The sequence below is a fragment of the Streptomonospora salina genome (assembly GCF_014204715.1).
GTDB classification, from domain to species: Bacteria; Actinomycetota; Actinomycetes; order Streptosporangiales; family Streptosporangiaceae; genus Streptomonospora; species Streptomonospora salina.
Genome location: NZ_JACHLY010000002.1, coordinates 280,644 through 338,314, shown reverse-complemented (window position 1 = coordinate 338,314; position 57,671 = coordinate 280,644). Strand labels below are relative to the sequence as shown.

Here is a 57,671-nt window from a genome sequence, read left to right as displayed (position 1 = left end):
GTCCTGGATGAGCGGCTGGCGCCGGTGCCCGCCGGCGTCGAAGGGGAGCTGTACCTGTCGGGGGCGCAGCTGGCGCGGGGGTATGCGAACCGGCCGGGGCTGTCGGCGGAGCGGTTCACGGCCGATCCCTTCGGTGCGCCCGGCGCGCGGATGTATCGCACCGGCGACGTGGTGCGCTGGGACCGCGCCGGACGGCTGGTGTTCGTGGGACGTTCGGACTTCCAGGTGAAGGTGCGCGGGATGCGCATCGAACCCGGCGAGATCGCACACGCCCTGGCCTCGCGCCCGGACGTGGCCGACGCAGCGGTCCTGGCCCGGCCCGACGCCGCCGGCGACACCCGCCTGGTCGGCTACGTCGTCCCCGCAACCCCGCACGGCGCCGGCACCGGCGGACTGCGTACCGAGTTGGCCGCCCGCCTGCCCGCGCACATGGTGCCCGAGGCGCTGGTCGCCATGGACGCTTTCCCGCTGACCGCCAACGGCAAGCTCGACCGCGCCGCCCTGCCCGATCCCGGCCCGGGCACCGCCGGCCCGGGCACCGGCCGCGCCGCGAGCGGGCCGCGCGAACAACTGGTCTGCGCGCTCTACGCCGACCTCCTGGGGCTGGAGCACGTCGGCGCCGACGACGGCTTCTTCTCCCTCGGCGGTACCTCCCTGGCCGGCGCACGACTGGTCAACGCGCTGCGCACCCGCCTCGGCGCGGAGGTGGGCGTGGCGGACCTGTTCGACGCCCCCACCCCGGCGGAACTGGCCGCACGCATCGCCGCGCGCCAGGACCCCCGGCCTCCGCTGCGCCCCGGAGCCGCCGCCGAATCCGACGCGGCCCCTCCGCTCTCGGCCGCCCAGCGCGGGATGTGGGCCGGAGCCCAGGTGCCCGGCGCGGAGGCGGCCTACAACGTCGCCTGGGTGCTGCGGCTGGGCGGCGGCGTCGACACCGAAGCGCTGCGCGCCGCCGTCGCCGATGTCACGGCCCGCCACGCCGTCCTGCGCACCGCCTACCCCCGCTCCGGCGCAGAGCCCCGCCAGCAGGTCCTGGACACCCCGCACACGCGCGACCCCCTGCGGGTGGTGCGTACCGGCGACGCCGATCCGGACGGGCTGGTGGCCGCCGCCGCCCGGCGCCCCTTCGATCTGGAATCCGAACCCGCCTACCGGCCGGTCCTCTTCGCCGCCGACTCCGGTGAGCACGTCCTGCTCAACCTGTTCCATCACATCGCGGTGGACGAGTGGTCGCAGGAGCCGTTCCTGCGGGATCTGGACGCCGCCTACCGGGCGCGGTGCGCGGGCCGGGCGCCGGAGTGGGCGCCGCTGCCGGTGTCCTACGGGGATTACGCGCTGTGGCAGCGCGAGCTGCTGGGATCGCCGGAGGATCCGCAGAGCCGGGCGGCCCGCCAGCGGGGGTTCTGGCGGGAAGCGCTGGCCGGCCTGCCCGAGGAGATCGCGCTACCCGCCGACCGGCCCCGTCCCGCCGCACCCGCCGACGCGGCCGGAACCGTGGCGCTGGCGATCCCCGCCGGCCTCATGCGCGCCCTCACCCGGCTGGCCCGCGAACGCGGCGCCACCCCGTTCGTCGTCCTGCAATCGGCGGTGGCCGTGCTGCTGCACCGCATGGGCGCCGGAACCGACGTGCCCCTGGGCACGCCGGTCGCCGACCGCCCCGACGAGGCGCTGCACGACGCGGTCGGCATGTTCCTCAACACCCTGGTGCTGCGCACCGACCTGTCGGGCGAGCCCGGTTTCGGCGGCGTCGTCGACCGCGCCCGCACGTTCGCCGCTTCCGCCTACGCCAACGCCGAACTGCCCTTCGACCGCGTGGTCGAGGCGCTCAATCCGCCGCGCGCGGCCGGACGCAACCCGCTGTTCCAGGTGATGGTCAGCCACCAGCGGCGACCCGAGCCGCGTGCGGGCCTGGCGGCCGCCCAGGCGGCCGTCGACGACGCCGTGGCCCCGCCCGCCGCTCGCTTCGACCTGGAGTTCGAGTTCATCGAACGCCCCGGCGACGACGGCGCCGAGGCCGCCGTACGGTTCTCGGCCGAACGGTTCGACGACGCGACCGCGCACGCCCTCGGCGAGCGGCTGCTGCGCCTGCTCTCCGCGGGAACCGCCGACCCGGAGCGGCCCGTGGCCGGCCTTCCGCTGTTGGGGGAGGGTGAGCGGGAGCGGCTGCTGGGGGAGTGGGGCGCGGGCACCGCGCCGCGTGCGGTGGCCGAGCGGACGCTGCCGGAGCTGGTGGCCCGCGGCGCGGAAACCGGTGGCGGTTCGGCGCTCGCGCTGGTGTCCGACACCACCTCTGTCTCCCGCGCGGAGTTCGATGCGCGGGTGCACCGGTTGGCGCGGGAGCTGATCGCGCGTGGTGTGGGGCCGGAGAGTGTGGTGGCGGTGGCGCTGCCGCGGTCGGTGGAGCTGGTGGTGGCGCTGCACGCGGTGGTGTGTGCGGGCGGGGCGTATCTGCCGGTGGAGACCGAGCAGCCCGGCGAGCGGGTCGCGTTCGTGCTGGAGGACGCGCGTCCGGCACTGCTGCTGTGCCGCGACGCCGACACCGCCGACCTGCCCGCCGAGCCCGCCGTGCCCCGGCTCGTACTGGACGCGGCCGCGACCGCGCCCCGCCTGGCCGATCGTTCGGCGGAGCCGGTGAGCGACGCGGATCGGGCCGCTGCGCTGCTTCCGGAACATCCGGCTTATGTGCTGTACACGTCGGGGTCGACGGGCCGGCCCAAGGGTGTGGTGGTCGCTCATGCGGCGATCGTGAACCGGTTGGCGTGGATGCAGGACGCCTACGGGCTGGAGCGGGCGGATCGGGTGCTGCTGAAGACGCCGGTGTCCTTCGACGTGTCGGTGTGGGAGCTGTTCTGGCCCTTCGCCGCTGGGGCGTCGCAGGTGGTGGCCGCACCGGGCGGGCACCGCGACCCCGCCTACCTGGCCGGGCTGATCCACGAGGCCGGTGTCACGGTGTGCCACTTCGTCCCCTCGATGCTGCGGCTCTTCGTCGAGGAGCCGCAGGCCGCGCGGTGCACGTCGCTGCGCCGGGTCTTCGCCTCGGGCGAGGCGCTCGGCGCCGGCACCGCCCGCCGGGTCCGGGCTGTGCTGCCGCGGGCGGCGCCGGCGAACCTGTACGGGCCCACGGAGGCGGCGGTGGACGTGACCGCCTTCGACGCCGGCGCCGAGGAGTTCTCCGGTGCGGGGGTGCCGATCGGGCGTCCGGTGTGGAACACGGGCGTCTACGTGCTCGACGGCCGCTTGGCGCCGGTCCCCGCGGGCGTGGAGGGCGAACTGTATCTGTCCGGGGTGCAGCTGGCGCGGGGGTATGCGAACCGGCCGGGGCTGTCGGCGGAGCGGTTCGTCGCCGATCCGTTCGGCGGCCCGGGGGCGCGGATGTATCGCACCGGCGACCTCGTGCGGTGGGACGCCGGGGGGCGGCTGGTGTTCGCGGGGCGCTCGGACTTCCAGGTGAAGGTGCGCGGGATGCGCATCGAACCCGGCGAGATCGAACACGCGCTCACCACTGCGCCCGGGGTCGCCGGTGCCGTCGTCACCGCCGACCGCACCGCCGCGGGCGCCGACCGGCTCGCCGGCTACGTCACCCCCGCCGGCGCCGCCGCCCCGGATCCCGATGCGCTGGTGCGCCGGCTCGCGGCGCGGCTGCCGGAGCACATGGTCCCCGCCGCGATCACGGTGCTCGACGCGTTCCCGCTGACCGCCAACGGCAAGCTCGACCGCGCCGCCCTGCCCGCCCCCGACCCCGGAGCGCGCACCGCGGCCGGGCGGGAGGCCCGGGGCTTCCGGGAGGAGCTGCTCGCCGGGCTGTTCGCCGAGCTGCTCGGGCTGGAGCACGTCGGCGCCGACGACGGCTTCTTCTCCCTCGGCGGCGACAGCATCCTCGCCATCCGGCTCGTCGGCAACGCCCGCGCCGGCGGTTTGGAACTGACCCCCGCCGACGTCGTCACCGAGCAGACCCCGCAGCGCCTCGCCCTGGCCGCCGCTCCCGCCGACGCCCCCGGCGGCACCGGCACCCGCCACGGCCCCGACGACGGCACCGGCGACATCGAACCGACCCCCGTCATGCACTGGCTGCGTGAACGCGGCGGCCCCATCGCGCGCTACAGCCAGGCCACCGTCGTGCACACCCCCGACGGCGCCGACACCGCCGGCCTGACCGCCGCCCTCCAGGCGGTGCTGGACACCCACGCCATGCTGCGCGCCCGGCTGCGCACGGCTGCCGACGGTTGGCGGCTGCACGCCGCCGAACCCGGCGCGGTCACGGCCGCCGACGTGCTCACCCGGCGCGACGCCGCCGGGCTGGACGCCGCCGGTCTGGCACGGGCCGCCGCCGAGGAGGCCGACGCCGCCCAGGGCCGGCTCGACCCCTGCGCCGGGGCGATGGTGCGGGCCGTGTGGCTGGACCGCGGTCCCGGCCGGCCCGGCCGACTGCTGCTGGTGGTCCACCATCTCGCCGTCGACGGCGTATCCTGGCACATCCTGCGTGCCGGGCTCGCCGCCGCCTGGCGCGACGCCTCCCGCGGCCGCCCACCCGCACCGCCGGCGCCGCACACCTCCTACGCGCGCTGGTCGCGGGAGCTGCGAACCGAAGCCCGCTCCCGGCACCGCACCGCCGAACTCCCCGCCTGGCGGGAGATCACCGCCGCCGACGGCGGCACGGAGGAGTTCGGGCCCTGCGACCCTGAGCGCGATACCGCCGCGACCCTGCGCCGGATCACCGTGACGCTGCCCGCGGCCGACACCGAAGCGCTGCTCACCCGCGTCCCCGAGGCGTTCCACACCGGTATCGAGGACGTGCTGCTGTCCGCGCTCGCCCTGGCCGCCGCCGAATGGCGCGCCTCCCGCTCCGGCGGTACCGGCGGGGTGCTGCGGCTCGCCCTGGAAAGCCACGGCCGCGAACAGCACCTGTTCGGCGGAACCGACGTCTCGGGCACCGTCGGTTGGTTCACCGCCGTCCACCCCGCGCGCCTGGACGTCGCCGGCCTCGATCCGGCCCGGGCCCGCACCGGCGGGGCGGACGCCGGCGACGCACTCAAACGGGTCAAGGAGCAGCTGCGCACCCGACCCGCGGACGGCGGTATCGGCTACGGACTGCTGCGCCACCTCAACTCCGATACCGCCGCGCCGCTGGCCGCCGACCCCGAACCGCCGCTGCTGTTCAACTACCTCGGGCGCGTCGCGGTCGCCGGCGAGTACGAGCCCTGGGCCGTGGCCCCCGAAACCGGCGCGCTGCCGCCCGGCATCGACCCCCGCATGCCCGTGCGCCACCCCCTGGAGCTCAACGTCCTCACCCGCGACGGCGCCGAAGGCCCGGAGCTGACCGCCACCTGGGCCTGGCCGCAGCGGCTGCTGGCCGAAACCGACGTGCGCGAGTTCGCCGACGCCTGGTTCGCCCAGCTCGGCGGGCTCGTCGCCCATACCGACTCCTCGGGGGCGGGCGGACACACCCCCTCCGACCTGTCCCTGACCGACCTCGATCAGGACGAGATCGAGGCATTCGAAGCAGAGTGGAGGCTCCCGTGAGCAACGCATCCGGCCTGGAGGACATCCTGCCGCTGACGCCGCTCCAGGAAGGGCTGCTGTTCCAGAGCCAACTCGACGCCGCCGGCGCCGACGTCTACAACGTCCAGGTCGCCCTGGAACTGCACGGCGGTCTGGATCCCGAGCGGCTGCGCGCGGCCGCCGACGCCCTGCTGCGGCGCCATCCCAACGTCCGCGCCGCGTTCCGGCGCCGCAAGAACGGGCAGGCGGCCGCGCTCGTGGGCGCCGACGTGCCCGCCGACTGGTCCCGCACCGACCTGACCGGCCTCGACACCGCCGGGCAGGAAGCCGAGCTGGCGCGCCTGCGCGACGAGCAGCGCCGCCGGCGCTTCGACCTCGCCCACCCGCCGCTGGTCCGGTTCGTGCTGGTGCGCCGGGCGCCCCGCGACCACGTGCTGGTGCTCACCCACCACCACATCCTGCTCGACGGCTGGTCGCTGCCGCTGCTGGTGCGCGACCTGTTCCGGCTCTACGCCGCCGACGGCGCCCCGCTGCCGCGCCCCGCTCCGTTCCGCGACTACCTGTCCTGGCTCGGCCGCCAGGACACCGGCGCGGCGCTGGAGGCCTGGCGCACCGCGCTGGCGGGCGTCGCGGGCCCCACACGCGTCGCCGACGCGTTCGCCGCCTCCCGCTCCGACCGCCCCGACCGGGCGGGCGATCCCCCGGCCCCGGAGGACGGGGCCGCCGAACCCCGCGGCCTCACCCGCGACGTGCCCGCCGAACGCACCGCCGCGGTCCGCGACCTCGCGCGCGCCCAGGGCGTCACGCTCAGCACCGTCCTCCAGGCGGCGTGGGCGACGGTGCTGGGCCACCTCCTCGACAGCCGCGACGTCGTCTTCGGCACCGCCGTCTCCGGACGCCCCCACAGCCTGGAGGGCGCCCCCGACATGGTCGGGCTGTTCGTCAACACCGTGCCGGTGCGGGTACGCGCGCACCCGGGCGAAACCGCCGCCGGCCTGCTCGCCCGCCTGCGCGACGAGCAGGCCGCCCTGCTCGACCACGGCCACGTCGGCCTCGCCGAGATCCAGCGCGCGGCCGGAGCCGGCGAGCTGTTCGACACGCTGATGGCGGTCGAGAACTACCCCGTCGAGGGCACCGACCCCGCCGCCGACGTGCCCGGCCTGCACGCCCGGGTGCTGGGCTCCACCGACGCGACGCACTACCCCCTGTCCCTGGCGGTCGCGCCCCCGCGGCCGGACGCACAGAACCCGCGGCTGCGCCTGACCCTGGGCTACCGCCCCGACACCGTCCCCGAAGAGCGGGCGGAACTGGTCGCCGACACCCTCACCGCCGTCCTGCAGGCCATGGCGGACGCGCCGCACACGCCCCTCGCCCGGCTGCCCGTCCTGCCGCCCCACCACGTGCCGGCCCCCACCGCCGCGCTCGCCGCCCACCGCACGGCCGCCCACGACGCGGTCACCCGCACCTCCGAGCCCGCCGGCGCCGCCGGCCCGGAACCCGGACTGCACAAGGCCGAGGAGGCGGCCGAAGCCGACGCCCTGCGCGAAGCCGCCTTCCCCGAGCTGTTCGCCCGCCGGGTAGCCGAATCCCCCCACTCGGTGCTCGTCGAGGACGAGGACGCCGTCCTCACCGCCGCCGAAGCCGACGCGCAGGCCAACCGGCTGGCGCGGGTCCTGCTGGAGCGCGGCGCCGGGCCCGAGCGCGTGGTCGCGCTCGCCGTCCCCCGCTCCGCGGAGCTGATCGTGGCGCTACTGGCGGTCCTCAAGTCCGGATCGGCCTACCTCGCGCTCGATCCGGACTACCCCGACGACCGGCTCGCCCACATGCTCGCCGACGCCCGCCCGGCCTGCGTCGTCACCGCGGACGGCCTCAGCGCGCGCGTCGCCGCCCTCACCGGCGCCGATCGCGTGGAGCCCGGCGACCCCGCCACCGCCGCCGCGATCGCCTCCGCCGCGCCCGGACCGGTCACCGACGCCGACCGCGGTGCCGGTCTGGCGCCCGGCAGCGCCGCCTACCTCGTCTACACCTCGGGCTCCACCGGCCGCCCCAAGGGCGTCGTCGTCAGCCACGCGGGCGTCGCCAAGCTCGTGGCCACCGCCGCCCGCCGCCTCGGCGTCGGCGCCGACAGCCGCGTCGCCCAGCTCGGCTCGCCCAGCTTCGACGTCGCCTTCTGGGAGTTCGCCATGGGTGTTCTCTCCGGCGGCCGGCTCGTGGTCGTGCCGCCCGAGCGCCGTGTGCCCGGTCCGCCGCTGACCGACTACCTGCGCGAACGGGGCGCCACCCACGTCGGCCTGCCGCCCGCGCTGCTGGCGGCGCTGCCCGACGACGCCGAACTGCCCCCCGGTATGACGGTGCTCGCCGGAACCGAAGCCGTCCCCGGCGCCCTCGTGCGCCGCTTCGCCTCCGACGGGCGCGCCATGTTCAACTGCTACGGCCCCACCGAGGCCACGGTCAACGCCACACTGGGCCGGTGCCGCCCCGACGCGGCCGGCGACCGGGTGCCCATCGGCCTCCCCGACCCCGGGGTGCGCGCCTACGTGCTCGACTCCCTGCTGCGGCCCGTGCCCGCCGGCGTGTCCGGCGAGCTCTACCTCGGCGGGGCCGGTCTCGCCCGCGGCTACCTCGGACGCCACGGGCTGACCGCGGCCCGGTTCGTCGCCGACCCCTTCGGCGCGCCCGGGGCGCGCATGTACCGCACCGGCGACCGCGTCCTGGCCAACGCCCGGGGCGAGCTGGAGTTCCTCGGCCGCACCGACGACCAGGTCAAGATCCGCGGAATGCGCGTCGAACTCGGCGACGTCGAGGCCGCCCTGGCCGCCCACCCCGACGTCGCCGCCTGCGCCGCCGCCGTGCACCGCGACGACGCGGGCTCCGACGCCCTCGTCGCCTACGCCGCCCCGCTCGGCGGCCGCACCGTCGATCCGCGGGCGCTGCGCGACCACGTCGCGGCGCGCCTGCCCACGGCCATGCTCCCCGCAGCCGTGGTGCCGCTCGACGCGATGCCCGTCCTGCCCAACGGCAAGACCGACCGCTCCGCACTGCCCGCCCCCGACCTCGCCGCGGACGCCGGCGGCCGCCCGCCGCGCAACCAGGTCGAGGAACTGCTGTGCGGGCTCTACCGCGAGATCCTGGACGTGCCCGACGCCGGCATCGACGACGACTTCTTCGCGATGGGCGGCCATTCGCTGCTGGCCACCCGGCTGGTCACCCGCATCCGCACCGTCCTGGGCCGCGACGTCGAGCTGCGCACCGTCTTCGACGCGCCCACGGTCGCCGGGATCGCCGAGCGGCTGCGCCCCGCCGGCGCCCGCCCCCCGCTGCGCCCGGCCCCGCGCCCCGAGCGGCCCCCGCTGTCCTACGCCCAGCAGCGCATGTGGTTCCTCTACCGGCTGGACGGTCCGCGCCCCACCTACAACATCCCCTTCTGCGCACGGCTGCGCGGCCCGCTGGACCGCGCCGCCCTGGCCGAGGCGCTGGCCGACGTCACCGCCCGCCACGAAAGCCTGCGCACCGTCTTCCCCGACGACGACGGCGTGCCCTACCAGCACATCCTGGCGCCCGAGCAGGCCCGCCCCGACGTGCCGCTCACCGACACCGGCGAGGACGCGCTGCCCGGCGCGCTCGCCGAGGCCGCGGCCCACGGATTCCGGCTGGACGCGGAACCGCCGCTGCGCGCCCGCCTGTTCCGCACCGCCGAAGACGAGCACGTGCTGCTGGTCCTGCTGCACCACATCGCCGGTGACGGCTGGTCGGCCCGCCCGCTGCTGCGCGACATCGGCACGGCCTACACCGCCCGCCGCAGCGGCCGCGCCCCCGCCTGGGCGCCGCTGCCCGTCCAGTACGCCGACTACGGGCTGCACCAGCGCGCCGTGCTGGGCACCGAGGACGACCCCCACAGCGCCGTCCACGCCCAGGCCGCCTACTGGCGCGAGGCGCTGCGCGGCCTGCCCGAGGAACTCGCCCTGCCCACCGACCGCCCGCGGCCGGCCGCCGCGGCCGGCCGCGGCGGCTCCGTCGAACTGGCGCTGCCGGCCGAGCTGAGCGCGCGGCTGCGCGCGCTGGCGCGCACCAACGACACCAGCGTGTTCATGGTGCTGCAGGCGGCGCTGGCCGCCCTGCTGACCCGGCTGGGCGCGGGCACCGACATCCCGGTCGGCTCGCCGGTGGCCGGACGCGACGACGCCGCGCTCGACGACCTCGTCGGGTTCTTCGTCAACACGCTGGTGCTGCGCACCGACACCTCCGGCGACCCGGCCTTCACCGAGCTGCTGGCGCGGGTGCGCGACGCCAACCTGGCCGCCTACGACAACTCCGACATCCCGTTCGAACACCTGGTGGAGGTCGTCAACCCCGCCCGGTCGACGAGCCGCCACCCGCTGTTCCAGGTGATGCTGGCCTACCAGAGCGGCGCCGGTCCGCGCCTGGAGATGGAGGGCCTGCAGGCCGAACGCGAGCCGGTGGCCGCTCCCGGCGGCAAGTTCGACCTGGCCTTCGAGTTCCGCGACCCCGGCGAGAACGCCGCCGACCCCGCGGCCGGAGCCGTGCGGTGCGTCGTCGACTACAGCCGCGACCTGTTCGACGACGCGACGGTGCGCAACGTCGCCCTGCGGATGGAGCGGCTGCTGGCGGCCGCCGCCGACGACCCCTCCGCCGCCATCGGCCGGCTGGACCTGCTCACCGCCGAGGAGTCCGACCGGATCACCCGCGACGCCCGGGGGCCGAGCGTGGCGGTGCCCGACCCGGCGACCGTGCCCGCCCTGTTCGAGGCAGCGGCCGCCGGCGGCCCCGACCACCCGGCGCTGGTCTGCGAGGGCCGAAGCCACACGTTCGCCGAGCTGAACCGGCGCGCCAACCGACTGGCCCACGAACTCATCGCGCACGGAGCCGGTCCCGAAACCGTCGTCGCGCTGCTGCTTCCGCGCTCGGCCGACACCCTGGTGGCGATGCTGGCGGTGCTCAAGGCCGGCGCCGCCTACCTGCCCGTCGACCCGGCCTACCCCGACGACCGCGTCGCCCACATGCTGACCGACGCCGCACCGCTGCTCACCGTCGCCACCCCCGGGCTGCGGGAGCGCGCCGCCGCGCTCGGCGCCCGCGCGACCCTCCCTCCGGACCCCGCGGGCCCGGACGAGCGGCCCGCGACCGACCCGGCCGACGCCGACCGCACCGCCCCGCTGCACCCCGACCACCCCGCCTACGTCATCTACACCTCCGGTTCCACCGGCCGTCCCAAGGGCGTGGCGGTCACCCACCGCAGCCTCGCCAACCTGTTCCACAGTCACCGCGAGACGCTGCACCGGCCCGCCCGGCACCGCGCCGGCCGCGACCGGCTGCGCGCGGGCCACGCCTGGTCGTTCTCCTTCGACGCCGCCTGGCAGCCGCAGCTGTGGCTGCTGGACGGCCACGCCGTGCACATCGTCACCGAAGAGGCCATGCACGACCCGGCGCTGCTGGTCGAGCGGATCCGCGCCGACCGCCTCGACTTCATCGAAGTGGCCCCCTCGCACCTGCAGCAGCTGATGCGCGCCGGGTTGGGCGAACCGGGCACCCACATCCCGCTGACGCTGGGCGTGGGCGGCGAGGCGGTGCCGGCGTCGCTGTGGAGGCGGCTGGGCGAGTGGGAGGAGCGCGGCACCGTCGCCGTCAACCTCTACGGCCCCACCGAGACCACGGTCGACGCTCTGGCGGCGCGCGCCGGCGCCCACGTCCGCCCGGTCATCGGGCACCCCACGGCCAACACGGCCGCCTACGTGCTCGACGCGCGGCTGAATCCGGTCCCGCCGGGCGTGGTCGGCGAGCTGTACCTCGGCGGGGCCGGTCTCGCCCGCGGCTACCTCGGACGCTACGGGCTCACCGCCGACCGGTTCGTCGCCGACCCGTCCGGCGCGCCCGGCGCCCGCATGTACCGCACCGGCGACCTGGTGCGGCGCATGCCCGACGGGTCGGTGGACTACGTCGGCCGCGCCGACGACCAGGTGAAGGTGCGCGGCTTCCGCATCGAGCCCGGCGAGATCGCCGCGGCGCTGAGCGAGCACCCCGCCGTCGACCAGGCGGTCGTCGACACGTGGGAGGCCGCGCCGGGGGACCGGCGACTGGCGGCCTACATCGTCGCCACGGCGCAGCGCCACGGCGCCGCCGGGGCGGTTCCGCCGGATCGAGGACCGGGACCCGGCGGCGACGCCGACGCGCCCCGGGGCGGCGGCGGTCCCGGCACCGCCGAGCTGCGCGCCCACCTGGCCGCCCGGCTGCCCGACTACATGGTGCCGGCGGCGTTCCTGCCGCTGCACGCGCTCCCGCTGACCGCCCACGGCAAGCTGGACCGGAGCGCGCTTCCGGTGCCCGACCCGGCCGAGTTCGCCCCGGCTCCCGGGCGCGAGCCGCGCGGCGCCGCCGAGGCGGTGCTGTGCGAGGTCTTCGCCGAGGTGCTGGGCGCCGCCCGGGTCGGCGCCGACGACGACTTCTTCGACCTGGGCGGCCACTCGATGCTGCTGGTGCGGCTGCGCTCCCGGGTCGAAGCCGAGACCGGCGCACGTGCGGCGATCGCCGACCTGTTCGCCAACCCGTCGCCGGCCGCGCTGGCCGCGCACCTGGCCGCACTCGGCGCGCGGCCGGAGGGCCGCGCCGGCCGGGTCGGGGCCGCGGCGCCGCAGGACGCCCCCGGCGAACCCGGCGTCGTCGTGCTGCGCTCGGGCGGCGAGCAGGCACCGCTGTTCTGCCTGCACCCCGCGAGCGGGTTCAGCTGGTCCTTCGTCGGACTGCGCCGCCACCTCGGTTCCGACGTGCCGATCCTGGGCGTGGAGGCGCCGGCGGCGGCCACCGCCGCCGGCACCGTCGCCGCCCTCGCCGGTGTCTACGCCCGGCGCATCCGCCGCGCTCACCCGCACGGTCCCTACCGGATCGCCGGGTGGTCCTTCGGCGGAACCCTGGCCCAGGCCGTGGCGGCCGAGCTGGCGCAGGACGGCGCGGACGTCGAGCTGCTCGCGCTGCTGGACGCCTACCCGGCGCCGTGGCACGCCCGGCGCGGCGCCTGCGCCACCGGAGCGGAGGAGGAAGCGGAGCGGCCGGCCGATGCCGGCGGCGCCCTGGCCGCCCGGATCGGCGCCGAACGCGGCGATGCGGGCATGGCCGAGGCCAACCGCCGCTGGGCCGCCGAGGTCCTGGCCGCCTCCGCCGGGCAGGAGCAGCCGCGCTACAAGGGCGATGCGCTCTGCTTCACGGCCGAGGACGCCCCCGCCGGCGCCGCCCGCGCCTGGGAGCACGGCATCGACGGCGGAATCGAGCACCACGAGGTCCCCGCCGCCCACGACGATCTGCTCACCTCGGCGGGCTTGGCGGTCATCGGCCCCGCACTCGCCGCCCGCCTCGCCGCGCCCGCGGACCGCTCCGGGTGACGCGCGCACCCGGCGGCCGCGACCCGCTTGCCGCACCCTCGCACCGATCCAATAAGGTAAGCCTCACCTTTCATGAACGTCTGGAGTCCCCATGAACCGATACCGCGCCCCGATCCCCCGATGGGGCATCGGCCTGATCGCCGCGGCGGCCCTCACACTCACCGGCTGCACCGGCGGCGCCGAGGGCGACGAGAGCGGGTCCGAGTCCGCTCCCACGCGCGAGTTCACCAGCGACCACGCCGATCAGCCGGTGGAGATCCCCCGAGATCCCCAGCGCATCGTCGCCATCGGCTGGGCCGTGACCCCGCTGATCTCGGTGGAGGAGGCCGGTCTCGTCGGGGTGTCCAGCGGCACCCACGACAGCGGCATGACCCCTGAGGAGCTGGAGAAGGCCCAGGGCCTCCCGCAGGTGGGCCGCGACCTGGAGATCGACGTCGAGAAGGTCGCCGAGCTGGAGCCCGACCTGGTCGTCTCCGGCCTGCCCGCCGCCATGGAGTTCGACTACTCCGAGCTGGAGCGGATCGCCCCCGTCGCGGTCGCCGCGATGAACATCCCCTCGGAGTGGAAGGACATGAACCGGCGCATCGCCGACGCCGCCGGTGTCTCCGACGCCCACTCCGCGCTGATCGACTCCTACGACACGCGGGCGGCCGAACTCGGCGAGGAGTACTCCGAGGTCCTCGCCGACACCGTGTTCGTCTCCGTCGACGCCTACGGCGACGGCAAGTGGACCCTGGAGCACCAGGGCTCGCACGGCACCACCGTGCCCGCCGACGCCGGCCTGCGCTTCACCCCCGAATCCGACGACGGCGGCTTCAGCGAGTCCCTGCCGCTGGAGAACCTGGACCGGCTGAACGAGTACGACGCCGTCCTCACCCGCGCCGACGCCCAGGGCGAGCCCACCGAAGCCATCCAGGAGGTCATGGACCAGGGGCCGTGGCAGGACCTGGAACCGGTCGGCGGCGACCGCGTCTACCCCGTCCCGCAGTTGGGGGCGATGAGCTATACCACCGGCCTGGACCTCTTCGACCAGCTGGAGGAGCGGGTCCTGCAGGACCTGTGACCGCCCGCGACCCGCACACCGCCCCATTCCGCCCGCACACCGCCCCGCCAGCGGGGCGCGACCCGGAGGTGACGCACGTGCCCGTGCCCGAACCGACCGACACCGACGCGTCCCCGGCGGCGCACCGCCCTTCTCCCCGCGAGATCCCCGCCGGCGCCGACGTGCTGGCCGCCGGTCCGCCGCCGACCCCCGACCTCGCTGCGCCCTTCGCCGCGCGCCCGGCCCAGCCGCACGGCGCCGATCTGGCGACCGTGCACACGTGGATGCACCTGCCGCACGTGGCCCCCTTCTACGACCAGGCCTGGAGCCGCGAGCGCTGGGCCGAGGAGCTCTCCGCCCAACTGGGCGGCACCTTCTCGCGGCCGCTGATCGTCAGCCGCGACGGCACCGACACCGCCTACGTAGAGCTGTACCGCGCCGCGCGCGACGTCATCGCGCCGCACTGCGACGCCCGCCCCCACGACGTCGGATTCCACATCGCCATCGGCGATCCGGGCCGGACGGGGCGCGGCCTGGCCGCGGAGATCCTCGCCGCGGTCGCCCCCGCCGTCTTCGCCGCCGACCCGCACTGCCGGCGCATCCTCATGGATCCCGACTCCGGCAACGCCGCGGCCTGCCGCGCGGCCCGCAAGGCCGGACTCGAATTCCTCGCCGAGGCCGAACTGCCGCACAAGCGGGCGGCGCTGTTCGCCCGGGCGCGGGAGTGACGGCGGCCGGCCGCCCGGCCCCCGAGCACGGCGGCGGAAGGGGGAGGGGGTGACCGCGAGGCCGGCCCTGCAGGGCCTGGTCATCGATCTGAGTCCGCTGCGCAGCGGCAGGGGGTTCCGGATCGTCTTCGCGGTCCGGCTGATCTCGCTGTTCGGCGGCGGGTTCCGCCTCGTCGCCCTGCCGATGCAGGTCTATGCCATGACCGGATCGTCGGCGCTGGTGGCCAGCGTCAGCGTCGTCAACGGGCTGGCGAGCTTCGCCGGCACCGTGCTGGGCGGGCTGCTGGCCGACAAACTGGACCGGCGGCGGCTCATGCTGGTCAGCCTCGGGGTGGAGACGCTGGTCGTGGGTATGTTCGCGGCCAACACCGTCCTTCCGGGCGGTCCGCTGCTGGCCGTGATCTACGTGTGCGCCACCGTCAACGGCGTCATCGGCACCATGGGGCTGATCGCCCAGCAGTCCATGGTCCCCGCGCTGGTGGGCCCCGGCCGGCTGCCCGCCGCCGGTGCGCTGTTCGCGGTGACCGCCCAGCTGGGCGCGGTGGCCGCGCCGGCCCTGGGCGGTGCGCTGATCTCGCTGGGCGGTGTGGCCGCCGGATACCTCGCCACCTGCGCGATCGCCGCCGTCGCCACAGCGGCGGTGTGGTTCGTGCCGGCCGCACCCGCGGAATCGCCCGCAGCGGGCGCCACCGCGCTGCGCGCCGTCGCCGACGGTCTGGCGTTCGTGGCGCGCAACCCGGTGGTGCGCCCGCTGCTGCTGCTCGGCTTCACCCAGGTGCTGTTCACGATGCCCACCGTGCTGGTCCCCGAGTTCACCGACCGCGTGCTGGGCGGCGACGCCGCCCTGGCGGGGCTGCTCTATACCGCCCCGGCGGCCGGTGCCCTGGCGGCGTCGCTGACCAGCGGGTGGACCGGCCGCATCGCCCGCACCGGGGCGGTCGTGCCCGCGGCGGTGGCGATGTGCGGGGTTTCGGTGGCGCTGCTGGGCGCCGCCCGCAGTGCGGCGCTCGCGCTGGCCGCGCTGGTGCTGCTGGGCTGCTTCCAGGCGGTCGAGGAGATCCTGCGCTACTCCCTGATCCAGGCGCACACCCCCGATGCGCTGCGGGGGCGGGTCAACAGCGCGTGGCTGGCCCAGGCCACGGTCGGCGGGTCGCTGGGCGCGTCGCTCATGGGCGGGCTCGCCGCCGTCCTGGGCACGGCGGCCGCGCTGGTGGCGGCCGGAGCGGCGGGGGCGGCCCTGGTCGGCGCGATCGCTGTGACGGCGCCGGGGCTGCTGGCCACCCGCGGCGTCGCGCCGCCCCTTCGCGGCGACCGGACAACTTGATAAGTTTAGCCTACCCTAATGAGAAAGGAATCTCGGTATGAGCAACCCCTTCGACGACCCCGAGGGCCGCTTCCTGGTCCTGGTCAACGACGAAGACCAGCACTCCCTGTGGCCGGAGTTCGCAGCGGTGCCCGACGGCTGGCGGCAGGTGCACGGCCCGGTGGACCGCGAGGCCGCACTGGCCTACGTCGAGGAGAACTGGACCGACCTTCGGCCGCGCAGCCTGCGGGCCGCGATGGGAGAGGTGTGAGGCCCGGCGGCCCCCGCTCCGGCGACCGCCGGGAGGCGGGCCGGTGAAACTGCGCACGGCGCTGATCGACCTCACCCCGCTGCGGGTCAGCCCCGCGTTCCGGGTGGTGTTCACCGCGCGGCTGATCTCGGTCTTCGGACTCGGGTTCGCCCTGGTGGCGCTGCCGATGCAGGTCTACTCGGCGACCGGGTCCTCGACCCTGGTCGCCGTCGTCAGCGCGGTCACCGGGGCCGCCGTGTTCTCCGGCACGCTGGTCGGGGGAGTGCTGGCCGACCGGTTCCCCCGCCGCCGGCTGATCGCGGCGGGGCGCGCCGCCGCCACGGCCGCCTTCACCGGACTCGCCCTCAACGCGGTGTGGGCCCACAGCGGCGGCGCCGCCGCGGGCTTCGCGGTGATCTGCGCCTGCGCGGCGCTGAACGGTTTCGTCGGCACGTTCAGCACCGTGGCCCTGCAGGCGGCCGTGCCCGGGCTGCTTCCGCGCGAGCGGCTGCCCGCAGCCGGGGCGCTGCTGGCGCTGACCGGCCAGCTCGGCTCGGTCGCAGCACCCGCGCTGGGCGGCGCCGTCATCGCGGCGTGGGGCTATCCCGCGGTCTTCGGCATCACCGCCGCTGTCAGCGCGCTCACCACCGTTCTCGTCCTGCGGCTGCCGCCGCTGGTCCCCGAGGCGGCGCACGGCGGCGGCCGGCGGAGGATCGCAGCTGCGGCGGCCGACGGCCTCCGCTTCGCCGCCCGGCACCGCACCGTCGGGCCGCTGCTGCTGCTCGGATTCGTCCAGCTGCTGCTGGCCACGCCCTACGTACTCGTGCCCGAGTTCACCGACACCGTGCTGCACGCCGGCGAGACCGTCGCCGGACTCCTCTACTCCGCATCCGCGCTCGGCGCGGTCCTGGCCTCGGTGACCAGCGGGTGGACCCGTACCGTGCGCCGCAGCGGCGCGGTGCTGCTGGTCGCGGTGGCCGGCTGCGGCGCCGCTTCGGCCGCCTTCGGGGCTTCGGGCGCCGTGGCCCTGGCCGCCGCGGCGCTGGTGGTGCTCGGCTTCGCCGAGATCGTCGAGGAGATCCTGCGCTTCGCGCTGCTGCAGTCGCACACCCCCGATGCGCTGCGCGGCCGGGTCAACAGCGTCTGGAGCGCGCAGAACACCGCGGGCGGGGCGCTGGGAGCGCTCGTTCTGGGATCGCTGGCGCCGCTGATCGGTGCCGGTGCGGCCGTGGCGGCCGGCGGCGCGGCGACCGTGGTCCTGGTGGCCGTTCTGGCCGCTGCCGCTCCCGGCCTGCGCCGGGCCGGGCGCGCAGACGGCGCGGGCTCGGGCGCGGCGCCGCCCGCGCCGCCGCGCGCGGCCGCCCCGGCGGCCCGCCCCGGCGGCGACGGCGGCGGCGATCCGCACGAACCCGGACTATCGAGTTAGCCAAGCCTAAGCTAAAGTGCGCCCCGGGTCCGGTTCGCAGCCGGGAACCGGACCCGGCCGCCCCCGCGGCCGCGCCCGAGTCGATCAGGAGTGATGCGCCCATGACCACCGTCCGCGACCCCCGCGTGGAGTTCTACCCCCTGCGCTCCCGGACCCTCCAGGTGCGCACGGCCGAGCGCCTCACCCCCGGCATGATCCGCGTCGTCCTCGCCGGCGACGACATCGCGGGCTTCCGCAGCGACAACTTCACCGACCACGTGAAGCTGTTCTTCCCCGACGAGGAGACCGGCGAGCTCCACCTGCCGCACTTCGACGACAACGGCCGGTGGAACATGCGCGCGCCGGAGCTGATCTACCGCGACTACACGGTCCGGCGCTTCGACGCCGCCGCCGGCGAGCTGACCGTCGACCTCGTCGCCCACGACCACGGCCCCGGCGGCCGCTGGGCGGCGCGCGCCCGCCCCGGGGACCGGCTCGGCGTCCTCGGCCCGCGCGGCACCCACCACATGGACTACGGCTTCGACTACTACCTCGTCGGCGCCGACGAGACCGCTCTGCCCGCCGCCGCCCGCTGGCTGGAGCGGGAACTGCCGCGCGACGCGCGCGTGCTGGCGTTCCTCGAGGTCGCCGACGCCGGTGAGGAGCAGGACCTGGACGTGCCCGCGGGCGCCGCCGTCACCTGGCTGCACCGCGACGGCGCCGCCCCCGGGACCACGGACCTGCTGGAGCGCGCCTTCCGCGGCGCCGAGTTGCCCGCGGGCCGCGGGTTCGCCTGGTGCGCGGGCGAGGCCGGCACCCTCAAACCCGTCCGCCGCCACCTCAAGGACCTGGGATTCGAGCGCGGAACGGGCTTCGACGTCGACGGATACTGGCGTCGCGGCACCAGCAACCACGACCACCACGACGACGCGGAGTAGGCGCACTCCCGAAAGCGCGGGAACCCCCTCCGGAGCCCCGGACCCGGTCGCCGGCGCGGACCCCCGCGGGGGTGTCGGCGCGTTCCCCGCCGGGGCGGTCCCGCCTGCCGGACGGCTCCTGCGGTCCCGGCGGATGCACCTGCACGGCCCCCGGTGCACGCGGGCGATCCGGCGCACACTACCCTCGGGGTCGATCGCGGAATTCGGCGTGTATCAGGGGCGTTCGCCCAATCGTCAGCACCCTCGCGCCGCCGCGGTGCTTCGGACGCCGCCACGAGCGTGCACGGGACCCGCATCAGGGCCTGTAGTCATATCGCAGTGAGGGAAACGAGGTAGGAGATCGTGCGCCGCACCCTGTTCCACGGCAAGATCCACCGCGCGACGGTCACTCAGGCCGATCTGCACTACGTGGGATCGATCACCATCGACGCCGACCTGCTGGAGGCGGCCGACATCGTCGAGGGCGAGCAGGTCCACGTCGTCGACATCGACAACGGAAACCGCCTGGTCACCTACACCATCGCCGGGGAGCGCGGCAGCGGCGTGATCGGCATCAACGGCGCCGCCGCCCACCTGGTCGACCCGGGCGACCTGGCCATCATCATGTCGTACGTGGAACTGGAGGAGTCCGAGCGCTCCCGCCACGAGCCGCGCGTGGTCCACGTCGACTCCGCCAACCGCATCGTGTCCCTGGGCAGCGACCCCGCCGAGCCGGTCCCGGGCTCGGATCTGGTTCCGGGCACGGCTCTGGCGGGCGCCTGAGGCACCGGCAGCGGCCGGCGCGCGTCCGGACGGCCCCGGCGGGCCCGAACCGCCGGGGCCGGCACCTGTAGCGCGCGCCACCGCCGTCGGACCCCGGCCTATGGCCGGGAAGCGTCCTGGAAGGCGCGACCCGTCCGCGGGGGAGCGGGGGCCGCCGCCGCGGCGGCCCCGGGACACCCTGCGGGGCGGACGGAACGCGTGTGCGCTCCCGGGGTGTGCGTGTCCCCGATGTCCAGACCTCCGAGGTGACCACATCCGGCCCGATCGGGAGATATCGGGCCGGGTATGAGCCCCTCGCTATGGACGACGGCGAAGACGACGACCGGCACGAGGCCGCAGCCCACATCGAGTGGCAGAAGCAGGGAGTGTGGCTCGTGCTGTGGGGCTCCTACACCCGCCGCTTCTGGGCGTATGCGCGCTGGCCCGTCCCCCGGGGCGGCGCCGTGGTCTCGGGCGTCGACGCCGACGCCCTCTACGCCGAGATGCGCCGCGTGGAACGTGAGCACGGATTCCTGCGCTGGCGTCACGGGAGCGGATGATCGCTCTCCGGAATTCCGCCGATCGCGCGGTCACCGCGAGTGGCGGCGGTGTTCCGGTTCGGAGGATCCGGGGCCGCCGCGGGCCGGGGATTCCCCGCAGCAATTCGGCGGCGCGTTGACCGGCGCCGTGCGGCGCGCATACGATGCCGGGCAAATGAAAAAGTCGATACTCATATCCGGAGTTTCCGTATCCGCTTCGGCGATAGCGTTCTGTCTCGTCGTCACGGGGATCGTGGTGTTCAGCGGGACGGATCCCCCCGACGGCGATTCCGGCACCCTCGCCTTCGGCGACCTCGCATCGGAGCCGGCGGCCGGCCCTCCCGGACTGCGTTCGTACACGGCGCGCGACGGAACGGATCTGCCGTACCGCACCTACCCGTCCGACTCCGACGACGCGCTGGTGCTGCTGCACGGTTCCGGCTACCACAGCGCCTACCTCGCGCCGCTGGCCCGCACCGTCGCCGACCAGGACGCCGCCACCGTCTACACGCCGGATCTGCGGGGCCACGGACCGCAGGCGGAGAACCGCGGCGATGTCGACTACGTCGGCCAGCTCGAAGACGATGTCTCCGATTTCATCCGCGAGATCGGGCCCGAGTACGGCGACGTATTCCTCGGCGGCCATTCCAGCGGCGGCGGAACCGCGATCCGATTCGCCGGTGGAAGCGGCAACGCAGCCGTGGACGGCTATGTTCTCCTGGCGCCCTATATTCACCACGAGTCCCCCACCTATCGCGCAGACTCCGGGTGGAGCAACGTCAATGTCCCGCGCATCGCGGGGCTGCAGATGATGAACACTGTAGGAATCACGGCATTCAACGACCGGGACGTCATATCGTTCAATATGCCCGCGGAAATGCGCGACGGAACAGAGACGCTGTCCTACAGCTATGACCTGCAGACGTCGATGCACCCGCGCGATGATTATGAAAAGGACCTAGCGGCCCTGGCGGACGCGACGCTCGTCGTGGCCGGCGCCGACGACGAGAGCTTCCGGGCCGACGCCTACAGGCCGCTTCTCGACGAGCACACATCGGCCGAGGTGCGCATCGTCGACGGCGCGTCGCACTTCGGGGTCGTAACCCGAGAGGAACCCCGCCGTGCCGTCGCCCGATGGCTGGGCGGTACCGGCTAGCCGCTCCGGAGCGAGCGGGCCGCGGCGGAGGTTCCCGCGGCGGTCCGCTGCGCGCAGCGGGGGGAGCGGCGCCGGATCCGCGCTCGCCCCCCGTGCTCGGCGCGTTCCGCGTATCCGCCGCGGCCCGTCCGCGCACGGACCGGAGCGCGTGTGCGCACGCCCGCAGCGGTGATGGCGGCTTCCGGCGGCGCCGTTTCGGAGCCGCCGCTCGTGAGCTCCGCAGCCCGCCGGAACCCGCCGCACGTGGCGCTTCGGGCCGAGTCCGGGCTGGTTCCCGGCGGCGCCGGGCGGAGCCCGCGCGATCACCGGAGCCGCACGGCCCCGCCCGCGCCGACGTGCGCGCACGTGACGCACAGTGATGTCCGAGGTTAGTGAAACGCCCCGTCACCTGCGTGTTCCTCCGGCGTCCGGACAGTAGTGTGCCCAACGGGCGTTACCGTCCGTGCGTCGTGTGTGGCACCCCGCGAAGGAGTCGGCGTGGATGACCGTGAGGCGGCAGCGAGAACCGGCGCCGACGGCGCCGACCCGCAGCATGCCGGCGCCATCGCGGCCGAGCCCGGGGACGGGGTGTGCGGGCCGGCGGACGAGTCCGCGCGGTCGGACACCGCGCATGTGCCGCACCACGACTCCGGTGGTGACGCAGGCACCACCCCGGATGCGGCCGCCGAGCCCGCCGGGGGCGGCCCCGGCGCCTCCGCGGCGGAACCGGTTCCCCGGCGGCGGAGGTGGCCGAGAATCGCGGCCGCTCTCGGCGCGGCGGCCCTGATCGGCGGCGCGGCCGCCGCCGCTCTGGCCGGCGGCGGTCCGTCCACCATCGGCGGTGTGGCGGCCCGCATGCCCGCTCCCAGCGCCCAGCCCGAACGGCCGCCCGACGACGGCTCCTGGGGCCGCGTCGGCGATCCCGTCTCCTCGGGCGCCTTCGAATTCACCGTCACCGGCGTGCACACCGGACTGGACCACGTCGGCGGCGCGGTCCAGGGCGAGCGGGCCCAGGGCAGCTTCGTGGTCGCCCGCGTCACCGTGCGCAACGTCGCCGACGAGCCCGCGTTCTTCACCGACGCCGACCAGCGCCTCGTCGACGCCGACGGCGCCCGGCACCGCCCCGACAACACCGCCGGCCTGCGCGCGGGCAACCCCGACGAACTGTTCGGCGGCCTCGCCCCGGGCGCCCGGGTCCGCGGCGGTCTGGTCTTCGACGTCCCGCCGGGCAGCCGCCCCGCCGCCCTGCGCCTGAGCGACTTCACCTCCGGCCGCAAACCCGCGGTCGTGCGCCTGGACGGGTGGAGCGCCCGCTAGGTTTCCGGTGCGCACGGCGGGCGGATCCGGGATCGGCGCGGCGGTCGCCCCGGCGGGGGTGGAGGAACCGTCCGGGCACTACGCGGCCAGGCCCCGCGAGGACGCGGACACGGGGCCGATGCGCGCGGCGTGTGGGTCCGCCCGGTCGCCCGCCTGCTGCCCCTACGGCGCCAGAGCCGGGTTGCGGATCCACTCCTGCAGCTCGGCGCGGCGGTCGCCGTCGCATTTGAGGGGGCAGGTGGTGCAGAAGCCGTGCTCGGGGTCGCCCTTGTAGTCGAAGCAGCACGTGCCCCGCACGGCCCAGGTGCCGCGCGGGTGGTCCTCGTAGAAGGGGAACAGCCGCGGACGCGCCCGGGTGACCGCGCCCGCCTCGATCAGCGCTTCGCCCAGGGCGCCGGCGCGGTGCCATGCGGCCTCGGCGTCGCAGCCGAGGAAGCGCGCCGGGTTCAGCATGTAGAAGTGCTGGGTGTCGAGCACCCAGCCCCACAGTGTGCGCAGGCCGATGCGCGTGTGCTGGTGCAGGGCGTCGATGATCGGGGAGAACGCACCCACCAGGTGGCGGGCGGCGACGGCGTTGAGGGCGTCCTCGTCGGCCACCACGACCGCGTCGGGGTGGCCGGCCGCCGGGTCGTCGGGCAGTACCGCCATGCGGGCGCTGGTGACGGTGGGTGCGCCGAACTCCGCGGTGGACAGCCACGGGAACCACAGGCGGCGCTCGTCCAGCAATGCCGCGCGCCCGGTCAGGTAGATGCCCGCCGAGACCAGGAAGACGGGCTCGCGCAGGAGCGAGCGCATGAAGCTGGTGGCGCCCGGCAGCTTGTGGGCGGGTCCGTGCCGGGTGGTGAGCCGGTCGAACAGCGGACCCACCGCCCCCTCGGCGACCATGAGGTCGGTGCGGTACCAGTGCTCGGCGGCCGGGTGCTCGCGGAAGGATCGCACCGAGGCGGTGCGCACGTCGGGCAGCGGCGCGAACTTCAGCGGCCCGCAGGCGTCGATCACCGCCTGTAGCGGGGTCTGCGCAGGGGCCATTCTGCCTCAGTCAACCTTTCTGCACCGCGTCGGAGAGTGCGGCTTCGGTGCGTGCTACGCGGACCGGATGCCGACCGGGATGCGCGACGGGGCATCGCCCCGCTCTTTAGATGAGGCTACCCTAATAGGTGATCACAGGGCAACGAGTGCCCCGACGGCCGCCGGACCGGCGGTGCCGGCCTGTGGGCCCCCGCTGGGCCCCCGCTGTGCGAATATGCGGAGCTTGCGGAGCTCGCACAGTAGGGGAGGCGAATATGCGGAGCTTGCGGAGCTCGCACAGTAGGGGAGGCGAATATGCGGAGCTTGCGGAGCTCGCACAGTAGGGGGAGCGCAGGTACGACCGGGCTCCGGTCCGGCGCAGCGCGACGAAGCGGGAACCCGCCGCGACGGTCGGCCGACCGCCGTAGGAATCCCCGGTCTCCATGCCGGGGAGCGGAAGTCAACCGAGATGCTCGCGCAGCCACTCCGCCGCCTCTCGCTGCATCGGCTCCGAGAAGGCGTGCCCGCCGGGGTGGAAGCTCCCCCGGTAGCCGGACGGGTGGCGGGCCGCGGTGTAGCGGGCCCGCAGCACGGCGTCGGCGCCGCGCATCCCTTCGGGGGTGAACAGGTGGTCCTGCTCGGCGTACTGCACCAGCAGCGGCGCGGGGGCGCGGGCGGCAGCCAGCTCGGGCCAGTCGCATTCGCGGCTCAGTCCCGGCGGCAGCAGCATCCACGTGTGCGGGTCGACGTGCCGCGCCGGCAACTGGGCGAAGGTCGACATCATGGCGGCCACCGCCCCGGCGCGGATCCGGGCGTCGAGCGCGTGCAGCAGCGTCGCCCGCCACCCGCCGCCCGACAGGCCCACACAGCCGATCGCGTCGGTGCGCACGTCGGGCCGGGCGGCCAGGTGGTCCAGCGCCAGGATGTCCTCGCGCACCACCATTCCCGCAAACGAGGTGCCCAGCAGCGTGCAGTACTTGGCGAGGGTGTGCTCGTGGTGGCGGGCGGCGGCGTCGTAGCGCTCCGCCGCGCCGGGGGGAGGGCCGGGGCGGGCGGCGAGTTCGGCTTCGGCGTCGCGCAGTACCCGCTCGGGCATGGCCGCGGCCTCGAAGCCCCGGCTGCCCCAGGAGAAGGCGTCGTGGCACAGCACGGTGAAGCCCTGCCGCGCCAGATCGTCGGCGACGGCCCGGCCGGCGTAGAGGTCGGTACGCAGCCGGGCCGAGGCGGGTGCCGGGCCGTCGGGGCCGTCGGCGAGCCGCTCGCGTCCGAGGTGCTTGACACCGGCGTCGCAGTGCAGCGTGAGGAGGCCCGGCAGCGGTTCCGTCGCGCCGGCCGGCCTCAGGACCCAGGCGCGCGTGCGCGGGCCGAAGCCGGGCCACCACGACACCTCCCGGCCGTCGACGCCGTCGCGGCGCCATGTGCGGCCCTCGCGCAGGTACACGTCCTCGGGCGGGGCGAGCAGCCCCAGCACCGCACGCAGCCGCGCGGGGTCGGGTCCGCTGCCGCCGGAGCCGAACAGCCCGTGGCTGCTGCGGGCCAGCTCCACCCAGTCGTGGAAGCTCCCCAGGTGGGAAGGGTTTTCCGGCATCGGCGGTCCGTCCTATCGTTCGCAGGGGCCCGTCCCGGGCCGGCCGCAGCACCGGTGCGGTGCCGGGAGAACTCTTGGTGCAGGCCCGTTGTCCGTGCGTGGCGGGCCTCTCGAATTGTTCCGGCAAGCGCTTTCCAGGTAAAGAGGGGTGGTCGGGCGATCTCTGCGGATTCGGGGTGACAGGTTTTCCCTTTCCGGTGCCGCCCCCGAGCGGCGCCGATCCCCGGTGCTGCCGGCCACCCTGCGAGCGACCGGCAGTCGGGCCCGCCGACGGGCCAAGGCCCTGCGGCCCGCGGCACCGTCCCGCGGCGCCGACGGTATCCGGGAAACCCGTATTCCAGCCGTGTGCCTGACCGGTGCTCCGCCGCCCCGCGGTCCGGTCGGCGCGCCCGTCCTGCTCGGATCGGGGGCAGGGCGCGTGCGAACGTGCGGAAAGCGCTTACCCCGCGGCATCGCCTATCGCGGGGCTTCGCCACGGCGGGGGTGCCGGCCGGGCGACGGTTCGGCGCCGGAGACGGGCGGCGCCGCGGGCGGGGGCGTCCGGCGGGTGGGGCCGCGACCGCGGCGCCGCGACCGCGGCCCCACCCGGCATCACCGCAGCAGGACCAGCTGGTGGCGCACCAGCGCCTGCAGGACCGCCGCCGTGGTCTCCAGCGGGGTGCCGGAGTCGTCGGCCAGTTCGCCGGCCGTCGTGTGCGGTTTGCGGGCGAGCTCGGCCAGGACCGGCTCGGCGGCCGCGGGCAGCCGGTAGCGCTTGCCCGAGACCGTGACCGCGACCCGGCCGTCCTCGCGCTGCAGGGGTGGAGGCAGGATCGGCACGAACTCCACCTGCGTGCCGGCCTGCGGTGCGGTGCCGTCGACCGCCCAGGGCAGGGCGAAGGACTGCCGCCGGGGGAAGCGGGAGTCGTGCTCGTCCAGGAAGCCGTCGAGGTCGTGCTGCTCGGCCGCGTCGGCGAGCCGGCGGACCAGTTCGTGCCGGTGCTTGCGCCGCTCCTCGGCTGAACCGAACCGCGGCAGATCGGTCCGAAAGAAATCTACGTCGTAAAGGCGCTCCAGGAGCGAACGCGCCCAATCGATGCCCGTAGCGCGGGTGAAACCGAACGTCAGGTGCATGCTGACGTCGCCGGTGCCCGCGACCGTGTGCCACCACCCGCGCGGCACGTGCAGGACGTGGCCCGGCGAGAGGACGCCCTCCCACACGGTGCCCTCGGGCGGCGTGTGGCCGTGGTCGGAGTCGACCTTCATCGGGTGCGGGCGGCTCCCGGGGCCGTGGACCTTCCAGGACTTGGTCCCCTCGACCTGGACGACGAAGGTGTCGTGGTCGTCCCAATGGGTGTCGAAGCCGTGCGAGTCGCCCCAGATCAGGTACAGGTTCACCTGCGCCCGTTCGCGTACGAGCCGCATCAGGTCGTCGGTGGCCTCCTGTACGGGGGCGTGCAGCCGGTCGACGGCGTCCAGCACCAGGCTCGCGCCCCCGCGCAGCTCGCGGTAGAGGCCGTCGGGCCGGATCACCGAACGGTCGGCCCCCGAACCGGTGCCCGCGTCGGTGTAGCGCGCAGGCGGCACCGGTGCGCCTTCGCGGTGCAGCCGCAGGCGCGGGGGCTCCAGCGCGCAGCGGGACAGGATGTCGTTGAGCGCGTCGAAGGTCAGCAGCGGGCGGACCGTCTCGGCGCCGAGATCGGCGAAGACGACGTCGGTGGACAGCCGCGTGGAGAGGAGGTCCTCGCCCACGGCGGCCGGCAGCGTCTCGGTGAACAGGCGTTCGGTCACGACGGGGGCCTCCACGGCGGCGGTTGCGGCGGCGGGCCGCCGGAGGCGCGCGGCGCGCCTCCGGCGACCGGTCGGTGACGGGTGGATCATTCCGGCGGCGTCGGTCAGATGAAGTCGGAGCTGGAGTCGGTGCCGTCGTTGTCGCCGCCGGCGGTGGTGTCGCGCGAGGTGACCTCGCCCAGCTCCTCGACCTCGATGTCGAACTCGTCGTGGTCCATGGCGTCTCCTGACTCGTGTTCGCGGATGTGCCGTTCGGTGCCTACCGGCCGCGCACGCGGGCGCGGGGCGGGGCACCGCCACCCCCGGGAGGGGGAGGCGCCGGACCCGCGCGGTGCGCGCGGGTGCGGCCGCGGGTGCGGCGGCCGCATGCCTGGGGTTCTGCGGCGGTCACGCCTGCTCCCACCGCCGCAGCAGCCGGGCGCCCTCCGGCGCGGCCGCCGGCTCCCGCGGGAAGGCGAGACCGGTCTCGGCGGCGGCGAAGGCGTGGGCGTCGGCCGCGAGCTCGATCGCTTTGGTCACCGCGCGGGGGCCGTGGCCGACGTCGTGCTCGTAGCGAAGCAGCGCCGGGCGCGTCCCGCCGCCGTGGTGCAGCAGCGCCGCGCACATCTTGCGCGGGTGCGCGGCGTCGGTGCGGGTGTCGCCGTGGAAACCGGTCAGCAGCACCGCGGGCCGTGCGCGGGCGCCGTCGTCCAGGACGCGGTGGTAGGGCGAGTAGGACATCAGCGCGGCGAAGTCCTCGGGGTCGGCGGCGGTGCCGAACTCGCGGATCCACATGGGGCCCAGCCCCAGCCGTTCGAACCGCGCCATATCGGCCAGCGGAGCCGAGGCGATGACGGCCGAGCACAGGTCCGGGCGCTGCGCCGCGGCGGCCAGGACCAGCAGACCGCCGGCGGACCCGCCTGACAGGCACAGCTGTTCGCGCCGGCACACGCCCGCCTCGACGAGCGCATCGCCCGCGGCGGTGAGGTCCTCGACCGAGCGGGGCTTGTCGCGGCGGGCGCCGCGCAGGTGCCATCCCTGCCCGAAGTCGCCGCCGCCGCGGACGTGGGCCACCGCGTAGCGGCCGCCGGCCAGCAGCCAGGCCAGTACCGTCGCGCTGAACCCGAACTGCCGTGGCCGGCCGAACCCGCCGTAGGCGTGCAGGACGGTCGGGCCCGGCTCCGCGGGGTCGTCGGGGACGGCGGCGGAGGAGGCGTCCCCGACCGGGCCGCCGCCGGCCCGGAACAGGGTGACGGGCACGCGCGTGCCGTCGGCCGAGCGGCAGTGCAGGGTGCGGCGCCGGACCGTTACGGGCGGGTGCGGCTGCGACCCCGGCGGCCACGGGCGCGGCCGGGTGCCGCCGGCGTCCAGCGCCAGGACGCACTGCTGGGTGGCGACGTCGGCGTAGCACAGGTGGGCGCCGCCCCGGCCGTCCGACTCCAGGCGGGTGGCCATGCCCTCGCCCGGCAGGTCGATCCGGCGCAGGAGGCGGCCGTCGGCGCCGTGGGCGGTGAGCTCGCTGATGCCCAGCCGGGTGCGGGCCACGAGCAGCTCGGGGAACTCGGCGCTGCCCGTCGCGGCGAAACCGTCCAGGACCGCCCCGGGGTCCTCGCCGACCGCCTCGCGCCAATGGGCGGTGCCGGGCCTGCGGGGGTCGGCGGCGCACACGCGCCGCCGCGGGGCGCCCAGTGTGGTGCGCAGGTACAGCAGGCCGTCGGGGCCGAGGTCGGGGTGGGACTCGATCTCTTCGCCCGCGTGGACGGTGCGCCAGGCCGGGGCGTCGTAGCGGCCGGTACCGGAGGCGCCGCCGGGCGCCAGGTCGGCGATCCAGACGTCGTTGCGGTGGCCGGTGCCGTGGCTCTCGGTGACCACCAGCCAGCGCCGGCCCAGCAGCCGTACACCGGGGACCGTGCGCCGCCCCGTGCAGGCGCGCACCAGAACGTCGGGTTCGGGGCCGGTGGGGGAGACGCGGTGCAGCCACACGCCGCGGCGGCCGTCGCCGCCGTCGCGGCGGACGTAGTAGAAGGCGTCGGGGCCGATCCAGGCGACGTCGGAGTAGCGCACGCCTTCGACGGGCGCCTCGACCGGCAAGCCGGTGGGAACCGACAGTACACGCAGCGCACCGCGTTCGGTGCCCCCGGTGGAGGTCTGCACGGCCACCCGCTCGCCGTCGGGGGAGGGTTCCCACGAGTCCAGCGTGGTGGCGCCGGTGGGATCGAAGGTATGCGGGTCGAACACCGTGTGTTCGCGGCCGTCGCCGCTGTCGTCGTCGCCGTCGGTGACGGCGACGACAGCGGGGTGGTCGCCCCCGGCGGGGCGGCGGGTGGCGAAGACGCGGCGGCCGCGGTGCAGCGGCGGCGTCCACAGGTCGGTGGCCACCAGGTCGCGGATGCATTCGGCCAGTGGCGCGCGCAGCGGCCACCCCCGGACGGCCGCGGCGAACTCGTGTTCGCGCTCGGCCAGCCATCGGCGCGTGGCGGGGGATTCGGGTTCTTCCAGCCAGCGGTAGGGATCGGCGACCTGCGTCCCGTGCACGGTGTCGACGACGCACAGCAGCGCGGCCCGGTCGTCGTCGCGGGCGATCCCGTGGTGGGCGGCCATGCTCACCGGGAACCGAGGGGGCGGGGGCAGGGGACCGGGGTATGAGCCGAGCGAAAGCCGCGGATGCGCACGCCCTACATGGTTCAGAAGGGCGTCCCCCGCGGTCAAGGCAGTCATCGCTGACCGGTGATCACGCGAATGTGGCCGACGCGCCAGGTTTGGCGCGCCGGGAGCGGAGCCGACCAGGCGACAGCGGTGCAGGCCGCGTCGTCGGGGCGGGCCCGACCGCGGCGTACCGCGCCGGGTGCGGGCGGTGCGACCGGTCGGGGGCGGTGCTCAGCCGACGGTGCGGCGGGTCCCCAGCAGTTCGGCGGTGTCGCACACCTGCGCGTTCACCGGTCCGGCGCACAGCGCCGCCAGGGCGGCGCGGTAGCCGGGACCCGCGTCGAGGTCGGTGAGCCGCACCTGCACGGGCGCGTCGGCGGAGTCCCATTCGACCACCGCCGCGGGTTCGAAGGGGCCGCTGACGCCTACCGACCCCAGCCCGCCGGAGAGGCCGTCGCCGGTGGCTTTGAGCAGTGCCTCCTTGCGGGCCCAGTAGCCGAAGAAGCCCTCGGTGCGCCGCCCTTCGGGGAGCCGGTCCAGGTCGCCGCGCTCTCGCGGGCGCAGGCAGTAGTCGACCAGGCCGTCGGTGTCCCGGCCGGGCGCGATCTGCTCGACGTCGGCGCCCACGGGTGTGCCGTGGGTCAGCGCGAGCAGCACCCGGTCGCCGGAGTGGCTGATGGAGATCTCCCAGCCGGCGGCGGGTCCGGCGGGGAGGGGCTTGCCGTGCGGTTCGGGGCGCCGATCCCGGCGGTGCTCGCAGGAGCGGCAGCGCAGGGTGAAGGAGACCCGGTCGGGTTCGCACCCGGCCGCACGGGCCAGCGCCAGCCGGGCCAGCGCATGGGCGACCAGGTAGCGGTCGCGGTCGGCTGCGGCCCGGAAGCGTTCGCGGCGCTCGCGCTCGCCGGGGTCGAGCAGGCCGAGCAGCGCGGGGGAAGCGTCGTCCGGCGAGGCCCACCACAGCCGACACGTCAGCGCAGTCACCCGTCCATTCTGTCTCGTTCGCGCACCGAACGCACACCTGGCCGCTCCGTCGGCCGCATCCGGCCGCCGTGCGCGGCAAGCCGCCCCGCCGGGCAGGCATGGAAACGCCCGGAACCGGGAATCGACGGGGTGACCCCGCGGCGCGGGCGGTGCCTGAACCGCGGTGCGCGCCTCGGCCCGCTCGCATGGGAGGCCCCGTGTCCGTCATGGCGCTGTTCGGTATCGCGACGCTGGCCGTGCTCGGCCTGCTGGTCGCCGTCTTCGTCGCCGTCTTCGTCGTCCGCGGCCCCTCGGTGGAGGACGACGCCTCCGCCGACGACGCCACCATCGACGCGTCGTTCCACACCCACGGAGTGCACATGAGCTGACGCCGACGGCTCTATCATCGGTAAGCGCGGCCCCCCAGCCAGCACCGGAGATGGAGAGTCCCATGGCAGACGAGACCAGGCCGGCGTTCGCGGCCGAGCGCCGCGAGAGAATCCTGGAGCTGGTGCGGGCCAACGGCGCCATGGCTCTGCGCGAGATCGCCTCGCGCGTGCGCGCCTCGGAGGTCACCGTGCGCCGCGACGTGCGGGCCTTGGAGGCCGAGGGCCTCATCGACCGCCGGCGCGGCGGCGCCGCCCTGCCGGGGCGGCTCGGCTTCGAGCAGAGCTATACCCAGAAGAGCGGTCAGGCCGCGCCCGAGAAGCTCGCCATCGCGACCGCCGCCGCCCGCCTCGTCGAAGACGACGACGCGGTGGTGCTGGGCCCGGGCAGTACCACCGAGGCCCTGGCGCGCGAGCTCGTAGGCCGCCAGAACCTCACGGTGGTCACCAACTCCCTGCTGGTGGCCGAAGTGTTCGCCTCGGCTCCGGGCGTGGAGGTGGTGATGACCGGCGGCACTCTGCGCGGCCCGATACGGGCCCTGGTGGGAACCGCCGCCGAGCAGGCGCTGTCGGGACTGCGGGTGCGCCTGGCCTTCGTCTCGGGCAACGGAGTCACCGCCGAGCGCGGTCTGAGCACCCCCAATCCCGCGGTGGCCAGCGTCGACCGCGGGCTCGTGGCCTGCGCCCAGGAGGTCGTGGTGCTGGCCGACCACACCAAGGTCGGCGCCGACACCATGGTCCAGACCGTGGCGCCCGAGCACATCGCCCACATGATCACCGACAACCACGCCGACCCCGAGGTCCTGATGACTCTGGAGGACATGGGGACCCTGGTGCACGTGGCGGTGCTGGAGGTCGACCGGGGAGAATAGGGGCGCAGCGCCCGCCCGGTGGTGCCTGCGGCCGCATCCCCGTACGCTGCCCATGAGCACGAAGTTCCGCGGACCGTCTGGAGTGCCGATGCCGAGCCCGGTGACCCTGCCCGAACCGTGGGCGCGGTCGGCGGTCAGCGTCGTCGTGCCGACCTACAACGAGGCGGACAACCTGCCGGTGCTCGCGCGCGCGCTGCTCGAATCGCCGCTGCCCGAGCTGCGGCTGGTCGTCGTCGACGACGGTTCGCCCGACGGCACGGGCGAGATCGCCGAGGGGATCGCCGGCGACTACAACACGCCCGATCGCCGTCGTGTGACCGTTCTGCACCGCACCGCCAAGGAAGGGCTGGGGCGCGCCTACGTCGCCGGAATGACCCGCGCCCTCGACGACGGCGCCGAGTTCGTCGTGCAGATGGACGCCGACCTCAGCCACCCGCCGGGCTACATCCCCCAACTGCTGGGCACCATGCTCTCCACCGGCGCGGGCGTGGTCATCGGCAGCCGCTACGTGCCCGGGGGAAGCCTGTCGCAGGAGTGGAGCCCGCACCGGCGGCTGCTGAGCACCTGGGCCAACAGCTACGTCAAGGCGATCCTGGCGATGCCCGTCCGCGACGTCACCGCCGGCTTCAAGATCTGGCGGCGTGAGGCGCTGGAGGCCATGGACTTGGAAACCGTCGGCAGCAGCGGCTACAGCTTCCAGGTCGAGATGCACTACCGGGCCTTCAGCCGCGGCCGGAAGATGGTGGAGATCCCGATCCACTTCGAGGACCGCCGCGAAGGCGACAGCAAGATGGACCTGGCGGTGCAGTTGGAGTCGGCCCTGCGCCCCTTCCGCCTCAAGTCCGCCGAGCGCCGCGCCCGGCGCCGCTGAGCCGGCGCGCCCGGGGCTGTGCCCGGTCCGGCGCGCGCGACCGGCGGCCCGCACCGCTCAGCGCCGCCCCGGCGGAGTGCGCAGCACCGTGTCGGCGATGCGCTGCGCCATCGCCTCGGCCTGGTCGCGGATGCGCGGAACGGTGGCGTCCGCGGCGCCGCGGCGCACCGTCCCGACCGCGAACAGCCGGGCCGCTTCGCCCTGCGGTGTGGTCAGGGCGCCGCAGGAGCACACCGACAGGCCCGGGGCCTGCGCCTCCGGCGCCCCGCCTCCGACCGGGGGAGGTGCCGCTGCGGCGGGATCGCCCGTGGCCACGACGGCCGCCGCGGCCGCCACACCCGCGCCCGAGGCCAGGTGTACCTTCGCGCCGCCGTCGCGGTCGTCGGCGCCGACGCCCACGACCCGGTCGGTGCGGGTGTGCAGTGATGCGTACGGGGAGGCCCAGTCCGCCGTCGCCGCCAGCGTTTCGGCGAGGTAGTCGCCGTAGACGCGGCGCGGCAGCAGCGTGTCGGGCCCGCAGGCCGCCGATGCGGGCGCGGTGGTGCTGAGGGCCGGTGCGGCGCCGGACGTCCGCCGCCGGGAGGAGGAGCGGGCGCGGGCCCACTCCAACAGGTGGCAGGGCCGGTCGGGCAGTGCCGACATGTGCTTGACGGGGACCTCCAGCAGGCAGTCGTCGCCCGCGCCTCCGTAGGGCCGCCCGCGTGCGAACCGCCCGTAGTCGTCGATCAGCACGATGCGGTAGGCCAGGCGCAGCCACGTGGTGGCGCGCAGCAGTGCGATCGCGGCGAGGGCCGCCCCCGCTCCGCCGCCCGCGAACACGATGGCCGGCCCGCCGCCGTCGTCGGCCGCAGCATCTCCCATGACCCCGACTCTAGAACCTCGCACCGCCGCCGCGAAGGGGTTCGCCGGCGGGCTGGGGACGCCTGGACAACGTCGTCGTCAACGCCGGATTCTCCCTGCCGGGCACGGTCGCCGACCACCCGCCCGAGGACATGCGCTCCATGGTGCTGACCAACGTCCTCGGTCCGGCCCTCGTCACGCAGGCTGTGCTGCCCCACCTGAAAGAGACCCGGGGCAGGCTCGTCGTCGTCGGCTCGGTCGCCGGGGTGAAGAACACGCCCGGAAACCTGTATTCGGCGACCAAATGGGCCGTGCACGCTCTGGCGGAGAACACCCGCCTCCTCGCCGCCGGCGACGGAGTCGGCGTCACCCTCGTCGCCCCGGGGATGGTCGACACCCCGTTCTGGGACAACCGCGGGGGACGCCCCGACACGCCCTACCATGACCGCCGGGCAGATCGCCGACTGCATCCTGTTCGCTGTGGAGCAGCCGGAAGGCATGGACATCAACCACCTGCGGATGCGCCCCACCGGACAGGTCGACTGAGCCGTCCACGCCGTACCGGCCCGCGCGCCGCCGCACGGCTGCGCCGGCGGCGGGCGGGCCCGCTCGGCCCGCCCGCCGCACTACGGGGCGCTGCACACGCGGCCCCCGGCCTGTCGCCCGCGCCTACTCGCTGGCCATCGCCGCGGTGATGGAGGTGCGCGCCGCCTGCCGCGACGGCAGTACCGACGCCAGCAGGCCGGCCGCGACCGCGGCTGCGAGGAACGCGCCGATCTGGCCGACAGGCAGCGAGAACAGCGGGTCGTCGAACATCACCGCCACCGACGCCCAGCCGAAGACCGCACCCAGCCCGACGCCCACCGCAGCGCCGATCACACACAGCAGCACGGCCTCCCACACCAGCATCACCCGCAGTTGGGCGCGCTTCAGGCCCAGCGCCCGCAGCATCGCCGACTCGCGGGTGCGTTCCAGTACCGACAGCGCCAGCGTGTTGGCGATACCGAACACCGCGATCACCACCGCCAGGCCCAGCATCGCCACGATCGCCAGGAAGGCCGTGTTCAGCATCTCCTCGTACTGCCGGCGACTGTCGGCCACCGACTGCACCTGCAGTGTGGGGTGGCCCTCCACGGCCGAGTAGACGGCGTCGTGCAGCCGCTCGGAGTCGGCCCCGTCGGTGGCGGTGACCCTGAGGGAGTTGTCGGTGCCGACGCTGGGGAAGGCCTCGGCGAAGTCCGCGGGCGCCATGATCACGCTCCAGGCCGTCTGCGCCTCGTCGACCACGGCCGCCACCTCGTAGGAGCGCTCGCCGTCCTCGGTGTCCAACCGGAGCGTGTCGCCGACGCCTTCCGAGGCGAACTCGTCGTGCACCGCGACCGTGCCCGGCCCGACGTCGGCGAGGTCGCCGGAGGCTGCCTCGGCGTCGACGGCATCGGCCACGTCGGCGCCCAGGAAGGTGGTGAAGTAGGCGAAGTGGTCCGGGGACTCCCGGATCTTTCTGCGCTCGGCCACCACCGTGTCGATTTCGGGCTGCTCGCGCAGGTCGCGGGCCACCTCGGGATCGACGCCCGTGGAGTCCTCCTCCAGGGCGATCTGGGCGTGGATCCGGTAGTCCATCGGGAACTGCTCGTCGAGCCGGGCGTCGGTGGTGCTCATCATCGACGCGTTGACCACCGCGTAGCCGGTGATCAGGGTGGCGCCCACCGTCAGCGCGATCATGGCGGTGGCGGCCCGCTTCGGGTTGCGCCGCGCGTTGTCGGCGGCCAGCGCACTGGACACGCCCAGCGCTCGCATCAGGGGCGCGACCGCCGCCACCGCCACCCGCACCACCAGCGGGCTCCAGGCGACGACGCCGGCGAACGCGACCACGCCGCCGCCGGCGACCAGCATCAGCGCCTGGTCGGAATCGTCGATGGACAGGGCCAGGGCGACGGTACCCGCCGCGGCCGCCAGCAGGAGGGTGCCGACGGCGATGCGCACGACACCGAAGTTCTTGGCCAGCCCGGAGGCGACGTCGCTGGTGCGCAGCGCCGCCAGCGGCGGCACGAAGGTGGCGCGGCGCGCCGGCATCAGCGCCGCGGACAGGGTCGTCGCGGTGCCCACGGCCAGCCCGATCAGCACCGTTTGCGGAGTGACGACCGCGGTGGCGCCGCTCGCGTCGGCGGCGATCGCATCGGAGCCCACCGCATAGCCCGCGACGCCCAGACCGATTCCGGCCAGTACCCCCACCGCGGAGGCGAGCACGCCTACGACCAGCGCCTCGGCCACCACGCTGGTGAACACCTGCCGGCGCACGGCGCCGACGCAGCGCAGCAGCGCCATCTCCCGCTGGCGCTGGGCCACCAGGATGGCGAAGGTGTTGTGGATGACGATGGCCGCCACGACGACCGAGATCAGCGCGAACAGCAGCAGGCCCATGGCCAGGACGTCGGCCTGGGTGCCCGCATCCGAAGCGAGGCGCTCGCCCAGCTTCTTCCCGGTGAGCACTTCGGCGTGGTCTCCCGCCACCGCCTCGACCGCATCGGCGGCCTCCTGGGCGCTGACGCCCTCCGCGGCGATCGCGTCGATCTCGGCGAGGCCGTCGGTGCCGGTCATCTGCGCGGCCGTGGCCGGAGCGAAGGCGACGGCGCCGCGGTAGGAGATCTCGTCGGAGATCCCGAAGTCGATCAGCCCGGTGACGGTGAAGGAGTGCTTTTCGCCGTCGGCGTCGAGCACCTGCGCGGTGTCGCCGACCTCGTAGCCGGCGTTGTCGGCGGTCGTGGTGGCCAGGGCCGCCTCCTCCGGACCCTCGGGCAGGTCCCCCTCGGCTGCCGAGTAGCGGGTGACCTCGCCCACCGACAGCCCGAGTGTGGGAGTGGTGCCCACCGCGCGCCCGTCCGGGTCCAGCAGCGGGGCGGCCGCTCGCGTGACCCCGGCGGCCCGGTCGATCTCGGGCAGGTCGCGGACCTCGGCGAGCACGTCGCGGGCGATCTCGCCCTCCGGCCCGCGCTCCTCGGCCATGGCGACGGCGTCCATCTTCCCCGCCGATCCCATGACCTGGCTGGCGAAGCTCTCCCGCAGCGTGTCGGAGAACACCAGGGTGCCCGAGACGAACATGACGCCCAGGGCGACGGCGAGTGCCGTGGTGACGAGCCGGCCTTTGTGCAGGCGCAGGCCGGCGAGTGTGGTGCGCAGCATGGCGGCTCAGGACTCCAACTTCACCAGGTGGTCGAGCACGGTCTCGGAGGTGGGTTCGTGGACCTCGTCCACCAGCCGCCCGTCGCGCAGGAACACGACCCGGTCGGCGTAGGCGGCGGCGACCGGGTCGTGGGTGACCATGATGACCGTCTGGCCCAGATCGCGCGCGGAGTCGCGCAGGAAGCCCAGCACTTCCGCCCCGGAACGGGAGTCGAGGTTGCCGGTGGGCTCGTCGGCGTAGACGACCTCGGGATCGCCCAGCAGCGCCCGGGCCACCGCGACCCGCTGCTGCTGGCCGCCCGACAGCGCCGAGGGCAGGTGGCTGAGCCGGTCGCCCAGCCCCACGACGTCGACGATGCGCTTGAATCGGGCCGGATCGTGCTTGCGCTTGGCGATGCGGCCGGGAAGCAGGATGTTCTGCTCGGCGGTCAGCATCGGCAGCAGGTTGAACGACTGGAAGATGAACCCGATGCGGTCGCGGCGCAGCAGCGTGAGCTGCTTGTCGCGTAGCCGCGTGAGCTCGGTTCGGCCCAGGTGCACCGTTCCCGACGTCACGGTGTCGAGGCCGGCCAGGCAGTGCATGAGGGTGGACTTGCCGGAGCCCGAAGGCCCCATGATCGCGGTGAACGCGCCGCGGTCGAAGGAGACGCTGACGCCGTCCAAGGCGTGGACCGCCGAGTCGGCGCGTCCGTAGACTTTGACGAGGTCGCGGGCGTCGACCACGGGAGGGGCGTCGGTCGGGTCGGATGCGGGGGCGGTCTCGGCCGCGCTCTGGCTCACGTCGTGCTTCTCCGGATCAGATTCGGGGGCTGTGCATGGCGGCGCGGCGCCGGGAAAGCCTCCGCGGCGCCGCCCACGACGACGCTACAGCCGCCGCGGACCGCGATCCCTCCACCGCAGGTCCCAGATGCACCGGCGGGAACGGGCGACTTTCCGCCGCGGACCCCCGCACATCGATCCCGGTCGGCACCGACTTCGGTCGGACCGGTCCGGGGACGGTGCCGCCCGCCGCCGGGGCGGCAAGCGCCGGGGCGGCGGCGCTGACCGGGGCGGTCGCATCCGGTCCGACTTTCGTCGGGGCAGGGCGGTGTCGCAGGTCGCCCGGAGTGCGGAGGCTTCGCGCGGCATAGACTGGCCGACCATGGCACAGGACGGGGTGACACTACCGGGGGGTGCGAGCGCCCAGCGGCAGCAGCCGCGGTGGGCCCGCTGGTGGGCGCGCAGGCACCGCATCGCCGATTGGCTGCTGGCCGTGGCCTTCCTGCCCTGGACCGCCCTCATGCTGGTGGGCGACCCGCACGGTCTGCTCGGCCTGCCCGCCATGGCGGTGTCCGCCGTCGCCGCTCTGATCGGCGACGCAGCGGGCGTCTTCCTGGGCCTCCATGCCGGGTGGGGTGCGCTGACGCTTGGCGCGGCGGTCTCGACCGTCGTGCTCTTCCGCCGCACGCGGCCCCGGCTCATGTTCGGGGCGGCGACGGTCACGCTGCTGTGTTACGGCGACATCGGTATGGCCGCCCTGGCCATGTTCACCTACGCGGCCTGGTACGACGACCGGCGGCGGCTGGGCCTGTGGTCCGCATGGCTGACGCTGTGCACCCTGGCCGTCTACACGGTCGGCGGACCCATGACCGCACCGGCGGCCTCCACCATGCTCATCATGTTCTACGGCCTGCCGCTGGCCGTGGGCCTGTGGATCGGCACCCGCCGCGTACTCATCGCCAACCTGCGCGAGCGTGCCGAACGCCTGGAGCGCGAGCAGCACCTGCTGGCCGACCAGGCGATCTCCGCCGAGCGCACCCGCATCGCCCGGGAGATGCACGACGTCGTCGCCCACCGGGTCAGTCTGATGGTGCTGCACGCGGGCGGTCTGGAGGTCTCCGCGCCCGACGGGCGCACCGCCGAGAGCGCCGCCCTGATCCGCAACACCGGCCGCGACGCGCTGGCCGAGTTGCGTGAGATCCTCGGTGTGCTGCGCGACAACCCCGAGTCGAGCGCGCCGACCGCGCCCCAGCCGGTGCTGTCCGACCTGTTCCGGCTCGTCGGCGAGTGGCGTTCGGCCGGGATGCCGGTCCGGGAGAGCGCGACCGGGACCCCGGTCACGTTGTCGGCGCAGACCGAACGCACCGCCTACCGCATCGTCCAGGAGGCGCTGACCAACGCGGCCAAGCACGCGCCCGACGCCGATGTGCGGGTGCACCTGGACCATCGCCCCGACACGCTGGAGATCACCGTGGAGAACTCCCCCTCGCCCGCCGCGGCCGCCGCACCTCCGCCCAGTAGCGGGTACGGGCTGGCGGGACTGCGCGAACGGGTCAACCTGGCCGGAGGCAGCCTGCGCACCGGGCCGCGGCTGGACGGCGGGTGGCGGGTCACCGCCGTGCTGCCGCTGACCCCGGACGGGCTCGGCGAGGGGCGGGGGGCCGGGCAGTGATCCGCACGATCCTGGTCGACGACGAGCAGCTCGTGCGGTCGGGTCTGCGGATGATCCTCGACAGCGCCGAGGACGTCGACGTCGTCGGCGAGGCCGAAGACGGCGACGCGGGCGTGGAGCTGGCCGCACGCCTGGAACCCGACGTGGTCCTGCTGGACATCCGCATGCCCGGGGCCGACGGGCTGACCGCCGCGGCGTCCGTGGCGCAGCTGCCGCGCCCGCCCAAGGTGGTGCTGCTGACGACCTTCGACCTGGACGAGTACGTCCACCGCGCGCTGCGCGCCGGAGCGGTGGGATTCCTGCTCAAAGACACCCCGCCGCGCGACCTCGTCGGCGCGGTGCGCACCGTCGAGGAGGGCAACGCGATGCTGGCGCCCAGCATCACCAAGCGCATGCTGGAGCGCTTCACGGTCTCGGCGTCGGACACCGCCGCCGAGGCCGCCCGCAGGCTTCAGGTGCTCAGCGACCGCGAGCGCGACGTGCTCGTCGCCGTCGCCGGCGGCATGTCCAACGCCGAGGCGGGCCGCAGCCTCGGCATGCGCGAGGCGACGGTCAAAGCCCACGTCAGCAGCATCCTGGCCAAACTCGGCATGGGAAACCGGGTGCAGGCGGCCATCCTCGCCCACGACGCCGGGTGGGCCTGAGCCCGGCCCGGCACCGCGCCGCCGCGGCCGGTACCGGGTCCGGATCCGCGCCGCCGCCCCGGGGGCGTCTATTGTGTGGTGGAGCCCGCCCGCAGGCCCAGCGGGAACCGCGGGCGCAAGCGCAAGCAAGGTTTCCGCTGTCGTAAGAGAGGTCGTGCCGTGGCCGTTCGCACCCACGGGGGTACGGGGACGTCGGACGTGGCCCCCGCTGATTCCGCCGAGTCCTCGGTCCCGCGGCGGCTGCTCGCCGTGGCGACCCGCATGTTCGCCGAGAAGGGCTTCGACCGCACCTCGGTACAGGAGATCGTCGACGCGGCCGAGGTCACCAAGGGGGCGATGTACCACTACTTCGACTCCAAGGACGACCTGCTCGCCGAGATCTACACCCGGGTGCTGCGCCTGCAGATGTCGCGGTTGGCCGATATCGCCCGCCGGGAGCTGCCGGTGGCCGAGCGCGTCGAGCGCGCCGCCGCCGACGTGGTGGTCAGCACCATCGAGAACCTCGACGACGCGACGATCTCCTTCCGGTCGCTGCACATGCTGCGCCCGGAGAAGCAGCGCGAGGTGCGCGACGAGCGCCGCCGCTACCACGAGCTGTTCCGGTCGCTGGTCACCGAGGGCCAAGGGCAGGGCGTCTTCACCGACCGGGTCCCCGCCGACATCGTCGTCGACTTCTACTTCGGCAGCGTGCACCACCTCAGCACCTGGTACCACCCCGAGGGTGCGCTGAGTCCCCAGGAGATCGGCGCGTACTACGCCCGCCTCCTCCTCGACGCGCTGCGCCCGGCCCCCGCCGCCGGCTGACCGCGCCGCCGGCTGACCGCGCCGGGCGGAACCCCGCCCGGTCGGCGCGGCGCCCGAAGCCGGCCGCGTGTCCACAGGCGGGGTTTTCCTGTGGTGGCCGCGGGTGTGACGGGACTAGTCTCAGGTGGCACGTGAACCGCCCAGTCCTGTCATCGCTAAGAGGTTCGAACCACCGTGGCTGACCCCTTCGTCCACCTGCACGTCCACACCGAGTACTCGATGCTGGACGGCGCTGCCAAACTCAAACCGCTGTTCGCCGAAGCCGCCCGGCTGCAGATGCCCGCCGTCGCCATGACCGACCACGGCAACATGTTCGGCGCCTACGAGTTCTGGGAGCAGTCCAAAGGCTCGGGGGTCAAGCCGATCATCGGCATCGAGGCCTACGTGGCGCCGGAGTCGCGGTTCCACAAGAAGCGCGTGCGCTGGGGCCGCGGCGACGCCAACGAGAACACCGAGGGCGGCAAGGACATCTCCGGCGGCGGCCGCTACCTGCACATGACCATGTGGGCGCGCAACGCCGCCGGCCTGCGCAACCTGTTCCGCATGTCCTCGTTGGCCAGCATCGAGGGCTACTACGGCAAGCCGCGCATGGACCTGGAGCTGATGAGCCGCCACGCCGAAGGTGTGATGGTCTCCACCGGCTGCCCCTCCGGCGGCGTGCAGACCCGCCTGCGGCTCGGCCAGGAGAAGGAGGCCGTCGAGTACGCCGCCAAGCTCCAGGACATCTTCGGCAAGGACAGCGTGTTCCTGGAGCTGATGGACCACGGCATCAGCATCGAACGCGACGTGCGCGACGGCCTGCTGCGGGTCGGCCGCGAACTGAACCTGCCGCCGCTGGTGACCAACGACTCCCACTACGTCACCCAGGACCAGGCCCAGGACCACGACGCGCTGCTGGCGGTGGGGGTGGGCAAGAACCTCGACGACCCCGCCCGGTTCCGGTTCAACGGCGACGGCTACTACCTCAAGTCCGCCGAAGAGATGGGCTCCCTGGTCAGTCTGGACGAATGGGCCCAGGGCTGCCGCAACACGATGCTGATCGCCGACAGCGTCGAGGAGGGCGCCTACGACGAGGTCTTCGCGCACCGCGACCTCATGCCCAAATTCAGCGTCCCCGAGGGCGAGAGCCAGGCGTCGTGGCTGCGCAGCGAGATCGACCGCCTCACGCCCACCCGCTACCCCGACGGCGCCGACCGGGCCGTGCAGGAGCGTGTCGACCACGAGCTCGGCATCATCAACGGGATGGGCTTTCCCGCCTACTTCCTGGTGGTCTCCGACATCTGCCAGTACGCCCGCAAGCACGGCATCGCGCTGGGTCCGGGCCGCGGCTCGGCCGCCGGGTCGATGGTGGCCTACGTGCTCGGCATCACCGATCTCGACCCGCTGGAGCACGGGCTGCTGTTCGAGCGGTTCCTCAACCCCGAACGCGTCACCATGCCCGACATCGACCTGGACTTCGACGAGCGCCGGCGCGGCGAGATGATCGACTACGTCACCGACCTCTACGGCGACGAGCGCGTCGCCCAGATCCTCACCTTCGGCACCATCAAGGCCAAGGCCGCCGTCAAGGACTCCACCCGCATCCACGGCCTGCCCTACGCCCTGGGCGACCAGGTCACCAAGGCGTTCCCGCCGCCGGTGGGCGGCAAAGAGATCGAGCTGTCCGAGGTCGAGGACGAGTCGTCCGAGCGCTACGCCGAAGCGGTCGAGCTGCGCACGTTGATGGAGAAGGACCCGCAGGTCAAGAAGGTGATGGAGACCGCGCGGGGCATCGAGGGCCTCACCCGCGGCACCGGCGTGCACGCCGCCGGGGTCATCCTCTCCGCGGAAGAGCTGCTGGACGTGGTCCCGCTGCACAAGCGCGACACCGACGGCGCCATCATCACCGGGTTCCCCTTCCCGCAGTGCGAGGAGATGGGCCTGCTGAAGATGGACTTCCTGGGCCTGCGCAACCTCACGATCATCGACGACGCGATCCACAACGTGAAGTCCAACGAGGGCGTCGACATCGACTGGTCCCGAGCCGGCGTGGTCGACCCCAAGACCTACGAGCTGCTGGCCCGCGGCGACACCCTGGGCGTGTTCCAGCTCGACGGCACCGCCATGCGGGCCCTGCTGCGGCGCATGCAGCCCAAGCAGTTCTCCGACATCGTGGCCGTCAACGCCCTGTACCGGCCCGGCCCGATGGCGGCCAACGCCCACAACGACTACGCCGACCGGTCGAACGGGCGCCAGGAGATCACCTCGATCCATTCCGAGCTCTACGACGCCCTCGACCCGATCCTCTCCGAGACCTACCACGTGCTGGTCTATCAGGAGCAGATCATGGCCATCGCCCAGGAGATGGCCGGCTATTCGCTGGGCGGCGCCGACCTGATGCGCCGCGCCATGGGCAAGAAGAAGAAGGAGGCGCTGGAGAAGGAGTACACCAAGTTCAACGCCGGCATGCTGGAACGCGGGTTCTCCCAGGAGGCCATCGACACCCTCTGGGAGGTCATGCTCCCGTTCTCCGGATACGCGTTCAACAAGTCCCACGCGGCCGGCTACGCGATCCTCTCCTACCGCACCGCCTACCTCAAGGCCAACCATCCCGCCTCCTACATGGCGGCGCTGCTGACCTCCGTCAGCGGCGACAAGGACAAGATGGCGGTCTATCTCGCCGAGTGCCGCAAGATGGGCATCCGGGTGCTGCCGCCCGACGTGAACGAATCCGGCTTGCGCTTCTCCGCGGTCGGGGCCGACATCCGCTTCGGCCTGGGCGCGGTGCGCAACGTCGGCGGCAACGTCGTCGAATCCATCATGAACACCCGCAAGGCCAAGGGCGGATTCACCTCCTTCGTGGATTTCGTCTCCAAGATCGAGCTGGCCGCCTGCAACAAGCGCGTGGTGGAGTCGCTGGTCAAGGCCGGGGCCTTCGACAGCTTCGGCCAGCCCCGCATGGACCTGTTCAACCACCACGAGCACGCCGTCGACGCGATGATCTCGTCCAAGAAGCAGGAGGCCCACGGCCAGTTCGACCTGTTCGGCGCCGGCGACGAGGCCGAGTCCGCGCCGATCGGGCTCGACATCAACTGGTCGGACCAGGAGTGGGACCGCAAGACCAAGCTCGCGTTCGAGCGCGAGATGCTGGGCCTCTACGTCTCCAGCCACCCCCTCGCCGGCGCAGAGCGCATCCTCGCCCGCTCCAGCGACGTCTCCATCCTCGACATCAACAACGGCGAGCGCCGCGACCGCTCCGAGGTGCAGGTCGCCGGGCTGATCTCGGCGGTGGAGCGCCGGGTCAGCAAACAGTCGGGCAATCCCTGGGCCAAGGTCACCATCGAGGACCTCGACGCCAGTATCGACCTGCTGTTCTTCGCCGAGTCCTACACGCTCTACTCGGAGGTGCTGGTCGAGGACACCGCCGTGTCGGTCAAGGGCCGGGTCAAGGAGCGCGAAGGCGAGTACTCCATCCAGGCCTTCGAGCTGACCCCGCTGGACATCACCCACGTCTCCGAGGGCCCGCCCCCGATGCTGCTCACCGTGCAGGAGCAGCGGCTGACCGCCGATCTGGTCGACGAGCTCAAGCACGTCCTCAAGGCCCACCGCGGGGAGACCCCGTTGACCGTCCGCGTCGATCACCCGGTCACGTCGCGGGTCTACGACATCCCGGGCTATCCGGTGCGTGTGGGCCCCGAGCTCGCCGGCGACCTGAAGTCGCTGCTGGGCGCCGAGGCGGTCACCTACTAGGCACCGTTGTGCCGCGACCGCCGAAGCGGGGCGGACGGCTCGGCCCGCCCGCCCGTCCTCCTTCGGGGGCACGGCACGCTGCTATCTCCGTCTATCGGGAGTCCGCGCCGGTCGCCGCCTTCCCCGGTTTCCCCGAGAAGGGGCGCGACCGGCGCGATTCCTCCGCCGCAGAGCGGCAGGCCCGGGCGGCGCTGGAGGACGGGCCGGGTGCCTGGACCTGGACACCGGCGACATCGAGGTGAACCGGGGCGTTTTCACCGGCGCCACCCCCGTGCGTACCCTGATCGAGCGCTCGATCCGGTACGACCTGATATGCGTCGGGTCGTGCAGGACGGGCGCGTTCCGCGATCTGCGGCCCAGCGTGGTCAGCGAACCGGTGGCGCGCCGGGCGCACTGCTCGGTGCTGATCTCGCGCGGCCCCGGGGCCTGAAACCCTCCGGCCGCCCGCGCAGGGCGCCGTCCGGGGCACGCTCCGCCTGGATACCGACCAGATGGTATGTTGATTCCCGGTTGAGGCGACAGCAGGCCGCCGACCCGCGGCTCCCCGCCGGTGCGCAGGGGTCTCGTGCCGAGCGGCCCGAATGCAGAGCGTGGGAGAACGCATGGGCGAGACGGGCGTGACGAATCCGCCGGGACTGGACCTGCAGCGGTTGGGCGAGTACCTGGAAGAGCAGCGCCCCGGCATGCTCGCCGGGCCGCTCTCCGGCGAGGTCATCGCCGGCGGGCGCTCCAACCTCACCTACACCGTCACCGACGGGCGCGGGCGCTGGGTCGTGCGCCGGCCCCCGCTGGGCCACGTGCTGCCCACCGCCCACGACATGGGCCGCGAGCACCGCGTGATCAGCGCGCTGGCCGACACCCCCGTCCCGGTGCCCTACACCGTGCTGCTGTGCGAGGACACCGAGGTCATCGGCGCCCCCTTCTACGCGATGGAGCACGTCGAGGGCGTGCCCTACCGCAGCGCCGAGCAGCTGGACGCGCTGGGCGCCGCCCGCACCAGCGGCATCGCCGCGTCGATGATCGACACCCTGGTGGATCTGCACGCGGTCGACCCTGCAGCCGTGGGGCTCGCCGACTTCGGCAAGCCCGAAGGATTCCTGGAGCGGCAGCTGCGCCGCTGGAAGAAGCAGCTGGAAGCCTCCCGCAGCCGCGAGATTCCGGGGATCGACCGGCTGCACGAGCGGCTCAGCGCCCGGATCCCGGCTTCGCCCGCGCCCGCCGTCATCCACGGCGACTACCGCTTGGACAACCTCCTCGTGAGTGCCGACGACGAGATCACGGCGGTGCTGGACTGGGAGATGTCCACGCTGGGCGACCCGCTGACCGACCTCGCGCTGATCATCACCTACAGCAGCGCCGCCATGGTCGGCAGCAGCACCGTCAGCAACGCCCACACCGCCGAGGGCTACCCCGACGCCGACGAGATCATCACCCGCTACGCCCGGCGGTCGGGGCGCGACGTCTCGGCCCTGGACTGGTATGTGGGCCTGGCGTTCTTCAAGCTCGCCGTCATCCTGGAAGGCATCCACTACCGCCACGCCCAGGGCAAGACGGTCGGCGAGGACTTCGAGGGGATCGGCGCCGTGGTGCCCGGACTGGTCGACGGCGGCCTCAAGTACCTCGACGGGGCCTGAGCACGGGCGCCTGAGGTCCGGCCGTGCTCAGCCGGGCCCGGTCGTGGGGCGCGTCGACGTCCACCAGCGGCCCCGCCGGGACGATGCGCTTGGGATTGAGCGCACCGTGGGTGACGTAGTAGTGGCGCCGGATATGGTCGAAGTCGGTCGACGCGCGGAAGGCCGGAAGCGAATACAGGTCGCGGGTGTAGCCCCACAGGTTCGGGTAGTCCGTCAACCGCCGGATGTTGGCTTTGAAGTGCGTGTGGTAGACGGGGTCGAACCGCACCAGGGTCACCCACAGCCGCACGTCGGCCTCGGTGACGTGGTCGCCGGTGAGGAACCTCCGGTCGGCCAGCCGCTCCTCCAGGGCGTCCAGCTCCGCGAACAGCTCGTGCACGGCCGTGTCGTAGGCCTGCTGCGTCGGCGCGAACCCGCAGCGGTAGACGCCGTTGTTCACGGCGGGGTAGATGCGTTCGCCGAGCGCGTCGATCTCCTCGCGCAGGTCCGCGGGGCGGAGCTCGACGTCGTCGCCGGCCCAGGCGTTGAAGCACGCGTTGAGGTCGACGGTGATGTCGGGGAAGTTGTTGCTGACGATGCGCCGCGTGGCGGTGTCCCACAGCACCGGGACCGAGATGTGGCCGTCGTAACCGGGTTCGGTGGCCGCATAGGCCTCGCGCAGCAGTGTGAACCCGCCCACGGTATCGGGGCCGTGGCCGGAGCCGTCGCGGAAGGCCCAGCCGCGCCCGTCGCGGACGGGATCGACGATGCCCGCCGAGACCGCGTCCTCCAGGCCCTTGAGCTTGCGGACGATCAGGCTGCGCGTGGCCCACGGGCAGGCGTAGGAGGCGTAGAGGTGGTAGCGCCCGGCCTCGGCCGGGAACTCCGGACCGCCGATACGGCCCCGGAACGGGTAGGCGGGGCGCTGGAAAGCCGCGCCCGTGGGCTTGGTCATCCGCTCCCCGTAGTCACCGTGGATCGCGAAGTCGGCGGGTGTGGCGACGATGGCGGTGGGCACTGGAAGCCTCCCGGTGACGGCTCCGCCCGGCGCTGCCGCTCGGGCGCCTATCCCCTGCCTATCCCGGGCCCGCGTCGGCGCCACGCTGACGCGCCGCCGCGGCCTGCATCGGCGCCCCGGCCGCCGGGTCCCTGCGGAACGCCGCCCCGGTGCGGGCGCCGTGCGGGCCGGGCGCGGCGCCGTGCCGCGCCTCCGGCCGGCGGCGGGTGGGAGAGTGGCCCCGCACGTCGCAGCGGGAGCGTCGGCGGTCTCGGTTCCACGTACCGCCCGGTAGCTCGGTACGCTGCTTCCGGTTCTTTCCATGGTCGCGACGGCGCCGTGCGGCGCGCTAAGGAGCACAGAATGTCCCGATCGGCATTGGTCACCGGCGGCAACCGCGGAATCGGCCGGGCCATCGCCGGCGAGCTGTCCGCCGCCGGAGACCAGGTCGCGGTGACCTACCGCTCCGGCGAACCTCCCGAGGGGCTGCTGGGAGTCAACTGCGACATCACCGACACCGCCCAGGTCGACGCCGCCTTCAAACGGGTCGAGGACGAGCAGGGGCCGGTCGAGGTGCTGGTGGCCAACGCCGGCGTCAGCAAGGACAACCTGCTGGCCATGATGAGCGAAGAAGACTTCTCCTCGGTGCTGGACACCAACCTGACCGGCGCCTTCCGCGTCGCCAAGCGCGCTGCGCGCGGCATGATCCGCCGCCGCGGCGGCCGCATCGTGCTGATCTCCTCGGTGGTGGGCCTGATGGGATCCGGCGGCCAGGCCAACTACGCCGCCTCCAAGGCGGGCCTGGTCGGCTTCGCCCGCTCGCTGGCCCGCGAACTCGGCTCGCGCGGGATCACCGTCAACGTCGTCGCCCCCGGCTTCGTCGAGACCGACATGACCGCCGAGCTGCCCGAGCAGCGCCAAGCCGAGATCAAGAAGAACGTGCCGCTCGGCCGTTTCGGCGACGCCGAGGAGATCGCCGCGGCCGTGCGCTTTTTGGCCGGCGAGGAGGCAGGCTACATCACCGGCGCCGTCATCCCCGTCGACGGCGGCCTGGGTATGGGCCACTGACACCGCGGCGCCATCGCCCGCGCCCCCCGCGAAGGCGCCCTCGCTTCATTACCGACGAACCAAGAACAGGACGGCACATTCCATGGGAATCCTCGAGGGCAAGCGCATCCTCGTCACCGGGGTGATCACCGACAGCTCGATCGCCTTCCACGTCGCCCGCATGTGCCAGGAGCAGGGGGCCACCGTCGTCCTCACCGGCTACGGCCGGCTCTCCCTGGTGGAGCGGATCACCCAGCGCCTGCCCGAGGCGCCGCCGGTGCTGGAGCTCGACGTCACCGACGACGACCACCTCGCCAGCCTCGCCGAACGCGTCGGCGAGCACGTCGACGGCATCGACGGCATCGTGCACTCCATCGGCTTCACACCGGCGGAGGCGCTGGGCGGGAACTTCCTCAACACCTCCTGGCAGGACGTCGCCACCGCGATGCACACCTCCACCTTTTCGCTGAAGTCGCTGACGACGGCGCTGCTGCCGCTGATGAAGGACGGCGGATCCGTCGTCGCCATGGACTTCGACAACGCCGTCACCTACCCCGTCTACGACTGGATGGGCGTGGCCAAGGCCGGGCTGGCCTCCACGGCCCGCTACCTCGCCCGCTACCTCGGCGACCAGGACATCCGCGTCAACCTCGTCTCCGCCGGTCCGCTGCGCACCATGGCCGCGCGCAGCATCCCCGGCTTCGACGAACTGGCCGACGCCTGGCCCCAGCGCGCGCCCCTGGGCTGGGACACCTCCGACCCCGAGCCGGCCGCGCGCGCCGTCGTCGCGCTGCTGTCGGACTGGTTTCCCGCCACGACCGGCGAAACCGTGCACGTCGACGGGGGATTCCACTCCACCGGCGCGTAGACTTCCCTTCGCCGAACCACGCGGACGCGGGCGCCCCTCCAGCTGCACGGGGGCGCCCGCGTTCGCGTCCGGCGGGTCGGGACAGCCACGCATGCAACGAGAGGGGACCGCCACCATGGACCTGGGACTGCACGGCGCGCGCGTCGTCGTCACCGGCGCCAGCCGGGGGATCGGCCGGGCCATCGCCCAGACCTTCGCAGAAGAGGGCGCCGCGCTGGCGATCTGCGCGCGCTCGGCCGAACCGCTGGAGCGCGCCGCCCGGCAGCTGCGCGCGGTCGCCCCCACCGTGGTGGAGCAGGCGCTCGACGTCTCCGACACCGAGGCGCTGAGCGGCTTCCTGGAGTCCTCCGCCGAGCGGCTGGGCGGCATCGACGTCCTGGTCTCCAACGTCTCCGGCGGCAGCGCGGCCACCGCCGACCAGTGGGAGCGCGGCTTCGCCACCGACGTCCTGCCGTTCGTGCGCATGGTCGAAGACGCCTGCCCGTACCTGGAGGCGTCCGAACGCGGCGGATCCGTCGTGCTGATCTCCAGCACCTCGGCGCTGCACACCACCGCGCCCTCCGGCCCCAAGGCCTACAGCGCGGTCAAAGCCGCCCTCAACCAGCATGCCGCCGCGCTGGGCCGCTCCCTGCCGGCGCGGGGGATCCGGGTGAACACCGTCTCGCCCGGCCCCATCGAGTTCGAAGGCGGCGGTTGGGCGCGGCGCCGGGGATCCGACCCCGACTTCTACGCCGCCGTCCGCGACCGCATCCCCGTCGGCCGGCTCGGCCGCCCCGAGGAGGTCGCCCGCGCCGTCGCGTTCCTCGCCGGCCCCGCGGCCTCCTATGTCACCGGGACCAATCTGGTCGTCGACGGCGGATTCGTCGACCGGGTCTGACCGTCGCCGGCGGCGTCTCCCGCGGGCGACGCCGCCGGCGACGGCCCGGAGGCTCAGCCCTCGCGCAGGACCTGGACCAGGCGGGTGGTGCGCTCCAGTGCGGCGTTGTCCCGCACTCCCTGCGCCAGGGCCGGGCCGGCCGCCTGCACCACCGACAGGTGGCGCCGCGCCGTCGTCAGCGCCGTGTAGACCTGAGGGCGCGACACCCGGGTCTCGGGCGGGAACACCGCGACCACCGCGGGCCAGCGCCCACCGTGCGCCGCGGCCACGGTCACGGCCCACCCGGGCCGCAGGTGCGCGGAGTCGCCCACCGGGCACAGCTCCCCGCCGGGCAGCTCCACCGCGAGCGCGGCGTCGGCGCCGCCCGTCGCGCCGCCCCCGCCTTCGCCGCCCGCATCGGCGCGCAGGTAGCCGACGTCGCCGGCGGCATAGCCCGGGCCGTCGGCCACCAGCAGCACGCGGTCGCCGGCGTCCATGCCGCTGTAGGCGCCCGGACCGGGATTGAAGCGCTCCTTGCACGCCGCGTTCAGGGCGTCGGCGCCCGCCTCGCCGCCGCGCACGGCGGTGACGATCTGCACCTGCTCGGGTGGGATCTCCAGGGCGCGCGGGATCGAGTCGGTGATCAACTGCACCGCGCGGTGGGCGGCCGCCGACGCGGAGTCGGCGGGGACGAAGACCACTTCGCGCCCGGGCGAGCCGACCTCCTCGGGATCGCCGTCGGCGACCCGGGCCGCAGTGCGGGCGAGCGGGCCCGCATCGGCGTCTTCCGGAAGTGCGGCCACGTGCACGGTGCGGGAGGCCAGCAGGTCTGCGACGACGCTGCCGGGCGCCGCCGAAGGCGCCTGCGCCGGGTCGGCCAGCAGCACCAGGTGGGTGCCGTCGGCGCAGGCACCGACCAGGGCGGCGGCGTGCTCGACGTCCAGCCACATAGCGCCGGCGACCACGACGAGTCCGGCGTCGAGCGGGTTGCCGGCGCCGCGGTCGCGTACACCGGGCGCGCGGGTCTCCAGCAGCGCGGCCAGCGGTACGGCCCGCACGCCGGGGTCGACGCCGAGTCCGGCGAGCGCCTCGTCGAGTTCCGCGGCGGCCTGGGCCGTGGGGGCCGCTAGCGCCATCCCGGTGTCGCTGTCGGCGGCGACGGCGGCGGCGCAGGCGACGGTGTGCGCGATCGCCGTGCCGGCGCCGGCGCCGTGCGTGAGTACGCAGATCCCGCGCAGCGCGACGGTCACCAGCGCCGCGGCGGTGCGCGGATCGACCGCGGCGCCCATGCGCTCGGCGACGGCCTCGACGGTCTCGGAAGCCGTAGCGGAGTCCATGATCGGCTCACTGGCGGAGCTGAGCCGGTTGAGGCCCTCGCCGAGGGCCTGTTCGCCCCGGCCCAGGCGCGCCGGCGCATACCAGCGGTCGGGGTCGGGCATCTCTCCCGGGTCGCCGTCGAAGTCTTCGGGTTCGTCGGGTTCGTCGAACATCTCGAAGAGCACGGCGTCGCCGCCGTCCAGCGCCGCGGTGAGCGCGGCGTCGACCGAGCGCACTCCCGCCGATCGCAGCTCGGAGGCCAGGCGCCGCTCCTCCAGCGCCGTGTGCCCCTCGCGCGCCGCACGGTGCAGCCGGTGGGCCGCCAGCGCCCGGCCGCGGCGGGGGTCGTCGGGGGAGGCGTCGTCGCCCAGCGCGCGCCGGGCGCAGTAGTCGGCCTGTTCGGGGGTCACCCCGCCGACGGCCAGCAGCCGCCACGGGTCGGCGGACAGCTCGGCTGCGGCGCCCGGTCCCAGGGCCGCCACCAGCGGCCCGGCCAGTGCGGCCGGCGCACCGATCCGCTCCAGCGCCGCGCGCGCCCGGTCGGCGGCGTCCCCGCCGCTCGCTGCGGCCTCCTGCGGCGGCCCCGGCGGGATCTCGGACCCGGACGTGGCGGACATGGCGGCAGATCCTCTCCGACGGCGTTCTACGTCCCTGCGGAGCCTAGCGAGTGCCGCCGACTCCCGGGCGCGCTCGTCCACAGGCCGCCGCTTCCGACCGGCCGTCTCCCCCTCGGCGGTCTAGGGAGCCGGGGCCGAGGAGGCGTCGTCCAGGGCGTCGCGGATCTCGCGCGGCAGCTCGACGCTCTCCAGCGCCAGGATCTCCTCCAGTTGGGCCGTCGTCCGCGGTCCCACGACCGCGGCGGCCACGCCCGCGCGGTCGCGGACCCAGCTCAGCGCGACGGCCAGCGGCGAGACCCCCAGGCCCTCGGCGGCCGTGCAGACCGACTCGACGATGCGCCTGCTGCGCTCGTCCAGGTAGGGCTCGACGTAGGCGGCCATGTGGGCGCGGGCGGCCCGCGATTCGCCGGGGACGCCGCTGCGGTACTGGGCGCTGAGCACACCGCGGCCCAGCGGCGACCACGCGATCAGCCCGGCGCCGAGGTCGCCGAGGGCCGGCAGCAGGTCGCGCTCGGGCGCGCGGTTGAGCAGGGAGTATTCACAGCCGGCCGTCACGATCGGGGCGGCGGCGTGGCGGGTGGCCGCCCGCTGCCAGGCGGCGTAGGTGGCGAACTGCCAGGCGGCGAAATCGCCGGTGCCCGCATAGCGGACCTTGCCCGCGCGCTCGGCCGCCTCCAGGGCCGCCAGCGTCTCTTCCACGGGGGTGTCGGGATCGCGCACGTGCAGCTGCCACAGGTCGATGTGGTCGGTGCGCAGCCGGCGCAGCGACGCGTCCAGCGCCGCGAGCAGGTGCCGGCGCGACAGATCGCACGGGCGGAACCCCTGCGGCGTGTGCCCCGACTTGGTGGCGATGATCACATCGTCGCGCCGCACGACGCCGCTCACCAGCCGCCCGACGATGCGCTCGCTCTGGCCTCCGCCGTAGATGTCGGCTGTGTCGATCAGCGTTCCGCCGGCGTCCACGAACGCGGTGAGCTGGTCGGCGGCATCTTCTTCCTGGGTGTCCTTTCCCCAGGTCATCGTGCCCAGGGCCGTGCGCGAGACCCAGAGCCCCGATCCGCCCGCCTGTCGCTGTTCCATGGCGCGGAGATTACCCGGTGCCGCCGTCGCGTTCGCTGGACCGCACCGCGCGGCCTCCAGGTCACGCAAAGTCATTGCGGTGCCGCGAGGGCGGACGGGGCGGACGCGCCTGCGGAGGCGGCTGCGGCCCGCCGCAGCGGGGCGGTGGCGCCGCCCGGATTCCGTGACACCGGCGATCCCAGTAAGCTGCCGTGGTCCGCCCCCGCACGCGGCGCGGAGCGCCCCGTCCGCCCCCGATCGGAGAAGGCGCCGCTCCCGCCTGCCACAGCGTGCGGGAGCCCGGCCGTGCCTGCGCTCCCACGACCGGCGCGGCAATCGCCCCCCGGCCCCGGAGCCCGGGCACTGGAGCCCCACGCACCCGACCGAAGACCCAGGAGCCGAGCCCGCCGTGTCCATAGTCGAGGCCATCATCCTTGGCGTCATCCAAGGACTGACCGAATTCCTGCCGATCTCCTCCAGCGGCCACCTGCGCGTGGTGTCCGCCTTCCTCGGCTGGCCCGATCCGGGAGCCGCCTTCACCGCGGTCAGCCAGATCGGCACCGAGCTCGCCGTACTGCTCTACTTCCGCAAGCGCATCTGGCTGATCCTGTCCACGTGGACGCGGTCGCTGTTGGACCGCGAGCTCCGCTCGGACATGAACGCCCGGATGGGCTGGTACGTCATCGTCGGCACCATCCCGATCGGCGTGCTGGGCCTGGCGCTGGAGGAGCAGATCGACAGCCTCTTCCGCGACCTGCGGCTGATCGCGCTGACCCTGATCGTCTTCGGCGTCTTCCTGGGCATGGCCGACCTCTATATGCGCAAGCACCGCACCCTGGTCGATCTGACCATGGGCCGCGGCCTGGTCTACGGGCTGTTCCAGACCCTGGCGCTGATCCCCGGCGTCTCGCGCTCGGGCGCCACCATCACCGGCGGTCGGCTGCTGGGCTTCAAGCGCGCCGACGCCGCCGAGTACGCCTTCCTGCTGGCCATGCCGGCCGTATTCGCCTCGGGCTTCTACAAGCTCACCGATATCGGCGACAACGAGTACGCCGGCTGGACCGCCGCCCTCGTGGGCACGGCGGTGGCCTTCGTCATCGGCTACGTCGTCATCGCCTGGCTGATGCGCTTCATCACCACGCACAGCTTCATGCCCTTCGTCTACTACCGCTGCGCGCTGGGCCTGCTCATCCTGACGCTGGTCAGCTTCAACGTGATCGCCCCCGACGGAGGCGAAGCCGGCGCCGAGACGCCGCCGCCGAGCTCGCAGGGAGAGCAGAACCGCGACGAGGGCGAAGGCGAGGACGCCGGAGAAGGCGAGGACACCGGCGAAAGCCGGGACGAGGCCACGCCGCCTCCCGACTCGCCGAGCGGCGAACCCTCCGCCACGTCCGAGGCCGGCACCGACCCGGTCACGGGCTGGCCGATCGACCCCGGAACCGGCCTGGCCCAAGACCCCGAGACGGGGCAGTACCGCGACCCCGACACCGGCGAGAACGTCCGGATCGACCCGGAGACCGGACTGCCGATCGATCCCTACACCGGACAGCCCTACGACCCGCAGGCCGACACGGCCGCCGGGCAGTAGGCGCGCAGCCGATAGGGTGGCGCCGATGGGCACTACGCAGCACAGCCCCGGGAGCGGGGAAAGCGACGAACGGCCGGAGCCCGACCCCGTCGCGACCCTGCTTCTGGTACGGCACGGACTCACCGCGTCCACCGGCGCCACCCTGACCGGGCGCAGCCCCGGCGTACACCTCGACGAGCGGGGCCGCGCCCAAGCCGACGGCCTCGCGCGCAGACTGGGCGGCCTCGACCTGGACGCCGTGGTCTCCAGCCCGCTGGAGCGCTGCCAGGAGACCGCGGGGGCGATCGCCGCGGCCGCCGGACGCGAGGTGACCACCGACGAGCGGTTCGTCGAGGTCGACTACGGCTCCTGGACCGGCCGCAGGCTCGGCGACCTCGCCGGCGAGCCGCTGTGGCGCACCGTCCAGGCGCACCCGAGCGCGGCCCGGTTCCCCGACGGCGAGAGCTTGAGCGCGATGTCGGCGCGCGCCGTAGCCGCCGTGCGGGAGTGGAACGACCGGCTCACCGCGGGCGCGGCCGGTCCCGTCTACGTGGTGTGCAGCCACGGCGACGTCATCAAGGCGATCACGGCCGATGCGCTCGGCCTGCACCTGGACCAGTTCCAGCGCGTCCAAGCCGACCCCTGCTCGCTGACGGCGGTGCGCTACACCAGCGTGCGGCCCTTCGTGGTGCGGCTCAACGACGTCGGCGGCTCCGTGGAGGGCCTGGTGCCGGCGCCCGACCAGACGCCCGGCGACGCCGCAGTGGGCGGCGGCGCGGGCGGTGCCGAGCCCGCAGCCGCCGGCGAATCGCACGCCTGACCACGATCCTCTAGGGTTCATTGCATGTCCGTGTTCGAGTACGACCCTCCGGAGCGCTTCGTCGCCGGAACGGTAGGCCAGCCCGGGGAGCGCACCTTCTTCCTGCAGGCCGCCGGCGGCGGCCGCGTCACCAGCGCCGTAGTGGAGAAAGCCCAGGTATCAGCGCTGGCAGAGCGCATCGAGGAACTGCTGGAGGAGGTGCGCCAGCGCTTCGGCGATCCGCTGGAGTCCGGCGGATCCGCCGACCAGGACGACGGCCCGCTGGAGCAGCCCATCGACGAGGACTTCCGGGTGGGCACGCTCGCCCTGGCCTGGGACGCCGAATCCTCGCGGGTCATCATCGAGGCCCAGCAGATCGACGAGTCCGACGCCGAGTCCGAGGACGAGGGAGGCAACGAGGCACCCGCGGTCTTCGCCGACGACGTCCCCGCAGGGCGCGACGTGCTGCGCGTGCACCTGACGGCCGCGGCCGCGCGCGCCTTCGCGGGCCGCGCGATGAAGGTCGTGGCGGCCGGGCGGCCCGACTGCCCGCTGTGCGGCCGGCCGCTCGACCCCGAAGGCCACATCTGCCCGCGCCAGAACGGGTACAAGCCCGGCGGAATGTGAGTCCGGGCCGAGCAAGCGGGACCGCTAGAGGACAGGGGCCATGACCGCGTCGTTCGAGGGGCTGTCGACCAGCGCCGCCCTGGAGCTGCTGAGCGTCGGCGAGCTGACGCCGACGGGCCGGCTGACCGAGGCGTCCAACGCGACGCTGTACTGCACGGTGGCCGCGCCCGGCGGCGCCGAGGCCGGCTGCGTCTACAAGCCGGTCGCGGGGGAGCGTCCGCTGTGGGACTTCCCCGAGGGGACCCTCGCCGGCCGCGAGCTGTCGGCGTTCGCGGTCTCCGACGCACTGGGCTGGGACGTCGTGCCGCCCACGGTCCACCGCGACGGCCCCTTCGGCGAGGGCATGGTCCAGCTGTGGATCGACGGCGACACCGGCGTCGACCTCGTCGACCTCGCCCGCGACACCCGCCACGCGGGACTGCGGCGCATGGCCGTCCTCGACGCGGTGATCAACAACTCCGACCGCAAGGTCGGGCACCTGCTGCCCACGCCGTCCGGCCACCTCTACGGCTGCGACCACGGCGTCTCCTTCGCCGAGGACTACAAGCTGCGCACCGTGCTGTGGCAGTGGCAGGGCGAGCCGCTCACCGGCGAGGCCCTGGAGGGGCTCGCGCAGCTGGAGGAGCGGCTGCGCGACCCCGACAGCCCGGTGGCCGCGGAGCTGCGGCGCCACCTCACCGGACCGGAAGGCTACGCGGTGCTGCGCCGTGTCCGGTTGCTGCTCCACCACCGCGTGCACCCCTACCCCTCGCCCGACTGGCCGGCCGTCCCCTGGCCGCCGGTCTAGGGCCGCGCGCCCAGAGCTCCGCCGAGCGCGAGGTCGTTACCGGCGCAGGTGCCGGAGAACGGTGAGAATCCCGAGGTCGTTTCCGGCGGCCCCGGAGCGACGGGCGCACGGGGCCGCCCGCCGTGGAACACCCCGCCGTCCGGGAGCGTTGGATCCGTGTGCGGATCCTCCCGGGCCCGCGGGCCCGGGAGCCGCGCAGGAGCAGGAGACGGAGGCGGGATGTGCACGGTGATCGTCGGCTTCGACCCTGCGGCGTCGACGCCGCTGGTGCTGGCCGCGCTGCGCGACGAGATGGCCGACCGCGCCTGGGAGCGCCCGGCGGCGCACTGGCCCGAGCACCCCGACCTGGTGGGCGGGCGCGACACCCGCGAGGGCGGGACGTGGCTGGCCGCGCGCCGTCCCGGCGCCGCCGGCCCGCCGCGCGTGGCCGCTCTGCTCAACGGCGTCCTGCCCTCCGGCCGCCACCCGCAATGGGGACCCGCGCCGGGCTCGGCCCCGCCCGCCGGCACATCGGTGCCGAGCGGGACGGCCCGCTTCAGCCGCGGTCGGCTGCCGCTGGCGGCGGCCCGGAGCGGCGCCTTCGACCTCGACGAGTCCGAGGCGCGCCACTACGACCCCTTCCACCTGCTCGTGGCCGGCGCCGACCGCGCTGTGCTGCACTCCTGGGACGGAAGTGCGCTGCGCGAGCAGGCGCTGCCCGCGGGCACCACCGTCCTGGTCAACTCCGGCTGCGACGCCGAGGAGCCGCGCGCCCGCCGCCACGGGCCCGTCTTCGCCCGGACCCGCCCCGACCCGCCGCCGTCCCGGCTCGCCGCCGCCGACACCGTGGACGGGATCTGGGGCGCGTGGCGCGGCCTGCTGGACGAGGCCGCGCGCGGGGACGCCCGTACCGGGGGCACCGGCACCGGCACCGACGACCCCTCCTCGCTCATCGCCCGCTTCCGGCTGGGGGAGCGGGTGTGGGCGACCTCGTCGGTCACACTGGCGGCCTGCGGCCGCGACACCCTGCGCTACGCCTTCACGGCCCGCCCGGGCGAACCCGCCGGCTGGTACCTGGTGCGCTGACGCAGCTGCCGGGGACCGGCCGCTTACCCGCGCGTGAACCGTGCGGCCGCGGTGGGCGTCCGTCTGTGACAGGGACGGTGCCGGTCCCGCGAGAGGCCCCTGCGAGGGAGCCCGGCCGGTCCCGATCCCCGCCACGGGCGCGACGGGGGAGGGGCACGACGATGCCGCAGCCGCGATTGGCGCGGCCCGGCCGCGGCCGGGAGCACCGCGCGCACGGAGCGGGGGAACGGGCCGGGTACTGGCTGCTGTACGTTGTGGCGTTCCCCGCAGCGATGCTGCACTGCCACGCCGGCAACGGCATGGGTGCGCTGCTGTGCGCTCTGGCGGCGGCCGTCGCCGCCACCTGCATCGTCGCCACCCGCCCCCGGAGCTGACCCGGGCGCGCCGGGGCGGGTGCCAGACACTACGGTGCGTCCGGGGCTTCGGTCGCCAAAACGGCCGATATCCTCGGCGTAT

General features: G+C 74.4%; 42 protein-coding genes and 1 pseudogene (2 of these 43 cut by a window edge). 32 read left to right on the top strand and 11 right to left on the bottom strand.

Annotated features, from left to right (window positions below; genetic code table 11):
- The 12 genes from HNR25_RS24405 to HNR25_RS26975 form a co-directional block, all read left to right on the top strand.
- On the top strand, positions 1 to 5,520 hold the final stretch of the coding sequence (locus HNR25_RS24405) for a non-ribosomal peptide synthetase (RefSeq protein ID WP_184640275.1). Its footprint begins 8,781 nt before the window's first position; the window shows 5,520 of its 14,301 coding nt (coding positions 8,782–14,301); its start codon lies beyond the left edge, outside the window; the stop codon is at positions 5,518 to 5,520.
- On the top strand, positions 5,517 to 12,890 hold the full coding sequence (locus tag HNR25_RS24400) for a non-ribosomal peptide synthetase (RefSeq protein ID WP_184640273.1): 7,374 nt from the start codon (positions 5,517 to 5,519) through the stop codon (positions 12,888 to 12,890). Before HNR25_RS24405 ends, HNR25_RS24400 begins: the two co-directional genes overlap by 4 nt.
- A gap of 91 nt (positions 12,891 to 12,981) precedes the next feature.
- A complete protein-coding gene (locus HNR25_RS24395; RefSeq protein WP_184640271.1) occupies positions 12,982 to 13,953 on the top strand; it encodes an ABC transporter substrate-binding protein in 972 nt (323 codons plus the stop codon).
- A gap of 83 nt (positions 13,954 to 14,036) precedes the next feature.
- Entirely contained in the window at positions 14,037 to 14,660 is a 624-nt protein-coding gene (locus tag HNR25_RS24390; RefSeq protein WP_184640269.1) for a GNAT family N-acetyltransferase, read from the top strand.
- A gap of 49 nt (positions 14,661 to 14,709) precedes the next feature.
- Complete coding sequence (gene entS / locus HNR25_RS24385; protein ID WP_312862769.1) at positions 14,710 to 15,984, top strand: enterobactin transporter EntS; 1,275 nt, start codon at positions 14,710 to 14,712, stop codon at positions 15,982 to 15,984.
- 37 nt (positions 15,985 to 16,021) lie between these two features.
- Entirely contained in the window at positions 16,022 to 16,234 is a 213-nt protein-coding gene (locus HNR25_RS24380) for an MbtH family protein (RefSeq protein WP_184640267.1), read from the top strand.
- Between the two features lie 43 nt (positions 16,235 to 16,277).
- Positions 16,278 to 17,639 (top strand): enterobactin transporter EntS, encoded by a 1,362-nt coding sequence (entS, locus tag HNR25_RS24375; protein WP_184640265.1) that lies wholly within the window; start codon positions 16,278 to 16,280, stop codon positions 17,637 to 17,639.
- 101 nt (positions 17,640 to 17,740) lie between these two features.
- Entirely contained in the window at positions 17,741 to 18,556 is an 816-nt protein-coding gene (locus HNR25_RS24370; RefSeq protein ID WP_184640263.1) for a siderophore-interacting protein, read from the top strand.
- Positions 18,557 to 18,898: 342 nt separating this feature from the next.
- Positions 18,899 to 19,318, top strand: coding sequence for an aspartate 1-decarboxylase (gene panD, locus HNR25_RS24365; RefSeq protein ID WP_184640261.1), 420 nt, complete (start codon positions 18,899 to 18,901; stop codon positions 19,316 to 19,318).
- Positions 19,319 to 19,617: 299 nt separating this feature from the next.
- Positions 19,618 to 19,857 carry a hypothetical protein gene (locus HNR25_RS24360; protein WP_184640259.1) on the top strand — a complete coding sequence of 80 codons (240 nt, stop codon included), beginning with the start codon at positions 19,618 to 19,620 and terminating at the stop codon, positions 19,855 to 19,857.
- Entirely contained in the window at positions 19,817 to 20,992 is a 1,176-nt protein-coding gene (locus HNR25_RS24355; RefSeq protein ID WP_184640257.1) for an alpha/beta hydrolase, read from the top strand. The genes HNR25_RS24360 and HNR25_RS24355 overlap by 41 nt, the downstream gene beginning before the upstream one ends.
- A 477-nt stretch (positions 20,993 to 21,469) precedes the next feature.
- Positions 21,470 to 22,288 (top strand): DUF4352 domain-containing protein, encoded by an 819-nt coding sequence (locus tag HNR25_RS26975; RefSeq protein ID WP_184640255.1) that lies wholly within the window; start codon positions 21,470 to 21,472, stop codon positions 22,286 to 22,288.
- Between the two features lie 162 nt (positions 22,289 to 22,450).
- Here the strand turns inward: HNR25_RS26975 and HNR25_RS24345 are convergent, their stop codons facing one another.
- From HNR25_RS24345 to HNR25_RS24325, 5 genes are all read right to left on the bottom strand, one after another.
- Positions 22,451 to 23,317 (bottom strand): (2Fe-2S)-binding protein, encoded by an 867-nt coding sequence (locus tag HNR25_RS24345; RefSeq protein WP_184640253.1) that lies wholly within the window; start codon positions 23,315 to 23,317, stop codon positions 22,451 to 22,453.
- A 439-nt stretch (positions 23,318 to 23,756) separates the two neighbouring features.
- A complete protein-coding gene (locus tag HNR25_RS24340; protein WP_184640251.1) occupies positions 23,757 to 24,884 on the bottom strand; it encodes a dienelactone hydrolase family protein in 1,128 nt (375 codons plus the stop codon).
- Between the two features lie 591 nt (positions 24,885 to 25,475).
- Positions 25,476 to 26,654 (bottom strand): JmjC domain-containing protein, encoded by a 1,179-nt coding sequence (locus tag HNR25_RS24335; RefSeq protein ID WP_184640249.1) that lies wholly within the window; start codon positions 26,652 to 26,654, stop codon positions 25,476 to 25,478.
- A gap of 387 nt (positions 26,655 to 27,041) precedes the next feature.
- Positions 27,042 to 29,234, bottom strand: coding sequence for a prolyl oligopeptidase family serine peptidase (locus HNR25_RS24330; RefSeq protein ID WP_184640247.1), 2,193 nt, complete (start codon positions 29,232 to 29,234; stop codon positions 27,042 to 27,044).
- A gap of 276 nt (positions 29,235 to 29,510) precedes the next feature.
- Positions 29,511 to 30,260, bottom strand: a complete 750-nt coding sequence (locus HNR25_RS24325) for a 4'-phosphopantetheinyl transferase family protein (protein WP_312862768.1) — start codon at positions 30,258 to 30,260, stop codon at positions 29,511 to 29,513.
- A gap of 197 nt (positions 30,261 to 30,457) precedes the next feature.
- On the opposite strand from HNR25_RS24325, the gene HNR25_RS24320 reads away from it, so the two are divergent.
- The 3 genes from HNR25_RS24320 (at position 30,458) to HNR25_RS24310 (ending at position 32,368) form a co-directional block, all read left to right on the top strand.
- Positions 30,458 to 30,628, top strand: a complete 171-nt coding sequence (locus HNR25_RS24320) for a hypothetical protein (protein WP_184640245.1) — start codon at positions 30,458 to 30,460, stop codon at positions 30,626 to 30,628.
- A gap of 62 nt (positions 30,629 to 30,690) precedes the next feature.
- Positions 30,691 to 31,497, top strand: a complete 807-nt coding sequence (locus HNR25_RS24315) for a DeoR/GlpR family DNA-binding transcription regulator (RefSeq protein ID WP_184640243.1) — start codon at positions 30,691 to 30,693, stop codon at positions 31,495 to 31,497.
- 88 nt (positions 31,498 to 31,585) lie between these two features.
- Entirely contained in the window at positions 31,586 to 32,368 is a 783-nt protein-coding gene (locus tag HNR25_RS24310; protein WP_184640590.1) for a polyprenol monophosphomannose synthase, read from the top strand.
- 57 nt (positions 32,369 to 32,425) lie between these two features.
- Here HNR25_RS24310 and HNR25_RS24305 read toward each other — a convergent pair whose 3' ends face one another.
- On the bottom strand, positions 32,426 to 33,229 hold the full coding sequence (locus tag HNR25_RS24305) for an FAD/NAD(P)-binding protein (RefSeq protein ID WP_184640241.1): 804 nt from the start codon (positions 33,227 to 33,229) through the stop codon (positions 32,426 to 32,428).
- Positions 33,230 to 33,291: 62 nt separating this feature from the next.
- On the opposite strand from HNR25_RS24305, the pseudogene HNR25_RS27185 reads away from it, so the two are divergent.
- A pseudogene (locus tag HNR25_RS27185) lies at positions 33,292 to 33,624 on the top strand (SDR family oxidoreductase); the annotation flags it as partial.
- A gap of 253 nt (positions 33,625 to 33,877) precedes the next feature.
- On the opposite strand, the gene HNR25_RS24295 reads toward HNR25_RS27185, so the two are convergent.
- Both HNR25_RS24295 and HNR25_RS24290 read right to left on the bottom strand, forming a co-directional pair.
- Positions 33,878 to 36,388, bottom strand: a complete 2,511-nt coding sequence (locus HNR25_RS24295) for an ABC transporter permease (protein WP_184640239.1) — start codon at positions 36,386 to 36,388, stop codon at positions 33,878 to 33,880.
- A 6-nt stretch (positions 36,389 to 36,394) separates the two neighbouring features.
- Positions 36,395 to 37,168, bottom strand: coding sequence for an ABC transporter ATP-binding protein (locus tag HNR25_RS24290; protein WP_184640237.1), 774 nt, complete (start codon positions 37,166 to 37,168; stop codon positions 36,395 to 36,397).
- A gap of 361 nt (positions 37,169 to 37,529) precedes the next feature.
- Here HNR25_RS24290 and HNR25_RS24285 point away from each other — a divergent pair, with 361 nt between their 5' ends.
- The 6 genes from HNR25_RS24285 (at position 37,530) to HNR25_RS24260 (ending at position 45,630) form a co-directional block, all read left to right on the top strand.
- Positions 37,530 to 38,819, top strand: a complete 1,290-nt coding sequence (locus HNR25_RS24285; protein ID WP_184640235.1) for a sensor histidine kinase — start codon at positions 37,530 to 37,532, stop codon at positions 38,817 to 38,819.
- Positions 38,816 to 39,463, top strand: coding sequence for a response regulator (locus tag HNR25_RS24280; RefSeq protein WP_184640233.1), 648 nt, complete (start codon positions 38,816 to 38,818; stop codon positions 39,461 to 39,463). Before HNR25_RS24285 ends, HNR25_RS24280 begins: the two co-directional genes overlap by 4 nt.
- Positions 39,464 to 39,622: 159 nt before the next feature.
- The gene (locus tag HNR25_RS24275; RefSeq protein WP_376767563.1) at positions 39,623 to 40,267 is read left to right on the top strand and encodes a TetR/AcrR family transcriptional regulator; all 645 of its coding nucleotides are present in this window, start codon (positions 39,623 to 39,625) and stop codon (positions 40,265 to 40,267) included.
- Positions 40,268 to 40,441: 174 nt separating this feature from the next.
- Positions 40,442 to 43,996: a DNA polymerase III subunit alpha gene (gene dnaE / locus HNR25_RS24270; RefSeq protein ID WP_184640231.1), complete on the top strand. Its 3,555-nt coding sequence runs from the start codon at positions 40,442 to 40,444 to the stop codon at positions 43,994 to 43,996.
- Between the two features lie 238 nt (positions 43,997 to 44,234).
- Positions 44,235 to 44,426: a universal stress protein gene (locus HNR25_RS27180; RefSeq protein WP_376767562.1), complete on the top strand. Its 192-nt coding sequence runs from the start codon at positions 44,235 to 44,237 to the stop codon at positions 44,424 to 44,426.
- A gap of 172 nt (positions 44,427 to 44,598) precedes the next feature.
- Positions 44,599 to 45,630 (top strand): phosphotransferase family protein, encoded by a 1,032-nt coding sequence (locus HNR25_RS24260; protein ID WP_184640226.1) that lies wholly within the window; start codon positions 44,599 to 44,601, stop codon positions 45,628 to 45,630.
- On the opposite strand, the gene HNR25_RS24255 is transcribed toward HNR25_RS24260, so the two are convergent.
- The gene (locus tag HNR25_RS24255) at positions 45,608 to 46,627 is read right to left on the bottom strand and encodes a glutathione S-transferase family protein (RefSeq protein ID WP_312862766.1); all 1,020 of its coding nucleotides are present in this window, start codon (positions 46,625 to 46,627) and stop codon (positions 45,608 to 45,610) included. The two genes, HNR25_RS24260 and HNR25_RS24255, sit on opposite strands and share 23 nt — an antisense overlap.
- Before the next feature lie 342 nt (positions 46,628 to 46,969).
- Here HNR25_RS24255 and fabG point away from each other — a divergent pair, with 342 nt between their 5' ends.
- The 3 genes from fabG to HNR25_RS24240 all read left to right on the top strand — a co-directional run bounded on the left by fabG (position 46,970) and on the right by HNR25_RS24240 (position 49,398).
- Positions 46,970 to 47,674 (top strand): 3-oxoacyl-[acyl-carrier-protein] reductase, encoded by a 705-nt coding sequence (gene fabG, locus HNR25_RS24250; protein ID WP_184640224.1) that lies wholly within the window; start codon positions 46,970 to 46,972, stop codon positions 47,672 to 47,674.
- Positions 47,675 to 47,756: 82 nt separating this feature from the next.
- Positions 47,757 to 48,521, top strand: coding sequence for an enoyl-ACP reductase FabI (gene fabI / locus HNR25_RS24245; protein ID WP_184640222.1), 765 nt, complete (start codon positions 47,757 to 47,759; stop codon positions 48,519 to 48,521).
- A gap of 115 nt (positions 48,522 to 48,636) precedes the next feature.
- Entirely contained in the window at positions 48,637 to 49,398 is a 762-nt protein-coding gene (locus HNR25_RS24240) for an SDR family NAD(P)-dependent oxidoreductase (protein ID WP_184640585.1), read from the top strand.
- Between the two features lie 53 nt (positions 49,399 to 49,451).
- On the opposite strand, the gene HNR25_RS24235 is transcribed toward HNR25_RS24240, so the two are convergent.
- Together HNR25_RS24235 and HNR25_RS24230 are read right to left on the bottom strand one after the other, a co-directional pair.
- Positions 49,452 to 51,311 carry a helix-hairpin-helix domain-containing protein gene (locus HNR25_RS24235; RefSeq protein ID WP_184640220.1) on the bottom strand — a complete coding sequence of 620 codons (1,860 nt, stop codon included), beginning with the start codon at positions 51,309 to 51,311 and terminating at the stop codon, positions 49,452 to 49,454.
- A 120-nt stretch (positions 51,312 to 51,431) separates the two neighbouring features.
- A complete protein-coding gene (locus HNR25_RS24230) occupies positions 51,432 to 52,391 on the bottom strand; it encodes an aldo/keto reductase (protein WP_184640218.1) in 960 nt (319 codons plus the stop codon).
- 388 nt (positions 52,392 to 52,779) lie between these two features.
- Here HNR25_RS24230 and HNR25_RS24225 point away from each other — a divergent pair, with 388 nt between their 5' ends.
- The 7 genes from HNR25_RS24225 to mshC form a co-directional block, all read left to right on the top strand.
- The gene (locus HNR25_RS24225) at positions 52,780 to 53,958 is read left to right on the top strand and encodes an undecaprenyl-diphosphate phosphatase (RefSeq protein ID WP_184640216.1); all 1,179 of its coding nucleotides are present in this window, start codon (positions 52,780 to 52,782) and stop codon (positions 53,956 to 53,958) included.
- Positions 53,959 to 53,983: 25 nt separating this feature from the next.
- Positions 53,984 to 54,757 carry an Rv2135c family putative phosphatase gene (locus HNR25_RS24220; protein ID WP_184640214.1) on the top strand — a complete coding sequence of 258 codons (774 nt, stop codon included), beginning with the start codon at positions 53,984 to 53,986 and terminating at the stop codon, positions 54,755 to 54,757.
- Between the two features lie 24 nt (positions 54,758 to 54,781).
- Positions 54,782 to 55,363, top strand: coding sequence for an Rv2134c family protein (locus HNR25_RS24215; protein WP_184640212.1), 582 nt, complete (start codon positions 54,782 to 54,784; stop codon positions 55,361 to 55,363).
- 40 nt (positions 55,364 to 55,403) lie between these two features.
- Positions 55,404 to 56,150: an Rv2133c family protein gene (locus HNR25_RS24210; RefSeq protein ID WP_184640210.1), complete on the top strand. Its 747-nt coding sequence runs from the start codon at positions 55,404 to 55,406 to the stop codon at positions 56,148 to 56,150.
- Positions 56,151 to 56,369: 219 nt separating this feature from the next.
- Positions 56,370 to 57,215 (top strand): NRDE family protein, encoded by an 846-nt coding sequence (locus HNR25_RS24205; protein ID WP_184640208.1) that lies wholly within the window; start codon positions 56,370 to 56,372, stop codon positions 57,213 to 57,215.
- A 161-nt stretch (positions 57,216 to 57,376) separates the two neighbouring features.
- Entirely contained in the window at positions 57,377 to 57,589 is a 213-nt protein-coding gene (locus HNR25_RS24200; RefSeq protein WP_184640206.1) for a hypothetical protein, read from the top strand.
- A gap of 80 nt (positions 57,590 to 57,669) precedes the next feature.
- Positions 57,670 to 57,671 carry a 2-nt sliver of a cysteine--1-D-myo-inosityl 2-amino-2-deoxy-alpha-D-glucopyranoside ligase gene (gene mshC, locus HNR25_RS24195; protein ID WP_184640204.1) on the top strand. It continues 1,225 nt past the right edge of the window, so only 2 of the gene's 1,227 nt are visible here; the start codon is cut by the window's right edge — 2 of its three bases fall inside, at positions 57,670 to 57,671; its stop codon lies beyond the right edge, outside the window.

Bases quoted from the DNA above. Each gene is read 5' to 3' on its own strand.
- HNR25_RS24340 (WP_184640251.1), bottom strand. From the start codon at position 24,884: ATGCCGGAAAACCCTTCCCACCTGGGGAGCTTCCACGACTGGGTGGAG.
- HNR25_RS24315 (WP_184640243.1), top strand. From the start codon at position 30,691: ATGGCAGACGAGACCAGGCCGGCGTTCGCGGCCGAGCGCCGCGAGAGA.
- HNR25_RS24360 (WP_184640259.1), top strand. From the start codon at position 19,618: ATGGACGACGGCGAAGACGACGACCGGCACGAGGCCGCAGCCCACATC.
- HNR25_RS24235 (WP_184640220.1), bottom strand. From the start codon at position 51,311: ATGTCCGCCACGTCCGGGTCCGAGATCCCGCCGGGGCCGCCGCAGGAG.
- HNR25_RS24380 (WP_184640267.1), top strand. From the start codon at position 16,022: ATGAGCAACCCCTTCGACGACCCCGAGGGCCGCTTCCTGGTCCTGGTC.
- HNR25_RS24260 (WP_184640226.1), top strand. From the start codon at position 44,599: ATGGGCGAGACGGGCGTGACGAATCCGCCGGGACTGGACCTGCAGCGG.
- HNR25_RS24295 (WP_184640239.1), bottom strand. From the start codon at position 36,388: ATGCTGCGCACCACACTCGCCGGCCTGCGCCTGCACAAAGGCCGGCTC.
- fabI (WP_184640222.1), top strand. From the start codon at position 47,757: ATGGGAATCCTCGAGGGCAAGCGCATCCTCGTCACCGGGGTGATCACC.
- HNR25_RS24395 (WP_184640271.1), top strand. From the start codon at position 12,982: ATGAACCGATACCGCGCCCCGATCCCCCGATGGGGCATCGGCCTGATC.
- HNR25_RS24370 (WP_184640263.1), top strand. From the start codon at position 17,741: ATGACCACCGTCCGCGACCCCCGCGTGGAGTTCTACCCCCTGCGCTCC.
- HNR25_RS24285 (WP_184640235.1), top strand. From the start codon at position 37,530: ATGGCACAGGACGGGGTGACACTACCGGGGGGTGCGAGCGCCCAGCGG.
- HNR25_RS24215 (WP_184640212.1), top strand. From the start codon at position 54,782: ATGTCCGTGTTCGAGTACGACCCTCCGGAGCGCTTCGTCGCCGGAACG.
- fabG (WP_184640224.1), top strand. From the start codon at position 46,970: ATGTCCCGATCGGCATTGGTCACCGGCGGCAACCGCGGAATCGGCCGG.
- HNR25_RS24200 (WP_184640206.1), top strand. From the start codon at position 57,377: ATGCCGCAGCCGCGATTGGCGCGGCCCGGCCGCGGCCGGGAGCACCGC.
- HNR25_RS24345 (WP_184640253.1), bottom strand. From the start codon at position 23,317: ATGGCCCCTGCGCAGACCCCGCTACAGGCGGTGATCGACGCCTGCGGG.
- HNR25_RS24230 (WP_184640218.1), bottom strand. From the start codon at position 52,391: ATGGAACAGCGACAGGCGGGCGGATCGGGGCTCTGGGTCTCGCGCACG.
- HNR25_RS24220 (WP_184640214.1), top strand. From the start codon at position 53,984: ATGGGCACTACGCAGCACAGCCCCGGGAGCGGGGAAAGCGACGAACGG.
- HNR25_RS24305 (WP_184640241.1), bottom strand. From the start codon at position 33,229: ATGGGAGATGCTGCGGCCGACGACGGCGGCGGGCCGGCCATCGTGTTC.
- HNR25_RS24210 (WP_184640210.1), top strand. From the start codon at position 55,404: ATGACCGCGTCGTTCGAGGGGCTGTCGACCAGCGCCGCCCTGGAGCTG.
- HNR25_RS24240 (WP_184640585.1), top strand. From the start codon at position 48,637: ATGGACCTGGGACTGCACGGCGCGCGCGTCGTCGTCACCGGCGCCAGC.
- HNR25_RS24330 (WP_184640247.1), bottom strand. From the start codon at position 29,234: ATGGCCGCCCACCACGGGATCGCCCGCGACGACGACCGGGCCGCGCTG.
- HNR25_RS24205 (WP_184640208.1), top strand. From the start codon at position 56,370: ATGTGCACGGTGATCGTCGGCTTCGACCCTGCGGCGTCGACGCCGCTG.
- HNR25_RS24310 (WP_184640590.1), top strand. From the start codon at position 31,586: ATGCCGAGCCCGGTGACCCTGCCCGAACCGTGGGCGCGGTCGGCGGTC.